This window comes from Ureibacillus sp. FSL E2-3493, from assembly GCF_038077515.1.
Lineage (GTDB): Bacteria > Bacillota > Bacilli > Bacillales_A > Planococcaceae > Ureibacillus > Ureibacillus halotolerans.
The window spans coordinates 1,181,475-1,239,145 of record NZ_JBBOPK010000001.1 but is presented as its reverse complement, the minus strand read 5'-3'; the positions used below and the strand labels follow the sequence as shown (position 1 = coordinate 1,239,145).

Annotated in this window: 47 protein-coding genes and 2 pseudogenes (2 of these 49 cut by a window edge); 8 read left to right on the top strand and 41 right to left on the bottom strand. The window is 32.1% G+C overall.

The features are described 5' to 3' along the window. Positions 1–115, top strand: partial view of an N-acetylglucosaminidase gene (locus tag MHH69_RS06320; RefSeq protein WP_341361931.1) — the 3' end only. The gene continues 2,852 nt to the left of window position 1, outside the view; only the last 115 of its 2,967 coding nucleotides appear in the window; its start codon lies off the left edge, out of view; its stop codon occupies positions 113–115. Between the two features lie 81 nt (positions 116–196). Here the strand turns inward: MHH69_RS06320 and MHH69_RS06315 are convergent, their stop codons facing one another. Together MHH69_RS06315 and MHH69_RS06310 are read right to left on the bottom strand one after the other, a co-directional pair. Next, complete coding sequence (locus tag MHH69_RS06315) at positions 197–1,276, bottom strand: acyltransferase (protein WP_341361930.1); 1,080 nt, start codon at positions 1,274–1,276, stop codon at positions 197–199. Between the two features lie 162 nt (positions 1,277–1,438). Then, positions 1,439–2,158, bottom strand: a complete 720-nt coding sequence (locus MHH69_RS06310) for a WecB/TagA/CpsF family glycosyltransferase (protein WP_341361929.1) — start codon at positions 2,156–2,158, stop codon at positions 1,439–1,441. A 514-nt stretch (positions 2,159–2,672) separates the two neighbouring features. Between MHH69_RS06310 and tagD the strand changes: the two genes are divergently transcribed. Then, the gene (gene tagD / locus MHH69_RS06305; RefSeq protein ID WP_122970463.1) at positions 2,673–3,074 is read left to right on the top strand and encodes a glycerol-3-phosphate cytidylyltransferase; all 402 of its coding nucleotides are present in this window, start codon (positions 2,673–2,675) and stop codon (positions 3,072–3,074) included. A 92-nt stretch (positions 3,075–3,166) separates the two neighbouring features. Here tagD and wecB read toward each other — a convergent pair whose 3' ends face one another. The 8 genes from wecB to MHH69_RS06265 form a co-directional block, all read right to left on the bottom strand. Then, positions 3,167–4,297: a non-hydrolyzing UDP-N-acetylglucosamine 2-epimerase gene (gene wecB / locus MHH69_RS06300; RefSeq protein WP_341361928.1), complete on the bottom strand. Its 1,131-nt coding sequence runs from the start codon at positions 4,295–4,297 to the stop codon at positions 3,167–3,169. A gap of 116 nt (positions 4,298–4,413) precedes the next feature. Then, a complete protein-coding gene (locus tag MHH69_RS06295; RefSeq protein WP_341361927.1) occupies positions 4,414–6,036 on the bottom strand; it encodes an ABC transporter ATP-binding protein in 1,623 nt (540 codons plus the stop codon). A gap of 14 nt (positions 6,037–6,050) precedes the next feature. Next, positions 6,051–6,854 (bottom strand): ABC transporter permease, encoded by an 804-nt coding sequence (locus MHH69_RS06290; protein WP_341361926.1) that lies wholly within the window; start codon positions 6,852–6,854, stop codon positions 6,051–6,053. After that, the gene (locus MHH69_RS06285) at positions 6,851–8,128 is read right to left on the bottom strand and encodes a nucleotide sugar dehydrogenase (RefSeq protein WP_341361925.1); all 1,278 of its coding nucleotides are present in this window, start codon (positions 8,126–8,128) and stop codon (positions 6,851–6,853) included. Before MHH69_RS06285 ends, MHH69_RS06290 begins: the two co-directional genes overlap by 4 nt. A gap of 123 nt (positions 8,129–8,251) precedes the next feature. Further along, positions 8,252–11,068 carry a bifunctional glycosyltransferase/CDP-glycerol:glycerophosphate glycerophosphotransferase gene (locus MHH69_RS06280; RefSeq protein WP_341361924.1) on the bottom strand — a complete coding sequence of 939 codons (2,817 nt, stop codon included), beginning with the start codon at positions 11,066–11,068 and terminating at the stop codon, positions 8,252–8,254. 81 nt (positions 11,069–11,149) lie between these two features. After that, positions 11,150–13,903: a bifunctional glycosyltransferase/CDP-glycerol:glycerophosphate glycerophosphotransferase gene (locus tag MHH69_RS06275; RefSeq protein WP_341361923.1), complete on the bottom strand. Its 2,754-nt coding sequence runs from the start codon at positions 13,901–13,903 to the stop codon at positions 11,150–11,152. Between the two features lie 5 nt (positions 13,904–13,908). Continuing rightward, a complete protein-coding gene (locus MHH69_RS06270) occupies positions 13,909–15,222 on the bottom strand; it encodes a glycosyltransferase (RefSeq protein ID WP_341361922.1) in 1,314 nt (437 codons plus the stop codon). After that, entirely contained in the window at positions 15,215–16,465 is a 1,251-nt protein-coding gene (locus MHH69_RS06265; protein ID WP_341361921.1) for a glycosyltransferase family 4 protein, read from the bottom strand. The genes MHH69_RS06270 and MHH69_RS06265 overlap by 8 nt, the downstream gene beginning before the upstream one ends. 424 nt (positions 16,466–16,889) lie before the next feature. On the opposite strand from MHH69_RS06265, the gene MHH69_RS06260 reads away from it, so the two are divergent. Further along, complete coding sequence (locus MHH69_RS06260; RefSeq protein ID WP_341361920.1) at positions 16,890–19,742, top strand: SH3 domain-containing protein; 2,853 nt, start codon at positions 16,890–16,892, stop codon at positions 19,740–19,742. Positions 19,743–19,806: 64 nt separating this feature from the next. Here the strand turns inward: MHH69_RS06260 and MHH69_RS06255 are convergent, their stop codons facing one another. The 3 genes from MHH69_RS06255 to MHH69_RS06245 form a co-directional block, all read right to left on the bottom strand. Beyond that, a complete protein-coding gene (locus tag MHH69_RS06255) occupies positions 19,807–22,860 on the bottom strand; it encodes an N-acetylglucosaminidase (RefSeq protein WP_341361919.1) in 3,054 nt (1,017 codons plus the stop codon). A gap of 210 nt (positions 22,861–23,070) precedes the next feature. Then, on the bottom strand, positions 23,071–23,937 hold the full coding sequence (locus MHH69_RS06250) for a 2-oxoacid:ferredoxin oxidoreductase subunit beta (RefSeq protein WP_122970453.1): 867 nt from the start codon (positions 23,935–23,937) through the stop codon (positions 23,071–23,073). Beyond that, on the bottom strand, positions 23,937–25,676 hold the full coding sequence (locus tag MHH69_RS06245; protein ID WP_341361918.1) for a 2-oxoacid:acceptor oxidoreductase subunit alpha: 1,740 nt from the start codon (positions 25,674–25,676) through the stop codon (positions 23,937–23,939). Before MHH69_RS06245 ends, MHH69_RS06250 begins: the two co-directional genes overlap by 1 nt. Positions 25,677–26,281: 605 nt before the next feature. Here MHH69_RS06245 and MHH69_RS06240 point away from each other — a divergent pair. Together MHH69_RS06240 and MHH69_RS06235 are read left to right on the top strand one after the other, a co-directional pair. Further along, positions 26,282–27,151, top strand: coding sequence for a hypothetical protein (locus tag MHH69_RS06240; protein ID WP_341361917.1), 870 nt, complete (start codon positions 26,282–26,284; stop codon positions 27,149–27,151). Between the two features lie 35 nt (positions 27,152–27,186). Continuing rightward, entirely contained in the window at positions 27,187–28,545 is a 1,359-nt protein-coding gene (locus MHH69_RS06235) for a TcaA 3rd/4th domain-containing protein (RefSeq protein WP_445954577.1), read from the top strand. A 149-nt stretch (positions 28,546–28,694) separates the two neighbouring features. Here MHH69_RS06235 and MHH69_RS06230 read toward each other — a convergent pair whose 3' ends face one another. From MHH69_RS06230 to MHH69_RS06220, 3 genes are all read right to left on the bottom strand, one after another. Further along, complete coding sequence (locus MHH69_RS06230) at positions 28,695–28,961, bottom strand: stage V sporulation protein S (RefSeq protein ID WP_036174445.1); 267 nt, start codon at positions 28,959–28,961, stop codon at positions 28,695–28,697. 326 nt (positions 28,962–29,287) lie between these two features. Continuing rightward, positions 29,288–30,085 carry a TIGR00282 family metallophosphoesterase gene (locus tag MHH69_RS06225; protein WP_341361915.1) on the bottom strand — a complete coding sequence of 266 codons (798 nt, stop codon included), beginning with the start codon at positions 30,083–30,085 and terminating at the stop codon, positions 29,288–29,290. 123 nt (positions 30,086–30,208) lie between these two features. Continuing rightward, positions 30,209–30,721: a competence protein ComK gene (locus MHH69_RS06220; RefSeq protein WP_122970450.1), complete on the bottom strand. Its 513-nt coding sequence runs from the start codon at positions 30,719–30,721 to the stop codon at positions 30,209–30,211. Positions 30,722–31,070: 349 nt separating this feature from the next. Between MHH69_RS06220 and MHH69_RS06215 the strand changes: the two genes are divergently transcribed. Next, positions 31,071–31,568 carry a sigma-70 family RNA polymerase sigma factor gene (locus tag MHH69_RS06215; RefSeq protein WP_122970449.1) on the top strand — a complete coding sequence of 166 codons (498 nt, stop codon included), beginning with the start codon at positions 31,071–31,073 and terminating at the stop codon, positions 31,566–31,568. Positions 31,569–31,623: 55 nt separating this feature from the next. Here MHH69_RS06215 and MHH69_RS19315 read toward each other — a convergent pair. From MHH69_RS19315 to MHH69_RS06160, 11 genes and pseudogenes are all read right to left on the bottom strand, one after another. Continuing rightward, positions 31,624–31,800: pseudogene (locus MHH69_RS19315) on the bottom strand (DapH/DapD/GlmU-related protein); the annotation flags it as partial. Between the two features lie 361 nt (positions 31,801–32,161). Then, a complete protein-coding gene (locus MHH69_RS06205; protein WP_341361914.1) occupies positions 32,162–33,247 on the bottom strand; it encodes a glycosyltransferase family 2 protein in 1,086 nt (361 codons plus the stop codon). A gap of 51 nt (positions 33,248–33,298) precedes the next feature. Further along, complete coding sequence (locus tag MHH69_RS06200) at positions 33,299–34,438, bottom strand: hypothetical protein (RefSeq protein WP_341361913.1); 1,140 nt, start codon at positions 34,436–34,438, stop codon at positions 33,299–33,301. Positions 34,439–34,459: 21 nt separating this feature from the next. Further along, a complete protein-coding gene (locus MHH69_RS06195) occupies positions 34,460–35,212 on the bottom strand; it encodes a WecB/TagA/CpsF family glycosyltransferase (RefSeq protein WP_341361912.1) in 753 nt (250 codons plus the stop codon). A 5-nt stretch (positions 35,213–35,217) separates the two neighbouring features. Beyond that, the gene (locus MHH69_RS06190; RefSeq protein ID WP_341361911.1) at positions 35,218–36,078 is read right to left on the bottom strand and encodes an O-antigen ligase family protein; all 861 of its coding nucleotides are present in this window, start codon (positions 36,076–36,078) and stop codon (positions 35,218–35,220) included. 415 nt (positions 36,079–36,493) lie between these two features. After that, positions 36,494–37,495, bottom strand: coding sequence for a dTDP-glucose 4,6-dehydratase (rfbB, locus tag MHH69_RS06185; RefSeq protein WP_122970507.1), 1,002 nt, complete (start codon positions 37,493–37,495; stop codon positions 36,494–36,496). Next, positions 37,495–38,499 carry a dTDP-4-amino-4,6-dideoxygalactose transaminase gene (gene rffA / locus MHH69_RS06180; protein ID WP_341361910.1) on the bottom strand — a complete coding sequence of 335 codons (1,005 nt, stop codon included), beginning with the start codon at positions 38,497–38,499 and terminating at the stop codon, positions 37,495–37,497. Before rffA ends, rfbB begins: the two co-directional genes overlap by 1 nt. A 199-nt stretch (positions 38,500–38,698) precedes the next feature. Next, on the bottom strand, positions 38,699–38,998 hold the full coding sequence (locus tag MHH69_RS06175) for a hypothetical protein (protein ID WP_341361909.1): 300 nt from the start codon (positions 38,996–38,998) through the stop codon (positions 38,699–38,701). A 396-nt stretch (positions 38,999–39,394) separates the two neighbouring features. After that, positions 39,395–39,580, bottom strand: a complete 186-nt coding sequence (locus MHH69_RS06170) for a DUF3797 domain-containing protein (protein WP_341361908.1) — start codon at positions 39,578–39,580, stop codon at positions 39,395–39,397. Between the two features lie 50 nt (positions 39,581–39,630). Continuing rightward, entirely contained in the window at positions 39,631–39,981 is a 351-nt protein-coding gene (locus MHH69_RS06165; RefSeq protein WP_341361907.1) for a hypothetical protein, read from the bottom strand. Between the two features lie 15 nt (positions 39,982–39,996). Further along, positions 39,997–41,111, bottom strand: a protein-coding gene (locus MHH69_RS06160; RefSeq protein ID WP_341361906.1) for an IS3 family transposase whose coding sequence is annotated in 2 segments (ribosomal slippage) — positions 39,997–40,832 and positions 40,832–41,111 — 1,116 coding nt in all. Because the reading frame shifts where the segments join, the coding sequence is not laid out codon by codon here. Positions 41,112–41,306: 195 nt separating this feature from the next. Between MHH69_RS06160 and MHH69_RS06155 the strand changes: the two genes are divergently transcribed. Next, positions 41,307–41,915: a hypothetical protein gene (locus MHH69_RS06155; RefSeq protein WP_341361905.1), complete on the top strand. Its 609-nt coding sequence runs from the start codon at positions 41,307–41,309 to the stop codon at positions 41,913–41,915. 33 nt (positions 41,916–41,948) lie between these two features. On the opposite strand, the gene MHH69_RS06150 is transcribed toward MHH69_RS06155, so the two are convergent. Then, on the bottom strand, positions 41,949–42,368 hold the full coding sequence (locus tag MHH69_RS06150; protein ID WP_341361904.1) for a hypothetical protein: 420 nt from the start codon (positions 42,366–42,368) through the stop codon (positions 41,949–41,951). A gap of 300 nt (positions 42,369–42,668) precedes the next feature. Between MHH69_RS06150 and MHH69_RS06145 the strand changes: the two genes are divergently transcribed. Beyond that, a protein-coding gene (locus tag MHH69_RS06145; RefSeq protein ID WP_341361548.1) for an IS3 family transposase occupies positions 42,669–43,816 on the top strand; the annotation gives its coding sequence in 2 pieces (ribosomal slippage) (positions 42,669–42,942 and positions 42,942–43,816; 1,149 coding nt in all). A gap of 101 nt (positions 43,817–43,917) precedes the next feature. On the opposite strand, the gene MHH69_RS06140 is transcribed toward MHH69_RS06145, so the two are convergent. From MHH69_RS06140 to MHH69_RS06080, 13 genes and pseudogenes are all read right to left on the bottom strand, one after another. Beyond that, on the bottom strand, positions 43,918–44,367 hold the full coding sequence (locus MHH69_RS06140; RefSeq protein ID WP_341361903.1) for an SMI1/KNR4 family protein: 450 nt from the start codon (positions 44,365–44,367) through the stop codon (positions 43,918–43,920). A gap of 15 nt (positions 44,368–44,382) precedes the next feature. Beyond that, a complete protein-coding gene (locus MHH69_RS06135) occupies positions 44,383–45,606 on the bottom strand; it encodes an HNH/ENDO VII family nuclease (protein WP_341361902.1) in 1,224 nt (407 codons plus the stop codon). 278 nt (positions 45,607–45,884) lie between these two features. Next, entirely contained in the window at positions 45,885–46,511 is a 627-nt protein-coding gene (locus tag MHH69_RS06130; RefSeq protein ID WP_341361901.1) for a Bax inhibitor-1/YccA family protein, read from the bottom strand. A gap of 168 nt (positions 46,512–46,679) precedes the next feature. After that, positions 46,680–48,386: a phospho-sugar mutase gene (locus tag MHH69_RS06125; protein ID WP_341361900.1), complete on the bottom strand. Its 1,707-nt coding sequence runs from the start codon at positions 48,384–48,386 to the stop codon at positions 46,680–46,682. Between the two features lie 103 nt (positions 48,387–48,489). Further along, positions 48,490–49,460, bottom strand: a pseudogene (gene galE / locus MHH69_RS06120) (UDP-glucose 4-epimerase GalE). Positions 49,461–49,593: 133 nt separating this feature from the next. Continuing rightward, a complete protein-coding gene (locus tag MHH69_RS06115; RefSeq protein WP_445954563.1) occupies positions 49,594–50,283 on the bottom strand; it encodes a sugar transferase in 690 nt (229 codons plus the stop codon). A gap of 101 nt (positions 50,284–50,384) precedes the next feature. Continuing rightward, positions 50,385–51,272 carry a UTP--glucose-1-phosphate uridylyltransferase GalU gene (gene galU, locus MHH69_RS06110; RefSeq protein ID WP_122970435.1) on the bottom strand — a complete coding sequence of 296 codons (888 nt, stop codon included), beginning with the start codon at positions 51,270–51,272 and terminating at the stop codon, positions 50,385–50,387. A 31-nt stretch (positions 51,273–51,303) separates the two neighbouring features. Beyond that, on the bottom strand, positions 51,304–52,593 hold the full coding sequence (locus MHH69_RS06105) for a glucose-6-phosphate isomerase (RefSeq protein WP_341361899.1): 1,290 nt from the start codon (positions 52,591–52,593) through the stop codon (positions 51,304–51,306). A gap of 381 nt (positions 52,594–52,974) precedes the next feature. After that, positions 52,975–53,742 carry a tyrosine-protein phosphatase gene (locus MHH69_RS06100; protein WP_122970434.1) on the bottom strand — a complete coding sequence of 256 codons (768 nt, stop codon included), beginning with the start codon at positions 53,740–53,742 and terminating at the stop codon, positions 52,975–52,977. 98 nt (positions 53,743–53,840) lie between these two features. Further along, positions 53,841–54,527 (bottom strand): CpsD/CapB family tyrosine-protein kinase, encoded by a 687-nt coding sequence (locus tag MHH69_RS06095; RefSeq protein ID WP_341361898.1) that lies wholly within the window; start codon positions 54,525–54,527, stop codon positions 53,841–53,843. Continuing rightward, on the bottom strand, positions 54,520–55,272 hold the full coding sequence (locus MHH69_RS06090; RefSeq protein ID WP_341361897.1) for a YveK family protein: 753 nt from the start codon (positions 55,270–55,272) through the stop codon (positions 54,520–54,522). Before MHH69_RS06090 ends, MHH69_RS06095 begins: the two co-directional genes overlap by 8 nt. Positions 55,273–55,455: 183 nt before the next feature. Next, on the bottom strand, positions 55,456–56,682 hold the full coding sequence (locus MHH69_RS06085; protein ID WP_122970431.1) for a GNAT family N-acetyltransferase: 1,227 nt from the start codon (positions 56,680–56,682) through the stop codon (positions 55,456–55,458). 251 nt (positions 56,683–56,933) lie between these two features. Further along, a protein-coding gene (locus MHH69_RS06080; protein WP_174232626.1) for an LCP family glycopolymer transferase crosses the window boundary here: on the bottom strand, positions 56,934–57,671 show its 3' portion. It continues 204 nt past the right edge of the window; the window shows 738 of its 942 coding nt (coding positions 205–942); its start codon lies off the right edge, out of view; its stop codon occupies positions 56,934–56,936.

Genomic DNA, 57,671 nt, shown 5'->3' with positions numbered 1-57,671 from the left:
CCATCAATATGCAACAGATATTGGTTGGGCAGTAAAACAAATTGACTCGATCTATAATATTTATAGACAATTAGATTCATATACTTTATACTTCGACATTCCAACGTATAAATAAAATTAAAAACACTTTGAAAAGATGAACTTCATCCTTTCAAAGTGTTTTCTATTTTCAAATGAAAATAAACCATTCAAATCTTCATACTGCCATTTTCATTTTACCCTTTATAAATAACAAAACTTTGTCTATGTTACTCATAATAAATGAGAATACTTTACTAATAATATACGAACCTAACCAACAACTTACGAAAACTATAATACTATATCCTAAAGTATAAATTATAAACATGTAATTATTTAAATTTATTATTTTCTCAACTACCCCCGAATCAATCCATAAAAAACTTCTCATATTCGTATGCTCGTGCAATAAATAAATACCAAATACATATTTAGAAATAGAGTTGATTACAGTTGATTTAATGTGTATTTTCCTAAAGTATTGGAATAAAGCATAAGACATGATTAAAACAATCGGTGAATTATAATTATACCATCTCCCAATATCTCCTCCATTATTTGCAGCACTCATTACAATCATTGTATTAACAATAGCTAGTACTAAATAGGATATTAAATACAAATTTTTATTGAAATCTTTTAAAATAAATTGATATTTTCTAATGTAAGCACCCACAATATAAAGATAAATAAAAAACGGTACACCATATCCCTTCCCTATTCCTACAGAGGAGTTAGCATAGTAGAATTGCCAAGCACAACAAATTAATGTTGTTATAATAATAAATTTAAAATGTTCTCTTTTATTAAGGGCATTCAATAATTTGTTTAAATATGGGGATAAGGCAAAAAGAACAAAATAGGCTGTAACAAACCAGTACTTACCAAATATTACTGCAAAAAGGGATTCTTTTAAACTAGTCATATTAAAGTCTGGGTAACCAAAAATACTTGTTATTGCAAAAATTAACGTAAAGAAAAAGCTTGTTTCAACAAACAACAATACAAGTTTTTTCAACTTAAAAGTTGATTGTGATAGAAAATACGCACTAATTAAGACATAAATATTAACAGCAATAATCGATAGTGAGCGTAAAAAATGGTATAACATTTCATTAAAACTAGATAACGTTGACGTATCTATATATTTTTGAATACCATGGGTTCCAATGTGTAAGATCATAATCATAAACATGGATACAATTCTTAATAATTCAAAATTCGATTCTCTTATAGGTTTGTTTTCGTTTTTCATTGTAAATTTCCTCCAAGGAAGAATTATATCAGAAAATTAAAAATGTACAATACAAAAATTATTTTTAAGCCATGAATACATTTTTTTCTGCATACTTATCCTTTTTTTCTAATAAAAAAACGTATTTTATACTTTTTGTATAAAATACGCTAAAACTTAATATTATTTTCTTTCAAATATGACTTTAAACAAAAATTGGGGTAATACTAACATTCTTTTAAAACGTGAAGGTTGTTGAATTAGTCGATACAACCATTCTAAATGGAGATCAATCCATGTTTGAGGGGCTCGTTTCACTTCCCCAGCCCAAACATCAAAACTTCCGCCAACCCCCATAAATAAACCTTTTTTAAATTTATCGATATGTTTCTCTATCCAAAACTCTTGTTTAGGGAAACCTAGTCCAACAAACACTAAATCAGGTTCAAGTTCCACCATTTTGTTGACGATTTCTTCGTCATTAATATCAATAAAACCATGTTGTTTTCCGACAATATTCAAATTAGGATGTTTCTTTTGAATATTCACATACGCTTTTTCAATTGTTGTATCCTTTGCTCCAAGTAAGAAAACTTTTAAATTTTCTTTTTCTGCCTTTTTTAATAGTTCGCCCATGATATCGAAACCTGCTACTCTTTCCTTTAAAGGCTCATTAATAATTTTTGAAGCAATCACTACACCGATTCCATCAGCTAATACAAAGTCAGCATGATTTAACGTTCTATAATATTTAGGATCTTTATTTGCTAATGAAACAAGTTCTGGATTAGCTGTTACAACAAATGTTTTCTCCTGTTCTTGTATTCTATTATCAAAAATATCGATGAATTCACCCATACTATTATTATGGAAATTTACATTTTGTATTTTTACAGTTGACATAATTGTCCTCCCATTTTCTAAATAACAGTCCAAAACGAATTTTCAATTGAAAATGGATTCATTATTAATCACTTACATTAGTAAATGAATGATTAAATTGTGTATTTAATGTAAAATTAATTATAACAAATTATTAGTTGTTAGTGAACAAATTTACGTTTCCATAATATCCCACATTACGACATTGGGGTTATATTTTGAAATAATCTCTTTATACTGAGGAATAATTTTGCAATTTACAGATTTAAAAGATACATAATTAACCTATATATGATAATATTACGTTATTTGAAATATTACCGATAAGTATTATAATAAAAAGGATAGTAATTTGTAAATGTATTATTATATCAGAAAATTTTCACATAGTAATCATTCATTAATTTTCGTAATTCAAATATATATTTCTTGTTAATGTGTTACACTTTATTTATGATATTATAAGATTATGTAAATTTGATTGTATATTAATTTAGCAAAATTGTAGAACCTAAAAATAGATGGAGGAACTTTCATGAAACGAGTAATTACTTACGGTACATTCGATCTTCTACATTCAGGACATATAAATATTCTTCGTCGAGCAAAGGAACAAGGCGATTATTTAATCGTTGCGATTTCAACGGACGAGTTCAATGCATTAAAAGGGAAAAAAGCTTATTATACATTTGAACAACGAAAAATGATTTTAGAAGCGATTCGATATGTAGATTTAGTAATTCCTGAAAATACATGGGAACAAAAAATTGAGGACGTCCAAAAATACGATGTGGATGTATTCGTAATGGGCGATGATTGGGAAGGAAAATTCGACTTCCTAAAAGACTATTGTGAAGTTGTTTATTTACCAAGAACAGTTGGTATCTCAACTACGAAAATAAAAAAAGATCTAAAAGAAGTAGCAGGTAAAAAATAACAAAAAAGTTCCTAATCACTCGAATGATTAGGAGCTTTTTTTCATATAAATCTTACAAATTAAAATTTGAACCAAATGGGATCGATTTTGAATTATTGAAGAACCTTTGATTTATTTAAATAGGAAAGTAAGTGTTCCACAATTCTTTTCGATGCAAAACCATCCCCATAAGGATTAGAAGCTTGAGCCATTTCGTTATATGCGTTTTCATCCGTCAGTAATTCAGTAGCTAAACGGTAAATTGTTTCTTCATCTGTACCGGCTAGTTTTAATGTCCCTGCTGCTATTCCTTCTGGACGCTCAGTTGTATCACGTAACACGAGAACAGGCTTCCCTAAAGACGGAGCTTCTTCTTGCACACCACCAGAGTCGGTTAAAATCATATAGGATTGGGCAGCGAAATTATGGAAATCAAAAACTTCTAACGGCTCAATTAAATGAACTCGGGAATTGTCTCCTAAAATTTCTTTAGCAATTTCTCGCACAACGGGATTCATATGAACCGGATAAACAACTTGTACATCATCCTGTTCTTCTAAAATTCGAACAATCGCTCGGAACATATTACGCATAGGTTCCCCTAGATTTTCCCGACGGTGCGCGGTTAATAAAATCATACGATCGTTTCCGATTTTTTCTAAAACCGGGTGAGTGTATTCAGGACGAACGGTTGTTTTAAGAGCATCAATAGCTGTATTCCCTGTTACAAAGATGGATTCTTCAGGTTTGTTTTCCAGTAAGAGATTATGCTTTGATACTTCGGTAGGAGCAAAATGCAGATCCGCCATTACACCTGTTAACTGTCGATTCATTTCTTCAGGATATGGAGAATATTTATTACCAGTCCGTAACCCTGCTTCAACATGGCCAATGGCAATTTGGTTGTAAAAGGCTGCTAAACTGCCTACAAAAGTCGTTGCAGTATCTCCATGCACTAACACAACATCTGGTTTCGCTTCCTTCATAACGGCATCTAAACCTTGTAGAGCGTTTACGGCAACGTCTACTAACGTTTGTCGATCCTTCATAATATTTAAATCATAATCCGGGTTAATTTGAAAGGTCTCAAGTACTTTGTCAAGCATTTGACGATGTTGGGCAGTAACCGTTACGATAGAGTCAATTTGTTCGGGATGTTTTTGGAGTTCTAATACAAGGGGTGCCATTTTAATAGCCTCTGGACGGGTACCGAAAATAGTCATTACTTTATATTTTTTAGACATTATGTATCAACCTTTCAAAAGATGTTTTTTCAGATGACAGAAGAGAAATTTAAAAATTTGCAAAAACTGCATCCATAAATTGATTTACACTATGGATGCAGCCAACTAAATAAAAGTTATTTTAGAGAGAATGTAATTTTACTTATATCTTCATTTATAAATACTTCATATGTTTCATTTTGTAAATAATACGTAGAATCACTGATTTTCGAATTTGTTAAATCTACATTCTCAATTACATCTAAGTTAATATTATTTATGACAATTTCATATGCATTACCTTGATCATCAAAATGATATTCAACGAAATAAGCAGGATAGGAAAGGATACTCCCACCTAAGCCATTTTCCAATTCAACAGGGTCAGTACTAATTGAAGATTTAATTTGATCATAACTTCCACCTAAAAAGGCAAAGAAATACATATATGAATCTGAGAATTCTGAAGGAAATGCAGAAACAAAATTATCGATTTGGAAGTTAGATTCTTCAATACTATCCTCCAATAAAATAATATCACTCTGATTAACATATATTTCTTGATCGCTAGACAAAATTTTATAACGGTCATCAATTTGTTCGGTAACATATACTTTATTCCCGAAATTTAAAAATGAAGATGATACCGTTGAATCATATGAATTATATATATTGGTCTCTTCGACTGCTATAAAACCCTCTTTATTAATAGAAGTAATTTCTGTTTTCTTCTCTGATTCTTTATCTTCTAAGTCCTCTTGCTTACTATGAACTAGTTGTGTTTCTTCTTTTGAAAAGCCATTTATGATATTTGTAAAAGGTAAACGAAACATAAATACAACGGTTATAAGTAGAGCAATTAATAAAACAGAAAATTGTACTGTAAAAGATAAAGACCATAATTTACCTTTATTTTTGTTAGATTTACGAGATAATCTAGATCTAGATCTGTGTGCAATCGTTATTTCTTCATATTTGTATTGAGATTGTAATTTTTCATCTCTGTATTGTTTTTTTTCGGTTTCAGATAAATTATTAAACCATTTAACAAATTGTTGATATTTTTCAATTACAATATCAGAATTATCATACATTTCAATTTGACCATAATTCATCCAAATAACTTTATTACAAAAAGTCTTTACTTGTGATATAGAATGACTAATAAATATAATCGTTTTCCCTTGTTTTTTAAATTCATTCATTTTATCAATACACTTTTGATAAAAAGTTTGATCTCCAACCGATAGTGCCTCATCTATAATTAAAATATCAGGGTTTGTATGTACTGAAATAGCAAAACCAAGTTTAGCCTTCATTCCACTAGAATAGTTTTTTACCGGCTGGTCAATAAACTTACCAATATCAGCAAATGAAATAATATCAGGTAATAGTAACTTAATTTGTGACTGACTCATACCATGCATTAAACATTTCAATCGAATATTCTCTAATCCAGAAAGTTGATTATTTAACCCTACTGAAATAGCAATTAGAGAAGTCTCCCCATTAATTTTAATTGAGCCTGAACTAGGAGGAACTATTTGAGCAATCAAATTTGATAGCGTAGACTTTCCCGCTCCATTTAACCCAACTATTCCTACAACGTCACCTTCATTTATCGAAAAACTGACATTTTTTATTGCCTGAAAATCATCAGTTTTATTCTTTGAAGAAAAAATTTCAGCAATTTTATCCGATTGCTTGTTATAAAGATTATAACTTTTTGAAACATTTTCGAATATTACTTTAGGCCTCATCTTAAGACCTCCAATTATAAATAATCTACAAATTTATTTCTAAACTTTAAATGAACAGTACATCCTATTAATAAAATTACTAGTGTTAAAAGCCAGAAATAAATTGTATATATAATATCATCATAAAACCAATTCCCACCAATTAATGAATATCTAAATCCTTCAATTATATAGTAAAATGGATTTAATTTTAATAAAGTTACTAAATAATCTGGTAAAGATTCAATATTCCAAACAATTGGTAGTACAAAAAACATAATTCGCAAAGCCGCTTGGATTATATTTTGTACATCTCTAACAATGATGGCTAAGGAAGAAGTTAAAATGGTAATAGCATAAATTAAAATATAGAGACTAATTAAGTAATATGGTAACTGAATAAGGTATATCCCCGAAAAATCACCATAAACAATTGAAATAAAAACTGTAATAGTTATTAGAATAAAGAAACTAAAGGAATTAGTAAACATTTTAATTGTTGGTAAAATACTTACAGGGAAATTCATTTTAGAAACCATAGCAATTTTAGAATATATACTGTTAGTTGCCTGACCAATAGTCGGTGATATATATAACCAAGGAACTAGACCGGTTAATAACCAAAGGAAAAATGAAGTTTCTCCTATTGGAGAACCTCCTCTTATTCCAAGACCAAAAACAAACCAATAGACCGCTATTAAAACTATGGGGTTAAGAAATTTCCATAACGACCCTAAGTAGTGCATTTTATATTGACTTCTAGTTTCATATAAACTAAGTCTAAAAATTAATAGTATATGTTGTAATTGTTCCAGTGTTATTTTTCTAATTGAATTCATTTAAATATTGCTACCTTTTTTAAAGCTTTATATAAATTACCATAATTAAAATAATTAATATCATCAGAAACATTAATTACTACATTTTTGGTATCAAAAATAATTTTATCCCTCATATTATTTAAATCATCAGAATTAAACTCTTTAAATTCATCGTGATCTGTTAAAATTAATAATAATGATGAATCCTTTAATGCGGTATCCATATCTTTATAAACCCAGTCATAAGTAACATGAGGATCGTATGCTCTTATTTCGAAATTCCCCTGTTCCTTTAAAGATTTATAAATTTCTATTGCTGGACTTTCTCTAATATCATCAACATTACCTTTGTATGTTAATCCAAAAACAGTGATTATTTCTCCCTCACATGTTGTCATTAAATTATTAACATTCTCAATAACAAAGCTTGGCATAGATTCATTAATTTTACGTGAAAGATTGATTAATTTCGCTTCTTCTGGTACATGTGCGACGATAAAATAAGGATCAACAGCTAAACAATGGCCACCAACACCAGGACCAGGCGAATGTAAATTAACTCTTGGGTGCTTATTTGCTATTTCAATTACGTCTAGAGCATTTATTTCAAGTTCAGTGCAAATTTTAACTAATTCATTTGCTAATGCAATGTTTACATCACGATAAGTATTTTCCATTAATTTAGACATTTCAGCTATTTTAGCACTAGTTTTAATAATTTCACCCTTTACAAAAATTTCATACACTCGCGCTCCAGCTTCTGTACAAGCAGGGGTAATTCCTCCAACTATACGATTATTATAAATCAATTCATGTAATATTCTCCCAGGTAAAACTCGTTCAGGGCAATGGACTAGAAAAACATCCTCTCCTACACTAAAACCAGCTTCTTCAATTAGAGGTTTTAAAATATCATCCATACTACGTGGACCAATTGTAGATTCTACAATAATCACATTACCTTTTTCAATAAAAGGTAATATACTATTTATCGCATCTATTACATAAGATAAATCACAAGATTTATACCAATCATTATTATTTGGAGTCGGTACTGAAATAATAAATGCATCTGCTTTTTCAGGTGCCATCGATGGTTTAAATGTCCCTTTTAAAATAACTTCTTCTAATGCTTCTTGTAAACCAGGCTCTTCGATATGAATTTTTCCATCATTTAAAGAATTTATTATAGATTGTTGCACATCAACCCCTGTAACATTTACATTATGTTTTGCAAACATAATAGAGGTAGGTAGTCCAATATAACCCAGTCCGATTGTACAGATTTTCACAAAATTACACCTCATTTTTAGCAATTGACAATTTTATAAAGATAACATAATAGTCGCACTACTTTTTTTAAGTATTAAATAAAATTAATAACTACCGATAATAATATCGTATTTTTATATAAATTAATTAATTTTAACAAATTCTTTACTATCTTTTAGTAAATCTTTAATTGCATTATAAACAGATTCAGCATGATTTAATTCTAAATAATCTTTCCCAAAGAATTTTTGAATTCGTTTTTTATACTTTAATGAATTTTTAAAATCATTCTTATTTATTTTCATGATTGCGCTTATAACATCATTTACTGAAGAACATACGGGTCCAAAACCATCTTCTCTAAAGTTGAAAATACCCGGACGATAATGTTTTGAATAAAATTCATCGTAATCGAATTGAAAATAACATAAAGGCTTATTCATATAAGCAACATCAAAGAAAACCGATGAATAGTCTGTAATCATAGCATCACAATCAATCAACAGTTCTTGGACACTTAAAGTATCATCTAAAACCTTTATATTAGGATGGCTAATTTTAAAACAGTCTAAAAATTGACGCACCTCATAATGAGGATAAAATTGAAATTCGATATTCTTTCTCTCTAAGAAAGATTGTAACTCTTTATTTTTCATTAAATCTATTAAATTTCGATAATAACTAGATGAGAGAAACAACCTTTTTTTCTCCATAATAATGTTTTCATCTAAACTTTCTCCATAAGACTTCGGTAAGATATATTGCCGCCAAGTTGGCATAAATAAAATCTTTTTCTTCTGATTAATTTTATGTTTAAAAGAATCATTTCTTACGTGTCTTTTTAAGTTATCAAATCTAACTAAACCTATGTTTCTAACTTGTTCTTCAGAATAATTCATAGTACGAAGACTGTTTTGTTTCTCAATAATTGATTGACTTGTAATAAATAAATCAGCTAATAATCGATTATTATTTAAAGGTATTGACTGATCATTATAATTAATACCGTGGCTTAAAAAAACACGCTTATATTTTATTAAATCACCAAATAATTGATAAAATTTATTTTTCTCAAACTTACTTGGAATCATATAAGAATCAATGTCATAAGAATTTACTACAACACTAGCATTTAATAAATATCCTAAATGCTGTTCAGAATCAAAATCTATTACATTTCCTAAAGTCTTAACTTTTTCATATTGATCACTATCTTTTTTAATTAAATAATAAACATCTTCTCTTGGATAATTTTCCCTAATCCATTTAAAAAGGAAGTATGAATTATCTTGTGCTGTATCAAAACGTTCAGCTATTAACCAAACTTTTTTATTTTTTAACTTACGTTTATACTTTTCATAAATTTCTTTAGCATTTTTAAAATCCTGTGAACTTTCTTCCATTCGTTTCATATATTTTCTTATTCTAAATGCATTTACAAAAAGTCTTTTTCTATATTTAAAGATAACAAATTCTTTAGATTTTATATTTATGGCAAAATGCAAAGTACAATATGAATATTGATACCAACCCTTTCTTTTAAATAAGGTCTTCTGATATCCTATCGGAAATTCAATATATTTATTAAGTTTTACATCAAAAAATTTAAATTTAAATGTTATTCTGGCATCATAGGGTAATTTATTTATGTCTATATAAAATTCAAACCCATTCATTGTACCATTTTCTTCAAATAAATTACTTAAATCCTTTCGAAATATATTTCGAACTGGTACTAATAAAGTTGGCTTACCATCTACATATACTTGAACCTTAATTTGAGTAAAATCTTTTGTAAACTTAGCACAATGAACACGGAACTGCCCATTAAATTTTAGTTTACCGCCCTCAACTATATCAATATTTTCTAAATTTCCATAAAAACCTCTTGCTAATAAAAACCATCTTCTTATAGATGAATCTTTTTGAGACAAATCAAAAAACATGTTGTTATCAACAATGTTAATTACAGGATCTTCAAAAAAAGGATTTAAAAATAAGTCAAAGTTATTTGTTCGAATAGCATAATACATAATACGTATTTTATTATTTGTTCCCATCTCTAAAAAATACTCTTCAGGGTACTTATTATACATATATGATAATCGATTAAAAATCTCATATTTCTCTTCAATTGTAAATAAATCATTATTTACAAGCCTTACCATAAAAGCATTATAGCTGCGTAATATAAACCGGGAAATACTTTTTTGTACTTTTTCATCTTCTTTTAATGCCATACGGAATAAATGTTCATTGACATTCAAATGATCATAATAATTTTTCTTTTTAGAATAAAGATTATCCATAATAGAATTAGTGTTTACTATCCTTTTACGGTAAAAATAAACTATTGAATCAAGTAGATAAATCGATTTACTTTTTATCATTAAGGGTATTATTGTATAAGCATCTTCAAAAACCATTCCTTCTGGAAATGTGATGCCTTCAAATAATTCTCTTTTAAAAAGTTTATTACAAGGAGAGGGATTAAAGAGTAAATCTTGATGTTTTGTGATATCAGTAATTTTTTTATTACCCTTTCCAAATTCATTTTTCCATGCTCCATATGCTTCTTTTTGTTTTGGGAATATTTTCAAATCACCATGAACAATATCGGCATTATTATTTTTTGCAGCTTTAAGCATAGTTTCTATAGCTGTAGGTGAGAATTTGTCATCTGAGTCTAGGAAAATAACATAATTACCCTTTACATAAGAAAGCCCCGCATTCCTAGCTGAAGATATACCACCATTTTCCTTATAAAAATATTTTATATTGGAATATTTTTTAACATACTTCTCACATATCTCAGCACTACTATCTGTTGAACCATCATCAATTAATATTATATAGAGTGACTTAAAGTTTGATTGATTAATAACCGAATTAATACACTCTTCCAAATAATCTTCCACATTATAAAATGGGATAATTACACTAACTTCATAAGACGACATAAAAAAACTTCCTTTCACAGTGTTAAGATATATAGGATATCTTTTAATTTACCAAATATAATTTACTATGAGATATGTAAATTAATACTTTAATAATTTATCTATTTCGGAGTAAACACGGTGACAGTGTTGTTTTAAATTTGGTTCTATAAATAATTTAGCTTTGTTAATATACTCTTCTCCGTTTCCATGTATTAGAAAATTATCCAAATTAACAATAACTTCCCTCTCATTTTCAACTACCGGTCCAAACAATTGCTGTTTGTGATTTATAGGTCCTTCATTATAATGTTTAGAATAAAACTCAGTATAATCAAATTGATAGAATATTACTGGTTTTTCTAAATAAGCTACATCAAACGAAACAGTTGAATAATCCGTTATTAATACCAAACATTCATTTAATAAATCTTGAACCGGACGTTCACCTTGTTTTACAACTCTTATGCGAGTATCCAAGTTTATTTTTTCTTCGGATAATAGTTTTTGCATTTGATAATGTGGGAAAAAAACCAGTTCACAATCATGTTTTTTTAATGTTTCAACTAACTTAGGATTCTTTAACAGCTGAATATATGTCCTAAAATATTCTGATGTCAACAATTCTTCAGAACTTTGAATCCACGACCTCCACGTTGGCATAAGAAGCACTTTTTTTTGTATTTTCTTTGAATCAAGATTGTCCCATCGTGGTAAACCAGTTACAATAACTTCATTTTCATTATATCCAAACTCAGATATAATATGTTTTTTTTCATAATTCGAACTTGTAATAAATAAGTCATAATCCAACTTATTTTTATGTAATACATGATTAACTCGACTAACACCAATAACTCCGTGCTGGAGGAAAACCTTCTTATTTTTAGCAAATTCCGGGTAATACTTCAAAATATCTACATACTCAGGAGTATACATATTCGGCCTTTCTACATAACTATTAATAGTTACATCTGAACACAATAAATATAAAGTATGTTTAATACTCCCAAACCTAACGATATTTTTATATCTTTTTATCAAATGATAATCCTTTGAAGAAAAATCAATCACATAATATGCATTAACATTTTTATGATTCAATCTTATATATTTAAATAAATGTGAAGAATTATCTTGAGCTGTATCTTTTCTTTCCCCTATTAACCAGATATGCTTACTTCTGAAAAATTTTCTAAATAGTTTATATAATATTATTGCTATAAATGATTTGAATTTTCCTTTTTTTATCAAACTTAAATCATATCGAATATTTCTTTTAACCTTTCGTATCTTTGATTTTATATAAGAAATTGGAGTTAAAGGGTTTGATAGGTGAATTTTAATAAATTTACTTTCATCATAATATGTCGTAATTCTTTGGATTTTTTTATTTATTCTTACATATTGTTCTTTTGCACGATTTTTCACTTCAGCAAGTGGTACACATAGTCGATTTTGTACAGTATATTGATCATCTATTAATACATTTATATAAACTTCCCATAGACCTGGTCCAATAACCTCACTTATATTAAGGTTTATATCTGAGAATCCTGCAGAATCATAGCATACATTATCTTTACTATTTAAATAAGTTATATCTGTTCTTAATGCATTTGATAGATTGAAAACCCTTTGTTCATCAGTGTTAACATTTCTTAATATTAATTGTTTACTCTGTTGATTAGTATTGAAACCTCTAACAAATGCATATCCTTTTATAGTTAAGTGATTTCCATCAAGTTTTAGATATTCTACTTTACTTAAAACTTTTGGGTTAATTACAAGTTTTTCATGGTAATTAGGAAAATAATTTATTAAATAGCTATAAAAAATATTCTTCTTTATTTTATTATGCTTACTAACTGAATTGTTTAATAGCAAATTAAAATATTTTAGAAGCCCAACAAAATCATTTCTTTTAAGGAGCTCAACTAAAAAGTTCTTTTCTATATTATCTTCATAAATAGGTAAATCTATATATTTATATATTAGATTATAAAATTCCATCGTAATGTTTGCTAAACTGTTTATGTTTGCTACTACACCTTTGCATTTTAAAAAGATAGAATCTATGAAAAACTTTATTTGCCGATTGCAGATTACTTTCAATTCTTGAGAATGTTGTAAAGGAGAAAAAAGTTTAAGAATTTTTTGTTGAACATTCAATAATTCTTCAAAAAATGAGATTGATGTTTTTTTACTAAGACTATCTAATCTAGCAACTCGATATTTATAAACAATTATATCCGCTATTGCAATTACTTTTGCTTTAATTAGACATTGTTCATTAAATAATAAATCTTCACCTATAGTTAGTTCGGTATCAAAATTTAAATTTCCAACTAACGATCTCTTGTACCATTTATTACACACTGAAGGTGAATATTGAATATCGGGGGTTTCTTTTAACGTAGTAACAAACATCCGTTTATTTTTAAATACCTCTTTCATGTAAGATAATTTCCATGTACGGACATCATTAAAACATTCTATATTACCAATAAAAATATCTGCTTGTTTTTGAATAATGTAATCATATATTTTATTGAAAATATTTTCAGGATAAAAATCATCAGCATCTAAAAATGTAATAAATTGACCAGTTGCAAGATTAATTCCTTTATTTCTACTTGCACTAACACCTTGATTTGAATGTTCATTGATTAGATAAATATTGGAATATTTTTTTTGAAGTGTTTCTACAATAATTTGTGTCCTATCAGTAGAACCATCGTTAACAACAATAATTTGTACATTTTCAAAATCTTGTTTTATAACAGATTCAATTGCTCTTTCTATAGTTTTTTCCGCATTATATGCTGGAATCACTATACTCACTTTATAATCCAACTTAACTAAACCTCCAATAACAATTCCTTTTCCTTGAGCAATGAATTATAGACTTTTAATAAAATCAGCTTTTCTTCTTCCCAGTTATACTTAGTACTTGCTTTTTTACAATTTTCACTAAATAAAAGTCTTAATTTTTCATCAGCTAAAATTTGATTCACTGCTCTAGCAATCTCTTCTGGCTTATGTGAATCTATACAAATACCTATTTGCTCTTCTTCGACAACTTTTTTTATTTCCGGAAAATCACAAGCTACAACTGGTACGCCAGCCATCATATATTCAAATAATTTATTTGAAGAGGCAGAATAGTGATTAAAACAAATATTATTTAATACTTGAAAACCTAAATAAGCATTTCTTGTGTATTTGGGTAATTCCTTTAAAGGTATTTTAGGAATGAATTTCACTTTTCCTTCTAAATCCATTTCCTTGACCATTTCTATTAGTGTCGGTTTAATTTTACCATCGCCAATGAAGACTACCGTTCCTTCATTAAACAACGGAACAGCTTGGACTAACTTATCTAACCCTCGACCAATTTGAATACCACCTTGATACAATAATATTTTTTCATTTTTAGGTAAATCAAGTAATTTATGTAAATTTATTTTTTCATTATTCTCATCTAGATTTATAAATGGATAATTATGAAGTACATGTGGATAAAAACCATATAACTTTTCATTAAATTCTGCTCTTGTATTATTTTCAACTATCATTGTATCTATTTTCTTTATGAAGAAACTTTCTACTAATTTAATCGTCTTAGGATTATATCCTGTTCTACTTGTTTGAACTTCGTGTGAATCATACACTAGTTTTTTTCTACGCAACCGCAATTTTGATGCAATATACGCTTGAGGCAAAGTGTTCAAGTCATTTGCATGGTAAATGTCATATTTCGAACTATAAGCTTTTGCAATCATACGTAAAATGATATTCCCTTTAATAATAATTCCTTTAAACTTTGTTTTTAAAAAAAATACAACAATAAATGTTAAACAAATAATAAAAATCGGAATATTTATTAGTAAGTACAACAAAATAACTGCCGAAATTAATAATAGAAATTTGTTATCTAATATTTTTTTATAGACTTTTTGAAGTGCTATTAATGTAGTTGGATACCGTTTTACTCGATTAACAGTGAACCTTGGATTTACCTGTTCAAACAAAGGTAGTTCTTTATCGTTTGGGTCTTCAATACAGATTAAATCCACATGATAACCATCTTCTGATAGAGCAGTACATTCACGTAAAACCCTAGCATCGTTGGTGAAGTGATTCCATACAAACATACATACATTCTTACTCATACATTTCCACCTTAGTAACCTTGGATTTCATTTTTTTAGAACTATTTTCTAATCGGCCAAATAGTTTAATTAAATCAAAAATATTTTTTTCCCAATAGAAATGATTTTTCACCAAACTAATACTATTAAATTTCATTTCCAAATGGATATTAGGATGATTTTTTAGATAAAGTATATGATTTACGATTTCTTTAGGGTTTCGACTTTCTGAAATAAAACCTACATTATTATTTTCGATCAACTGTTTGGAAAAACCCGATACAGAAGCAATTAATGGTAAGCCACTTGTCATATAATCTATTAATTTGCCTGGCAAAACTGTTTCAAAAACTTCTTTCTTATTTAAAGCCAATATTCCAACATCATGCTGCCTATTTAACGTAAGACATTCTTGTCTAGTAGTTGGTGAAATAAAGGATATATAGTTAAGTTTATGTTCTGTAACATATTGTTTCAATTCTTCCCTTTTCATACCATAACCTACAATACTTAAATGTACTTTTTCCTTATTCAATTCACTAGCTAATGACTTTAAAAAATCAACATCTTGAGCTAATCCGATATTTCCTGTATATATAGCCCTAAATTGCTTATCTTGATGAATATCCTCATTAATTTCTTTGTCCCTAGCTGCATTAGGTAAAAAAATTATATCTTCACTTCGAATATTAGCAACGTTTTTAACATGATCTGCGAATATTGGACTATTAACAACAATTGCATCTGATTTTAAGTATAGTAGTTTCTCTACTTTTGCAAAAAACCAGAGAATAGGAGGGTGATTGAAAACACCAACTCCTTTAAGTGAATCTGGCCATAAATCTCGTATATCTAAAACCATTTTGGCCCGATATCGAAACTTTGCAATAATACCCGCCAAACCTATAAAAATTGGTGGACTAGAAACAAATATAAGATCATATTTTCCCCTATTAAATAGTACAAAGAAAATCATTTTTAATGTAAATTCTAAATAAAACAAAAGACGACTGATCATATTTAAAGAATATTTTCGTTTTTTTACAGTGACACGATGTATATGTTGGGCTTCATTTAAATCTTTATCATTCCAAAACTCTTTATTATTATACAAGTTTTTATTAGGATAAGATGCTTCTGTAGTTAACACTGTAACCTCATATCCATTTTCTTGTAACAGTTGATAAATGTTTTTCATTCGGTTGCTAGCACTACCAATCTCTGGATAAAAGTTTTGTGTTATCATTAACACTTTTGTAGCCACATGAGACATCCTTCCGTTTTGGCAAATTAAACATTTAGTTTGAGCCCTATTAGCTTCTCAACTTGATGTTAAGCCAGTATTTATCTTCTCTATTATATCATAGAGTCCCATATTATTAAGTAATTGTTATATTTTCTTATTATTTGTAAATCAGTACTCAATTTAACAATAATTGTAGGTAATTACAATAAACTTCAAAAAGTTTTAAAAACATTTTCAAAATGTCTCACCTTTATTTACTCAATATTTATTAAATTCATAAAAATTAATTAATAAAACTGCTGTCTATAAATTATTCTTTAATGTTAAAGTTTAACTTAAAGTTTAATAGAATTGGCCGATATAATTCTAGAATGCTGACCAAATTACTAAAATCACAAATTTTCCGCTTTAAAAATCACACCAATTTAAAGGAGAGTGTATGATGGAGAAATATAACAAAACCCTTATAAAGACAGGCGTGTCGAGTGTTTTACTTTCATCCGGTATATTGTTAGGGTCTAGTTTTGCTTCTGACCTTCCATTTTCATCAATTGAAGTAGAAGCTGCATCAACGACAACTTATACAACAACAGCTAACTTAAACTTACGATCTACAAATTCTACTAAAGGAAAAATTTTATTAACGATTCCGAAGGGGAAAGCTGTTAATTATATCTCGAAATCTGGAACTTGGTACAAAGTTTCATATAATGGAAAAACCGGTTGGGTTAGTTCGGAATATATTAAAATAACAAATTCTGTCGCTACTACTAAAACAACTTATACAACAACAGCTAATTTAAATTTACGTTCGACTAACTCTACTAAAGGAAGTATTTTATTAACGATTCCGAAAGGGAAAGCCGTTAATTATATCTCCAAATCTGGTGATTGGTATAAAGTCACATACAACGGGAAAACAGGTTGGGTTAGTTCCGAGTATATAAAAGTTACAACAACTAGCACTGGGACAACAGCTAAACCTACTACTCCGTCTAAGCCAAGCACTAGTGTATCAACAACGAAATCAACTTATACTACTACAGCTAATTTAAATTTACGTTCGACTAACTCTACTAAAGGAAGTATTTTATTAACGATTCCAAAGGGGAAAGCCATTAACTATATTTCTAAGTCTGGTGATTGGTATAAAGTTACTTACAATGGGAAAACGGGCTGGGTTAGCTCGGAGTACGTGAAAGTCGCAACTACTAATACTGGAACGTCGACTAAACCAACTACACCTTCTAAGCCAAGTACTGGTGAAACAGTAACGAAATCAACTTATACTACCACTGCTAATTTAAATTTACGTTCGACTAACTCTACTAAAGGAAGTATTTTATTAACGATTCCGAAAGGGAAATCCGTTAATTATATCTCCAAATCTGGTAGCTGGTATAAGGTTTCTTACAATGGTAAAACTGGCTGGGTTAGCTCGGAATACGTGAAAGTCGCAACTACTAATACTGGAACGTCGACTAAACCAACTACGCCTTCTAAGCCAAGTACGAGTGAAACAGTAACGAAATCAACTTATACTACCACTGCTAATTTAAATTTACGTTCGACTAACTCTACTAAAGGAAGTATTTTATTAACGATTCCGAAAGGGAAATCTGTTAACTATATCTCGAAGTCAGGTGACTGGTATAAAGTTACTTATAATGGCAAAACAGGCTGGGTTAGCTCAGAGTATATTAAAGTTACGACTACTAACAGTGGGACTACGACTAAACCAACTACGCCTTCTAAGCCAAGTACCGAACCATCAAAACCAGGTACTGACGATACAGTAGTAAATAAAATTTATAGTACAACTGCTAACTTAAACTTACGTTCAACGAATTCGACTGCTGGAAAAATTTTATTAACTATTCCGAATGGATCTACTATTACGTACATCTCAACTTCTGGTAATTGGTATAAGGTTACTTATAATGGTGTAACTGGTTGGGTAAGCTCAGATTATGTTAAAGTTTCAACAAACAACGGGACAAGTCCTACGAATCCGTCCACAGGTTCAGGTTCATCTAATCTACCTCCTGGACAAACGATTAATTCGATGGTCGTCTATACAACGAATTCTTTAAATTTAAGAACATCTAATTCAACATCATCTTCATCGCTAGGTACAATTCCAGCGAATACGAAGCTTACAACAGCTTATAAAGCTTCAAATGGATGGTACAAAGTTTCTTACAACGGAAAAACTGGTTTTGTATCAGGTAGCTATTTAATTAGTCAATCAACGAAAGCACGCATTGACTCATTAGAAGCAAACAAAAATAGTTACTTGTTTATGGATTTACGAACCGTTTCTTCTGTTACTGCAAATCAAATTAACGCTTATATTAAAGATCGCGTTGGTAATAACCGAAGCGTATTACTTAATTCAGGTGACATCTTCGTAGAGGTTGGAAAAAAATATGGTGTCAACGCCCTCTATTTAGCAGCCCATGCGATTCATGAAAGTAATTTTGGTAAATCCACAATTGCCCTTGATCGCTACAATTTATTCGGTTATGGCGCCTATGATTTAGTTCCTTACCTTGGTGCCGTTAAATTCGATTCCATTAAACAAAACATTGAATTTATCGCCCAAAAAATTAAAGCAACGTATTTAGGAAATAGTTGGCATAACCAAGGAACTTATTTAGGATATTCCGTTAAAAGTATTGCAGGTAGCCGTGTTGATTCCTTAAGTAAAGGGATGAACTTCTACTATGCAACGGATGAAAAATGGGGCGAATTAATTGCTCATCATATGACAAATATTATGGAATATTCTAAAGAAAGTGCTGCTGGAAGTAGTCCAAATACGACTCCAGTATCCAACCCAAGCTATCCTGACTTATCGGATGTCTTCCCAACAAATACGTTAGCTGTTGCGAAAACAACATTTAACCTATATGATAAAAAATCTGGTAAAGTTGTTGGGACAATGCCAAAAGGCGCAAAATTCAACCTACTTGAAAAGGATAATAATTATTGGTTAACCGTAAAATATAACAACCGAACTTATTATGCTAACGTATCCTTTAGTTCGTACAATAAATACTTTACTGTGAAAAACTTAGGACGCGTCGATACAGGTGGTTCTGCTTTAAATGTCCGAGCAGATGCTTCAACAAGTGCTCAAGTTATTACAACTATTAATCATAAAGACTATGTGGAACTTGCATTAGATTCAAAAGATGTTCCTATTACGAAAAATGGTTGGTATAAAGTGAAAGTAAATGGTCATTACGGTTGGGCTTCTGGCGGCTATATCGTTCGTGAATTAAACCGCTAAAATTAGAATATGTAAAGAAAGTAAAAAGTAGCCACAAATTTTTCCATATGTGGCTACTTTTCTTTTAACGATAAACTGGTACATCCATAATCATATTGTTTATACCAAGGGTTTGATAAAGATTGTATAACGAATTAATTTGTTTATATGCCCATCCAATATCCGTTGCATATTGATGGCTAGCCCCGTTATAACGGTCCATCGCTTCAGGATTCCAACGCATTTTGTATAAAGTGTTTTGAATCGTACCAGTATGGTTCTTCCCTTTAATATAATCATTGGCAATATATTTTGCCCCGCCAATAATTGCTTTTTCAGGAGTTGTCCACCCTTCCTCAAATGCCTTTTTTGCTCCACATTCATTTGGACAGTGGTCAAAGGCTTCAATCCCATACATGTTATACACAACCGTACCGTTATATTGAATACCTTGGGCTAATTCTGAAGTACCATGTCCCGTTTCAAGTAACGCATGGGATACAAGATACAATTCATTTATTCCATTCTCGGCACCAGCTTGAACAAACGCTTCACCAAGATTATGGAAAATTCCTCTATTCTTCAAATAATTATCTAATACAGTGACAGATACCCCACTCGATTTAGATAAATCGAGAAATTGGAATTTTTGTTTTGGATCATTAACAAAATGCTTCGGATTTAAATATTCACTCACATCGGATTGGGTAGCATTTCGCCATACTCCAAGGGCAATTTGAGCCCAATGGGAATCCGTTGAATAAATCGTCACGAATGTTCCAGTTATTAACTTCCCATATATATGGCTTTGTTCTGATGCTTCTGAACGGATATTGACAGTACTCTTCACCTTACCTAGATTGGAACTGATTCGAACTAGTGAACGATGAACATATAACTCTTTCCCGTTATATTGAATTTTATACCATCTAGTAGAACCAGCTGTAGCTTCTCCTATGATGTTATCATCTAAAATTGTAAAGGCAGTACCTATTGGAACCGTTTCATATACATTGTTATTTGTATCTAGTTTTGGAGATGTTCTGAGACGTACACCCGAACTTGTCGTTGAACCTCCCATTACAATTTCCACAAAATTTCGGCTCACATATCCTGGTAAATTTCGATATTTATCGGTCTGTGGAGTAGCTTTCATTTGTAAGGCTAAAGCTTCACTCAAAGATAAATCATATTTTGTATAGTTTATGATCGTTTTATTTACAAACTCATCAGAAATCCAGACCGTTTTCCCTGCTAAAGTACCACGATACCATACATCAGATCCCACGGATTCTGTAAGGTTAACTTGAAAACTTTCCTTCGAAAATTGACTCAAATCACTGTAGATAATATCTTTCGTTCCACCCCAAGGGTTTTGATAAGCAGTACCTGTCCCTTTTAAATAAAAGCTTTTTCCTTGATGATCAACCGTTTTATGCACTTTTTCTGTCATGTTAGTTGAACTTATCCAACCGATGATTCCTTCTGTTCCAGCTGTTTTACTAATTAAATAATATACTTCTCCATTAAAATTACCTTGAGTTTTAATATAGTACACAGCATGAAAATAAGAAGTGGCATCCAATGTAGATGAAATGTTTCCGTCCCTTCGATAAATCGTCGTCGCATTACCATTAATATGACCTAATAAACTTGTTGCAGTGGGTATAACGACATCATTTTCGTGTAACCAAATCGTCTTCCCATTTAAAATACCCCGATACCATGTTGTATTGCCAACAGTTTCCGTTAAATTGACGGTAATTGTTAAAAATTGATAATCGGACATATCAGAAAAAACAATATCTTTCGTTCCACCCCATGCCTTACTATAGGCTTTTCCTGTACCATGAATGTACAAAGTTTTCGCCTTAGAGCTGATGGTTTTATGGGCTTGTGTATTCAAATCTGTTGATTTCACCCATCCGACTGTACCCTGTTCACTACTTGGTTTCATACTAATTAAATAGTATAAAATACCATTCACTTTCACCTGTTTTTTAATGTAGTAAACCGTATTCGTATAAGGAGCAGCAACAGTTGAAGTCGATTGACCAATTAATTTATAAATCGTTGCATTACTCTTTAAATGGCCTAGTAAACTTGTTTTACTTATTTCCACTTTTGATATCGTAGTTAAAACATCGTTAGCATGAAGCCAAATCGTTTTACCGTTCAACGTCCCTCTATACCAAGTATTTGCGCCAACCGTTTCTGTAAGGTTAACTTGAAAACTTTCATAACTATAGGGTGACAGGTTATCAAAAACTAAATCTTTTGAACCGCCCCACGCCTTACTATACGCTTTTCCAGTTCCTTTAAAATAGAAGGTCTGCCGTTTTCCGGTTACTGTTTTATGGGCATAAGTTGTTATATCTTTTGCCTTTATCCAGCCTACGACTCCCCTTTCACTGCTCGGTTCAGTGCTAATTATGTAATGGAGTTCGTTGTTAATATAAGCAAAACTTTTAATATAGTAAACTGCGTTAAAGAATTGTTTCGCTTCTATTGTTGGAGTTGTTGCACCTTTTACGGGATATATTGTCGTGGCAGATCCATTAATATGTCCTAATAAACTGATTGAATTCGGAATAATCACTTGATTCGACTGCAACCACATTTTTACACCATTAACAGTCCCTCTATACCATGTCATTTTTCCAACCGTTTCAGTTAAATCTACTTTAAATTCTAAATTAGAATATTTAGACATTTCATTATAGATTACATCCTTTGTGCCACCCCATGCTTTACGATACGCCCTTCCATTTCCTTTAACATACAACGTTTTCTTTTGCCCACTGATTGTTGCATGGGCCAACACTTGTACGTTAGATGATTTCACCCATCCAACAACACCTAAAGTACTGCTCGGTTGGGTACTCATTAAATAAAAAGTATCCCCATTATGAATTGCTTGTTTCTTAATATAATAAACCACATTCATATATTGGGAACCCGCTTTAAATGATGAACTAGCCTTTGTGTAATCTTTATAAATCAAAACATCTGCATTGTTTAAATGTCCAAGTTTACTAGTAGAATATTCACTAGTAGCCTCAACACTCCTAACATTTTGATCTAGAAAAAGAAATACGAAAACAGAAACTAAAATTAGTATGATATTCAGTTTTTTCATCGTCCAATATAGGATTTAACCTATCATCCTCCGCCTCTCACAATTAAAAATTAATAGAAAAATGAATCTATTAACTTCATAATAGTTTGAGCATTCAGATGTGTAAACACATTTTTGATAATTACCAATATTTTATAATAAAAATTTGATATTTTATCCAACACCTTTTCTCTCCAATAAAAAAACCCCCAAAATATGGGGGCTTACATATTACATAAACTCTTTTACTAATTCATTAAATTGATCTTCACTTAAGTTCATATCAAGGTCAGCTAATGGTTGTTCAGCGTATCCAGGTACTTTTTCTTGATAAGATTTTGTTTCAGTATCTTGGTAAATGATCCCTGTTACTAATCCTTCTTTTTCCATTACTGTTTGCATCGCTAACTCACGATTAGAAGAATCATAATCTTCAATGTCAGCTAATTTTGTTAAATGTTCTTTGAACCATTCATAAGTGTTCACTTTATTATAAGTAACACATGGGCTAAAGACATTAATGAAAGAGAACCCTTTATGTTGAATACCAGCTTCGATAAGGGCTGTTAACTCTTTAATGTCTGTCGAGAATCCTTGGGCTACAAACGTTGCTCCTGCAGATAATGCCACTTCCAACGGTTTTAATGATGGCTCGATTGCTCCACCTGGTGTTGATTTCGTAATGAAACCTTGAGCTGAACGAGGTGAAGTTTGCCCTTTCGTTAAACCGTAAATTTGGTTATCCATTACAACGTAAGTAATATCCATGTTACGACGAATTGCGTGAACTGTATGAGCCATACCGATGGCAAATCCGTCCCCGTCACCACCAGAAGCGATAACATTTAAGTTACGGTTCGCCATTTTTAAGCCTTGCGCGATCGGTAATGCACGACCATGAATACCATGGAATCCGTATGAATTGATATATCCAGCTATACGACCAGAACAGCCAATCCCAGCTACTACAGCTAATTCATGGGGTTCGATGCCGACATTTGCTGCTGCACGTTGAATCGCTGCTTGTACGGAGAAGTCACCGCAGCCTGGGCACCAGTTTGGTTTCACAGAGTTACGAAAATCTTTAAATGTTGCCATTAGTCAAGCAGCTCCTTTACTTTATTTTCAAGCTCACGAGGTAAGAACGGTGTACCGTCATATTTCGTAATGCTGTATGTTTTATCGTGACCGCCAATATTCATTTTTAAAATATTTGCTAATTGGGAAGTTTTATTGTTTTCCACTACAATCACTTTTTTCGCATTGGCTACTAATGGAGCCATTTCTTTACTTGGGAATGGGAATAGTAAACGAATATGGGCATGGTTTACTTTTACCCCTTCTTCTGCTAAACGTACTTGAACTTCTTCAATCGCACCGCGCGTTGAATTAAATCCTACTAATAATACATCTGCTTCTTCATGAGGTGCATTGACATGGACTGGCGTATCAAATGTTAACTTCTCAAGTTTGCGGAAACGCTTGTCCATTTGTGTTCCACGGTTTCCTGGTGCTTCATTTGGTTTACCCGTTTCATCGTGTTCTACCCCTGTAACATGGTGAATACCATTTGGAGTTCCTGGGAAGACACGAGGAGAAATACCGTCTTCTGTATTTTCATAACGTTTGAAGTAATCTTTGTTGTCATTTGCTTCAATTTCATCTTCGACAATTTTTCCACGGCGAATTTCAATTTTACTGTAGTCAAACGGATCTGTCGTTTGTTTCCCTAAGGACAATTGTAAATCCGTCATAATAATTACAGGAATTTGTAATTCTTCTGCGATATTAAATGCTTGGATTGTATCAAAGAATGCTTCTTCTAAAGTAGAAGGTGCAATAACAACTTTCGGAATTTCACCATGTGTACCATAGAACATGGCCATTAAGTCCGATTGTTCTTGTTTAGTTGGAAGACCTGTCGATGGACCACCACGTTGCGTATCGACAATCACTAATGGTTGTTCTGTCATACCAGATAAGCCGATGGATTCCATCATTAATGATAAACCAGGACCAGCTGATGCTGTGAAGGAACGAACACCACCGTAGTTAGCACCGATAGCCATTGTCGCCGCTGCGATTTCATCTTCAGTTTGAATGACCGCGCCACCTAATTTTGGAAGTTTTTTAATTAAATATTCCATGATTTCGGAAGCTGGTGTAATCGGATAAGCAGCCATAAAACGGGCACCTGCTGCAATGGCACCTAAAGCAACTGCATCATTCCCGATCATATACATACGTCGTTTTCCGTCAGCAGGAGCTAGTTCCCACTCACCGACACGGTCACCTAAAAGTTCCGTCATGACGTCATACCCTTTTTGAATTGCTTCCATATTCTTTTTAACGACTTCTTCCCCTTTACGTCCGAATATTTCATCGACAACGCTTTGGAACACTTCTTTATTTAAATTTAAAAGGGCTGAAGTAGCACCAATCGCCACCATGTTTTTCATTAATGAAGTACCTAGTTCTGTCGCAATTTCAGTAAATGGCACGATAAATAATGGCGCTTTTGAATCTTCAGGTTTTGTTGGGTTAAATTTAGCATCAGCTAAAATAATACTTTTTTCAGTTAGCTCTTTATAGTTCACTTCGATTGTTTCTTGGTCAAAAGCAACTAATATATCTAAATCGTCTGCAATAGAACGAACTTCTGTTGGACGAACGGTAATTTTATTATTCGTATGGCCACCTTTAATACGTGAAGAGAAATGACGGTAACCGTAAAGGTGATAGCCTAAACGGTTCATGGCCATTGAGAAAATTTCACCTGTACTCTCAATACCTTCACCTTGCTGCCCACCGACTTTCCAAGAAAGCTGATGTAACATGTTAACAACTCCTTAAAAAACTGTTTTTATATATTTTTTTCCTTCATTAGTTTAACACGAACAAAATGCATAAACTATCCGAAAAACACCAAAATCATGAAATTCAGACCTTTGACTGAAAGTTAACAGACAAGGATTTGCAGTATGTTTATCTTTCCTTTAGATTACTTCAAGAAAAGGAAGCCATACTATATTACAGTAATTTTTTATTACCATTAAAAGACGGAATTGTTAAGAAGTAAGTTGCAAATAAATAGCCCCATGAAAAAAGCCCTTAATGATCAGCACATGCCAATCACTAAGGGCTTAAAAATGTGATGTCTTAATGTTATCGAGTTCTCCCATTCGTCAATACCAATACATCACTTATTAGTATGACATTTTTACTAATGAATAATTATTTTCATTAAATCTACTCAAAATTCAGTTATTTATACAAAATAATTATAATTTGTAAGTTCTGTATTGTAATTATATATAAGTAAATAGTATTATATCAAAAGAACGATTTCATAATTTACCAATTAATTAGTGAAAAATGAATATAAAAATTAATTTTACTACTATTTTTTGGTTCATTTTTATTAGAAAAGGAGAAAAGTTATATGAAAAAATGCTTATCGTGTAACAATGTCCAGGAAACTGGAAACTTCTGTGGAAAATGTGGAGGTAATCAGTTTGAATTAATTCAGAATGATGATAATACTTCTAATGTTTCAACGAACTCAGAATTGTATAAAGCTAATAAAGAAAGTGCAGTAACATCAGTAAACAATGAACAAAATTACCATTCAAAAAATCCTAGTCAACCTAACATTCAAGTTGAAAAGGTAAAAGAGAAGTCTAGAGCTTATTTTAGTCATTTTGTTAGTTATTTGAAAAAACCTTCATTAATTTTCTCAAACGGACAGCAAGAGTTTGTAAATAGCATGATTACTATAGTTACATTCTCGCTTATATTATCGCTTTCAATTTATTTACTTATAAATAATATTACAAAATCCATTTTTGGTGATTATAGGAGTATGTTTGATACTTCCATTGTGAGTCCACCCTTCTTTTCTATCTTCTTCAGTGCATTTATTTTTTGTTTAATTTCGATTGCAATCGTTATTCTATCTTTATTTATCATATTAAAAATATTTGGACCAGAAAAATCAGTGAAGGAGATAGTTAGTTATCTAGGTGTTCATAGTATTCCAGCAGCAATTCTAGTAATTATTGGCTTACTTCTAGTACTTATTAAATCTTTAGTTGCAGGTTATATCTTTTTAGCACTATCTTTTACTTTAATTATTTTAATAATCCCGCTTTATATTATTTCTCGTTTAATTGTTAGCAAAGTAAAATCGATTGATTCTTATTATGGCTATTTATTGTATATCATATTATTTTCAATTTTATATGCAATTGTCATCGCAATAATTGGAGATGCAACAATCGGACAATTTATTGATCAACTAGATATGTATTAATTACAAACAGTATTGGAGGAGATAAAGTGTCTACTATGAAAAGATTTTGCCAAGAGTGCGGACATGAATCATCTATAGATGATCTTATTTGTATAAATTGCGGTAAAAAACTTCCAGAGTTTCAAAATAAAGAATCTATAAATCAAGTTACAAAAAAAAATTGGACAAAAAAGAAAAAGATTACTTTTAGCATTATTGGTATCTTAATTCTATTAATTGTATGCTCTTCAATATTTACATCAAGTTATTTTTCTGAGCAAGCTACAATGGAAAGGTTTAATGAAGCCTTATCTAATAAAGATTCAAAAAAACTTGCTAATATACTCGTTCATGAAGATGGTTCATCTATTAATCTACAGGAAGCAGACGCCTTTATTGATTTAGAAAAAGAATTTGGAAAAGAATACATAGAGGATTTCATTTCCATTCAACCTTCAGAAAAATTTTTAGGTTTATTTCAAACATTTAAAGTATATGCTATCAATCAATATGCTTATTTCAATGGTTCCTCTGAAGGTATTGAATTCAAATTTAATAATCAATCAGCAAAAGAAGAACAATTTGAGGATACTATTATATTCGGCCCTCTTTTACCAGGTAACTACACAGTAAGTCTAAATCTAAATAATGATTTTGGAAATGCCACTATAGAACAAGAATTAAGTTTAAATAGTAAATCTTATGATCAAATTGAGATTGAAGTACCAATCTCTGAGGCGACTATCTATATTGATAATTTTCATGAAGAAATGATGTCTGATATTTACGTCCTTATCAACGATCAAAAAGTTCCAGTAACAGATGGAGAATCTGAAACTTTTGGACCTATTTTCTTAAACGGTTCCACAACTGCAACTGTAGTCGCTCAATATCCTTGGGGTGAAGTTAGATCAGAAGAATATAAACTAGAAGATAGTTCTGTTGATTTAAATGCCCCAATCCTTTCTGAAGAAGAATATACTAAAATATCTACTCTGTTATTAGATTTCGGTGAACAATTTGCACACGCAAAAGCATCAAAAGATCTCTCGAAATTTAATCAAGTAACAAACAATCTTAAAGAGGAATTTGAATATGATGCTCTCTCATATTTAAGTGAAGATTCCTTTTACACAGGACAATTAGATAAATTAGAACTTGATCGTAATTCAATCTATTTAACTAATGACAATAATGTTAGTATCGAAGCGACATATTATTATACAGAAGCTCTTTATTTTAGTGATGAGAAGCCTGAGACTGAAAGCGTAGATTATGATTTAACATTAAGTCTTTTATATAATAAAGAAACAAAAAATTGGTTAGTGGATTCTTATGATTACTTATTTTGGAGTAATTCTGAACCAACAGATACTTTTGAAGGCTCAAAAACTCTTTATTCTCCTAACAAATGATTTAAATCCGAATAAAAGGATAAAACTATGAATATGAACTTCATTTAATGATATTTCAAGTATTATAAATACTTTATTTTAAATGAAAAAAGCCCTTAATGATCAGCGCATGCCAATCATTAAGGGCGTAAAAATGTGATGTCTCTACGTTATCGCGTTCTTTTTTCTACGACTAATTTTAAAGCTGTACGATCTTCACCAGCAATTGTAATATCCGCAAAAGCTGGTGCACAAATTAAGTCCGTGCCACTTGGTGCGACAAAACCGCGTGCAATTGCGACTGCCTTTACTGCCTGATTTAATGCACCTGCACCTACAGCTTGCATTTCCGCATATCCTTGCTCACGAATAACGGCAACGAGCGCACCTGCGACAGAATTTGGATTAGAGCGAGATGATACTTTTAATGAATCCACATTTATTCCTCCCCATGTAGCTTTAGTAAATGTTGAATGAAGCATTCGATTTAGTGGGCATTCATTCAAAGGACTTTAACTTAGTGTCCGTAAGACATTTTATGATGTTAAAGACTAAATTAGAATCGAATGAAAACCAAATTGGCACTTAAAACCATTTATTTTTTCACTATCGATTAGACACAAGGAAGGTTAAAAAAACTTGTTTCATCTTTCAAAGTTAAATATCAAGGGATAACAGTCCGTAATTGTATTAAACAGCCTCTTTAAAGTTAAAAAATGATCCTACCAACAATATTGGCAGGATCATTTTTTAAGTTTCTATTTTATCCTTGAAACGGATAGTCTTCATTTATATATATGCGTTCGCAATGTAGTGCTTTACCCGTTTGGTCATCGATTTCAACGTAAAATCCACTTAACACTTCACGTCCATCCTTCGGCACTTCAAATCTTGACGGTAAGTTTGTTTTAAACTTGTAAATAACACTTTCTTTTTTCATTCCTAAAATTTCATCGTACGGACCTGTCATCCCTACATCGGTAATGTAGGCAGTCCCACCAGGATAAATTCTACTATCCGCCGTTTGTACATGGGTATGAGTACCAACAACTGCTGAAACCCTTCCATCTAAATGCCAACCTAAGGCAATTTTTTCACTTGTTACTTCCGCATGGAAATCAACAAATACGAGTGGAGATGTTTTGTGTGCTTCAGCAACTAATGCATCCGCCATCGCAAAAGGATCCGCGTGGGGTGGCAAGAAAACACGGCCATGCAAATTAATGACCGTTAATGTAACACCATTTTTCGTAATTTGAACCATTCCTTTTCCAGGAGCTTCTTCAGAAAAGTTTGCTGGGCGAATTAAATATTCCGCATCATCAATAAACTCGTAAATATCTTTATTATCCCAAGTGTGATTCCCCATTGTAATGACATCAACGCCAACTTGTAATAGCTGTTGATAAATTTTTTGTGTTATACCTCTACCAGCAGCAGCGTTTTCACCATTTGCTATTACCACATCAGGTGTATATTTTTTCTTTAGTCGGGGCAAGTACTTTTCAACTGCTTCTCGACCAATCGATCCTACGATATCTCCAATAAAAATTACTTTCATGAATAGTATCACTCTCTCTAACAAATTCAAACATGTCCTACCATTTTAACACTTTCATGATGGATTAGGCAAAAATACAAAAAATTGTTTTTCACTTTGAATAACCATTCCTCCTTTTCCCCTTTAATATGTAAAATATTTATCCGAATGCAACTTGAAGTTGATTAAATTTAAATCATGTAAAGGGACTTTCGTATATAGCAGATGTAGCGCTTTTTCTCTTCGATATCTAACTGCCGCTTCTTTGAGAGCGACTTTTATCGTTACACCGTTATTAAAAATCAGTAAACTATACGCCCCACATTCTTCAATTGTAAAACTTAGATCAAACACCCACGTTTTACCTAAAGTATTATAAGTAGGCAATTCCATCCCCACAATACCTAATCGTTCCGATATTAGAATCGGTGGTGTTTTCGTAATACTTAATAGCTTACGAGAAGCCATTTGCCTCCCTTCTAAGCTTGCACCGAAATTTAAACAATATTGTCGGATGATTTCATCTGTTGTTCCTTTTGACTTTAAACTCCCTAAATTAGTGTAAATGATTGACGAATGTTCTCCATCAAAATGAGGAGTAACTGCGATGCTAGAATGAGATGATATTAAAAAATGGATCTCTTTTTCTAATCCCATAGAAATCTCCCCCTTAATAGAAATTATTCAACAAACATTTTCAAATAAATACCAAAAACTAGTACCTATGGATTAATATAAAAAATTCTATAAATATTGTCAATATTCGGAAATAAAGTCATTTTCAAATAGTTAATTGCTTATTTTCAACTATGATTGACTGTCTAGAAATTGAAAAACTACTTATCTTTCTAATTTACTATCGTTATTTCTTATATTTTCTTAGAAAATTTTCGTAATAGCTTTAGACAATCCATTCTATAGCCCTTTCGATTCATTTCAAAAGTTCGGTTACGATGAAAACACCTAGGAATAATCGACTTTGCGCGCAAGTCAAAGGAAGATTGAAATGGAAGAGTTTAATACGATATGCGAACTTTATGAACCGATGATTACGAAAGTGTTAAAAAAAGCAAAGGTGTATAAAGATCACGAGCATTACCGTCAATGTGCAAGGATTGCCTTATGGCATGCATGGAAAAACTACGATCAAAAACGAGGTGATTTTGCCCCTTATGCTTATTGGACGATGTTAACATCCATCTACAAAGAAATCGAAAAGGATAATCAATATAAAGAGCGGAACATCGCCTATGATAAGGATAAATTAATTAACCTTTCCCACTATGTTCAAGTCAAAACAGAAACAATCAATGAATTTGAAAATTTAAAAGATATATTATCGAGTTTAGCCGAAATAGATTATAATTTAATTAAAACTCTATATGTATTTGGGGCGACCTATGATGAGATTGCCGCTACGAATAAAATGTCAGCAAGCTCCCTAAGGAAAAGACGGCAAAGAGTCGTTGAAAAAGTCCGCAAAATGTTAGAATCATACGAGTAAATGAAAAATCACTGGATGTGTCTTTTTACATCCAGTGATTCCTTTTGTTTCCTAATTATTTCCATTTTATATTTGTTTTGATCACTTTAGCTGGAACACCACCAACTATACTATTTGGAGGTACATCTTTTGTAACCACTGAACCAGCAGCAATAACCGCACCATCTCCAATCGTAACACCTTTTAAAATCGTCGCGTTTAAACCAATCCATACGTGATCTCCTATTACAATAGGTTCCGTCATTTTATAACCATCATATATTAACTCATGATTGTCCGAATCACGAATCGTAACACCTTCAGAAATTGTCACATCTTTTCCCATTTTAATATAATCAAAACATGAAATATTTGATTTATAGCTAATGTAACCCGAGTCAATTTCTAATGTGGCGTTTTCATTAATCGATAGGAAAAATCCTGAATATAATTTAAAATCTCCATTTACTATCAACCTTCCACCCTTTTTAATCGTAAGACTGGAATCAAAATAACCGCATCCGTTAAAGCTACACCCTAAACTTAAACTACCTTTATTTATAATAGCGTCGCGGTTCGATATATTCATATAGACTTTTTTATATACTTTCGCTCTATGCATGATGCTTCGATATGGATTTAGCACCGTTAGTTTCTTTACTTTGCCCACCTTCTGCATCTCCATTGTCCTTCCCCCAAAAGCCATACTTTGATTTCCCTTTTAACGTTAATATAATGTGAATCATTTGAATTGTCCTATGGAATCCGAAAGTTTTACTACACATTGCTGCAAAGGAATGAAATAAAGTGAATTTATATTGTAATAATGCTCGATTCTTTTTTAATAAAGAAATGATTTTCTTTCTTTCGTCTCTCTTTAAAAAACAAGCAAATTTCATACTGTAATAATATCTTTCAACAAAATTGTTCATCAATTTTTCAACTAAACTTTCTTCAATCGATAATGTGGTTAAAACTTTATGCCAATAAGTTGCGACGAACATACTGTCTTCCAATGTAGAATAAGAATGATTCAACGTGATTTGACCTATCCGTTCATTTCTATATACATAAATCGGGTTATCGTAATAGTCAATACAAGTTGCTTTTAAGAAAAGATAAGGTGTCCATAGAGCATCCTCATATTTTCTTCCTTTCATAAAAAATAACTCATGTTTTAATAGAAACGATTTTTTGACAATCCCACTCCAAGCAAACCATTTAAAATCTCCGTTATGTTTTAATATATAGTTTAAACATTCTACCCCATTTTTCCCTATTAACTCACTTCGCTCAATAGATAAAGTGGCCTTCACATAAATCTTTCTTTGTTGATAGTAATACTGATATGGGAAAAAAATATATTCTACTTTGTTATTTTGATGGATGATTTCCACTAAATCGGATAAGAAATCCGTCTGCCAATAATCATCCGAATCCAAAAACATGACATAATCCCCTGTTGCGTGTAAAATACCAACATTTCTAGCTTCTGATAATCCCCCATTTTCTTTATTGATTAATCGGATAAAGGGATACCGCCTGACATATTCTTCACATATTTCTTGACTACAATCTGTTGAACCGTCATTTATTAAAATGATTTCTTTATTTAAGTAGGACTGGAAAACAACACTTTCTAAGCAATGGCGCAAATATTGGTCCACATTATAAACTGGAATGATTACACTAACTTTCAAAAGTCAAACACCCGATTCTACCGTTATTAGCAGTTATTTTGGATGAAACCATTAATTTAAGATAAGACCTTCAAGTACTTCTTCATAACTGTTACATCTTGCACTCCAAGAATTGTCCTTTGCCAGAAGAATTCTTTCCTCTCTTTTTTGGAAATTATCATTTTGTAAGGAAACTAATACCTTTTCGGTAAAATCTTCTTTGCTTTCACCAATTTCCATTACATCTTTGAACAACACTAAATCCGGTAAAGCTGTCGCAACAATCGGCTTCCCTGTGGCAAAACATTCAAACAGCTTGGCTGGAAAAGTCCCCTTTGTAAAATCATTTATTTGATAAGGTAAAATAAGCGTGTCACAATTCTTTAAAACACTAGGGAGCGACTGATGAGATACTGTATCTTGATGTATAAGATGGTTATGACGTAAAGGAATCCCTTCTGGTGCAGGTCCGATTAATTCGACGTAAATTCCTTTTTCCAACAACTGTTCAATAATGGACCAATCGATACGATAATGATCAATCCCACCAAAATACGTTACTTTATTGACCTTTTTCCTCATTATTTGTTGCTCATAAATTTCATAAAACATTTCAAAATTCACTGCAGCGGGAATTTGAGCAATTTGCTCTTTTTTATGTCTATGCCTTTCTTTCAAATGAACCGAATCAACAATTAACATATCAGCCATTTGGATTAATTCATTTTCGGTTATGACAATATCTTTAGGAATTCCCGGAAAATTTTCAAAATTTAAAACACAATCATAGATTGTTTTTTCAGGTTTTAGTTCGTCAATGAGGTAAAGGGACGTAGAGGTAGGAACATAGGTGATCAATAAAATCGGTTTAGTAGAATGTTGCCTGATGTTCTTCGCTAATTTTGGGACAAATACGTTTTTATTAAACTGTCTAAATAGTGAATGGGTCGGTGGCAAGATGAATGGTGGTAATATTTTCAAATTTTTTATAGGTGTTTTCCGTTGAATTTGTTTCTTTGAAACGAGTACTCTTGTTAATCTTTCAATAGATTTGGATAGGCCAGGATTTCTCAATCCCGTCGTCTCAACGAATGTGACATCAGTCTTCGTTGAAAAGTACTCTGCGATAATTTGATGCCTTTGCCATAAAAAGTCCCATTTAATGCTAGATAGTATGACGATATGGAAATTGTTTAACTTCATTAACTTCATATGATCCCCCATAATTTCAAATCATTTTACTAATTTTAAGGTGAGAACCTTTAATATATATTTGATGTTTCCAAACAAGTATCTTTTATACAATCGTTTTGGTTCTTGTAATAGTCGATATAACCATTCAAAACCAATCTTTTGCATGGCAATCGGTGCCCTTTTCACATGATTTGAATAATAATCAAAGAGCCCTCCACAAGTTAGAACTGTACTAGCTTCTATAAGATGAAAATGTTCGTCTACCCATTTCTCTTGAAGGGGATTTCCGAATCCAACAAATAAAATATCCACTTCCAAATCGTTTATGTGAGAAATGACCTTCTTACTTTCTTCTTTTTTATCGAAATAACCATTATAGGCCCCTACAATTTCCACATTCGGATACTTTTTCGAAAAATTTTTTCTTACCTTTTCTGCCGTATCATCTTTTCCACCTAGTAAAAAGATTTTAAAGGGACTTTTCCGTTCATTTAATTCGGCCATTAACGCGGGAAATAAATCAGTTGTGGCAATTCGTTCAGCAGCAGTTGGAATGTTTAAAAACCTTTGGGCATAAATGACACCCATTCCATCTACATAAATTAAATTTTCCCTTTGGTTAATAATGTTTCGATAAGCTTCATCGTTCCAATAGTGAAGCATACAATCCGCATTAATAGCATAATAAGCCTTTTTCTTTTTGTCCCTTGTATGATTAATAATGATTTGAAGCAGTTCCCTTTGACTTCCTAAAAACACTTCATTGTCTATAAACGTTTTTATACGACTCATCCTTTTTATCCTTCGTTATTGTTAAATCGGTACTCATGCGATACTAGAGGTTTTGGAGAATGATGGAATTTATCATTTCGATTAAAAAGTATAGAAACAAATATGAAATAAACGACAATTAGCCAATTGGATCCATCAATATCTTCTACTACAAATAAAATCGACATGAGTAAAAGGGAAACTTTTAATATCGTTTTATAAATCATGTCCTTCAAAAATATTAGTTTTAAGTTAATTACTAGAAAAATAAGACTTCCGATCATAAACCCTATAATTCCCGTTTTATAAATGAAACCTACAAAGGTTGAATGGGATCCAAGGGGATAACCTAAAACCGATCGATCTTTAATACCTAGTCCAATAATCGGTGAATTTTCTAGTGCTACTTTAATACTTTCCTGCATTAAAAAAGTTCGACTATCGTTACTTCCTTCCCGCGCGTGAACTAATTCATACATTGTCATAACGACAATTTGTGATAAATCGGTATACATGAAAATAGCAATCATGGTTGATAGAACTACTAGAGTTAGAAAAATAAATAGATTTTTATTCAATTGTTTGGACAGATATTTCACTACAAAGAACAAGATCCCTATTAATATGACAATATAGCCGCTACGCGAATACGTACTAATGATAGGCATAACCCCTAATAAAATGTAAAGCCAGCGCAGAAACTTCCCTTTGTTTTCGATTACATACCAACAAAATAGAGGGTAGAAAAACAGACAAAACATAATGACAAGATTTGTATAATCCATTATCCCAACAAATCGCATTACTTCCCTTTGATTGAACCATTCAGAATAATAAAGGACTTTCCCTAAAATAGTTACATCTTTCATTCCTATACCGTAGTACATGCCTATACTTACGAACCAAAGGCCAATTAACAACAAATAATTATAAAAAGTAATCTTTTTTATCTTTTCAATGTCGATGTTATTATTTTTAAAATGTAGATAAAAAAATAACGCCATGATCCAAATGCTAAAAGTGTTGACCGTAGCAAAAATTCGTTCGCTATTATAGGAATAAACGAATAAATTATAGAGAATCGAACATCCATAGACAAACAGATACAATACAACTAGTAAACTTAGCTTGTCAAAATAGAGCTTCTTTCTTTGACATAGAAATAAAAATAAAATGAGGGCGATCAATATAAATTGTACTTCCTTTGGAACGACGATGATGGGCCAAAGCAAATAGTACAATAAGTATTGGTTGTTAAGAATTTTCTTCAATTTATCACCATTTTATTGTGTCTTAGAAAAATCATTGAACAGTTTGATAGGATTTATTCAATATGGGCCCCCACCAATCTTCGTTGTTTAAATACCACTGAATTGTTTCAGAGATTCCTTTATCAAAGGTATATTTTGGTTTCCAACCTAATCGCTGTAACTTTGTTGCATCGATCCCATACCGTTTATCGTGGCCTAACCGATCCCTTACAAACGTAATTAGTTCTTCCGACTTACCTAAGGATTGTAAGATGATCTTGACAATCTCAATATTTTGCCATTCGTTATTCCCTCCAACATTATAAATTTCTCCGCTTATTCCTTCATGAACAACTAAGTCGATCGCTTTGCAATGGTCCATCACATGTAACCAATCTCGAATATTTTCCCCATTTCCGTAAACCGAAATTTTTTCGTCCTTTAATGCCCGTAAAATAGTTAAAGGAATTAGCTTTTCGGGAAATTGAAACGGTCCATAATTATTCGAACACCGCGTAATATTAATCGGCATGCCGTACGTTTTAAAATAGGCAAGAACGAGTAAATCAGAAGAAGCTTTACTCGCACTATATGGACTATTTGGTTGGAGCGGTGTTTCTTCTGTAAATAAAGTAGGCTCATCCCATTCTAGTTCTCCATAGACTTCATCCGTTGAGATATGAATAAACTTTTCAATCCCTACTTGTTTAGCTGCTTCTAGTAATACTTGAGTGCCTAATACATTCGTATGGGTGAAAATCGGCGGATTTTGAATCGAACGATCCACATGACTTTCAGCAGCAAAGTGAACAACAAAATCAAATTGTTCTTTTTTAAACAACGAATAGATCGTTGTAAAATCGGTAATATCCCCATGGATAAAAAAGTAATTTGGTTTTGTTTCAATCGCTTTATGTTTTCTTAAATCAGCGGCATAAGTGAGCACATCTAAATTGTAAATGTCATAGTTTGGATAATGTTGAACCATGTATTGAACAAAATTTCCTCCAATAAAACCAGAACCACCTGTTACTAACATTTTCTTTCTACTCATCATAATTCTAAAACCCTTTTTTCCAACATGTTCATAAAGTATCCTTTTATCGCCAAAACAATTACTTCAACGGTCGATAAGTCAAAATATAAAGGTAATCTGAGTAGTCGTTCGCTCTCTACTGTTGTATAAATATCTTCTCCATGGAACGTTGTATACCGTTTTCCTGCAGGTGAAGAATGAAGTGGAACAAAGTGAAACATACTTTGAATTCCCTGTGCTTTTAAATAATTTATTAAACTTGTTCTTATATCACCGTTTTTCACTTTAATATAAAATATATGCCCATTATGTTGACAATTATTTGGAATAACCGGTAAATCAATTAAATGATGTTCTTCCAAAGATTGAAGATGAGTATAATATTCATTCCAAAGGGATAAACGGCTTTCTAATATTAGCTCAGTTTGCTCCAATTGGGCATATAAATAGGCAGCATTTAGTTCACTTGGTAAATAGGAGGAACCGATATCTTGCCAACAATATTTATCTACTTGTCCTCTGAAAAATTGGGAACGATCCGTCCCTTTTTCTCGGATGATTTCAGCTCGTTCGATAAAACGCTCATCATTAATAAGCAAAGCACCGCCCTCACCAGAAACGAAATTTTTTGTTTCATGAAAGCTGTATGTTCCTATATGGCCAATGGTTCCTAACATCCGTCCTTTATATGTCCCCATTAATCCTTGAGCGGCATCTTCGATTACATATAATTGGTAACGGTGCGCAATATCCATGATCGTATCCATTTCACAGCTCACACCAGCGTAATGGACTGGTACGATTGCTTTAGTTCGCTTCGTAATAGCAGCCTCTATTTTGTTCTCATCAATATTCATCGTATCGGGCCGAATATCAACAAAAACAATTTTCGCCCCTCTTAAAACGAATGCATTTGCTGTAGAAGTAAAAGTGTAGGATGGCATAATCACTTCATCCCCTGGTTGAATGTTAATAAGGAAAGCGGCCATTTCAAGGGCATGGGTACAGCTAGTCGTTAACAATCAGGGGGTGAAATTCCATCCATATAAAATTTAACTACCTTTCCATTAGTTATTCCTCTTCCTCTTATCACTTAATTTTTAAGAAGTATTAAGTAAAGTACAAATTGTTTCCTGTAATCGTTTGTATAAATCCTCAATTTCTATTCTACTCATAATTAAAGAGACTTCTTCAAATCTTCTTCTTTTGCAAATTAATGATTCAATTTTTTCTTAATCTTCTAATTTTAATAAGTGCGATTAAGTTATACAAAATAATCAATATTATTACCAACCAATAACACGCTTTAATCACATTTCCTAACTTCATAAATGGAGCATATATCCCATTTGGTTCTAAGAATCTAAAACTAAGTAAAAAATTAATAGCATTTATACTCGCATATTCTGTCTGCATATCTATTAGGGTATTCAATAATGAAAATGCTATTAAAATTAATAAAAATAATATTAAATTCAATCTTTCTTTAATTTCCTTTTTTGCCTTTTCTATAGAATCCATTATTATTCTCCTTTCAAATAAGCTTTAATCAAATAGTTATCCAATAATAATATCTCCTTTTATTTTCACTTATTTTGCAGGTTATTCAGCTTCTTAATATCTTATTCGGAAAATATTTTTTCTTCAATTTTAAATGGAATAAGAAAAGATAAAATAAAGGCCAATAATACTAGAGAAATAAAAAAAGATTTAGAAAAGGTAGGATAAGATAGACCCGTTAAATTATGGATACCGACTAAAATTAGTCCTAATACTATTAATAGAAAGAGTGTTATAAAAAATACCTTAAATACAAAATAAACCATTAATAGAGTAGAAAGGTAAACGAAAGAGAGTATTCTCACGATTTTCACCACACTTTTTTAATTTAATAGAGGGTAATATCATAATTAAATTTTATTTATCAAATCCCGTTTGAACAGTAGCACCACATTTACACTCACGTTTAAAAGTTTTTTCCGTTAATTCAAATTTCCCTTCTCCATTACCCACATGTGTATTTCCGCAACTATGACATTTTCTATGACGTAGAATATAGAAAAATATTTTAAATGGTGATATTTTATTAAATAATAATTTCATATATATCCTCACTTTAATAACTAAAATTTAGTATTGTTTTTGTTTGATATTTATTTATTAAATCCATCATCATCTTTTCTAGTAATAGTATTAATTATTACCTTATCAAAATCATATACCACATAGGGAAGATCATTCCACAACCACTGTTCACTTGCTTCTTGAATTTTAATTACTTTACTAACTACATTAGATAAAATAACTTTAATAAAGGTTTCAATAGGAGTTTTATTAAAATTCTTTTCATCTGCATAATTTTTTAAGCAAGTTATAAATGTCCATTCTAATCCTTTCAATTTCGTATAATATGTATTATCCTCTTCCCAATCTTCCGGATCATAAGGTAAAAAAAGTTTTCCCCCTTCTTCTTCTAATAGTTCGTTAATTTGGAATGTCAACACAAAACCGGACAACCTTTATAAGGACCTATTCTTGAATTCCACAGGCGTTAAATAGCCTAGTGTTCCGTGAATTCGAATGTTATTGAACCAATGAACATAATCATTAAGTTCAAGAGATAGCTGTTCAAGAGAAGCGAAGTGTGCGCCATTTGCGAATTCGGTTTTAAATACTTTGAACATCGCTTCGGCCATTTCATTATCATAAGGGCAGCCTTCATACTTCTGAATCCCAAATGTCTCTAAGACCCCTGAAATGAGTTTGTTATCAAACTCTTTCCCACGGTCTGTGTGGAACATCTTCATGTTATGTAAATTCCCTTTTATGCTAGCTAATGCTTGATATACAAGGTCTGCTGTCTTATTTGGACCGGTACTGTGACCAATAATTTCTCGATTGAAAAGGTCGACAAATAAGCATACATAGTGCCATTTTTTCTCAACACGGACGTATGTTAAATCACTGACAACTATTGCGAATTGTTCTTCTGTTTTAAACTGCCGATCTAACTCATTTTTGATTGGTGCTTCATTACAGGTTTGCTTATGCAGCTTGTATTGGGCCACAGTATAATTTGATACCAGTCCTAATTGTTTCATGATTCGACCGATTCGACGACGGGAAACAATCTTACCTTGTTTCTCTAATTCTACTTTAAGTTTACGAGTACCATAGTTACTACGACTTTCCTTAAAAAGGCGTTGAATATCGTTGGAAAGCTCAACTTCTTCTTTGTCATGTGCTTCTTTTTCACGCAGATTGGCGTGATAGTAATAGGTGCTTTTGGCGATGTTGAGGACGTTACACATTGCTGATACTGAATATTTGTGAGCGTTGTTTCGAATCACATCTATTTTCGTCCCATGATCAGCGCTGCTTGCTTTAAAATGTCATTCTCCATCATTAAACGTTGGTTTTCTTTTCGTAATCTAATTAATTCCTTTTCTTCTTCAGTACGATTGTCTTCTGCAGTAAATGAGCCAGTCTCTTGATGGTTTTTAATCCAGCGATCTAACGCAGAAGGCGTTATTTCATATTCTCGACAGATATCTGCACGAGACTTTCCATTTTCATAAAGCTTTACTAGTTGTAATTTGAATTCTGTTGTAAAAGTTCGACGTTGACGTGGCATAATAGCAGGCTCCCTTTAGGTTAGTATGTTAAGTCTACTAGCCCTTATAGTATCTGTCCAACTTAGTGTAACCGATTCACTTTTATTATTTACAGCTTAGAATTTTAAGCATTTTTTCTTAAAATTGGACATATATTTTATTAGAATAGAGGAGGAACAGACACGAAGAGGTTAATTTTTATTTTTGGATTATTATTGATTTTAGGTGGTATTTTCGCTTTCACTATTCATCCTTACGCCAAAAAAAGTATTCCTTCAGCTACTGACACAAATAAATTATTCGAAAATATTCAAAATGAATTACAATACAAATATGATATAGGAGCATCTAGTATAGCTTCAAATCCCGACTATACATCAAACGAGATCATTATTCCCATTAATGGTAGTAAACGATACTATGACTCAGTTAAAGATGAAGTTAAATCAATTGTTAAAAATATAATTAAATCAACTCCATTTGAAAATTATTCAATTAAAATTGAAAAAAATAAAATTGAACAATTCTTAAATGAAGAAGACAAAGAAAAACAAGGTTCATTATTCGAAATTACCAAAACAATACACGAAAGTTTATCTGAGTCCTATCCAAATCAAATTGGGGACATAAATATAACTGAATCAACTCCAAATCTAATAATAGAAGTACACACTTTAATAAAAGAACAAGAGATAAGCTTGAGTAAGGAAATTGAAAGTAAAATAAATAGGATTTTAAACGAAAAGTTATCTTCAAATTTACTTGTAAAAGAAAGTTCTGTTAACATCCATATTTATAATAATGAGGAAAAAAGGATAAACTAAACATCTATTTCGATAGATGTTTTTTATTTCTAATTAATCATAAAATTTTAATTGTAGAGAATCGTGATTTTGGACATTTATTATAAACCATACTTTAGCACCTACTGGAATATTATTAAATTCAATAGTACCAGTACCATCCCAATACATAGCTCCCTTTTTAGTTGTAGACACCTGCCCATTAATAACAATTCTTGCTTCTACATAATTTTCTAATCGGTTAGTACCAGTTATATCTATCTTAAAATTGCCACCGTCAGTTGCAGTATAAGTATTTGTTGATGCTGAACTAACATACAATAAGTTAAGTGTTTGCGAACCTTTGTAATCCCATGTACCCGCTACATATGGTATTACAACACTATCAGACTCTTCGGCAAACGCATATAAAGGAACCACTATAATAAATACTAAGAGAAATAAAAAAGTTAAACATCTATACAATTTACCCAAAATAACATCTCCCCTTTACTATTTTCTTAAATAAATAGTTCTATTTTACCCCTTAAAAATCCTCTTTGATTTTAAAGAAAAGGATATTTTAGGAAATTATAATAGATTGTGTAAATAACTAAAAATCCCCTCACTCATGAAAGTTAAAAGCGCACTGACTTAAAAAAATGAGACAAATAAAAACACCTTTCGTTGAAAAACGGGTATTCGCACTGACCTAAAAAAATGAGACAAATAAAAACACCTTTCGTTGAAAAACGGGTATTAAACCTATAAATCCAACGTGGAGGTGTTTTTTCTATGGGAACAAGAGTTAGTTATCCAGTAGAAATTAAAATGAAAGCAATCGAAATGAGATTAGCAGGAATACCTGTTAATCAAGTTTTAGAAGAATTGAATATTCGAAATTATACACAACTAAAAACGTGGATGAAGTGGTATCGAAATGGAGAACTTCATCGCCTTGAACAGCCAGTTGGAAAGCAATATACCTATGGTAAAGGACCAGAATATGAAAATGAAACAGCTAAATTAAAGGCTGAGAACCGTTATTTAAAGCAACAAATTGAAGTTTTAAAAAAGTACGCAGAATGGGAAAGGAAGTGGTACCAAGAATAGTTGTGCAATTGGTAGAAGAACTAAAAGAAGTCATGACAATTGGCGAAATCTGTGACCACTTGGGGGTAGGTAGATCATCTTATTATCGTTGGAAAAAGAATAATAACGTTGAAACAAAGAAAGACATTCGGGATAAGAGAATGGGTGAGTTGTGTAAACTTCATAAATATCGATACGGATACCGAAAAATCACAAGCATTTATGGAGAACCGATAAGTGAAAATACAGTACAAAAAGTAATGCAAAAATATGGTTGGCAGTGTCGAGTAAAAGTGAAGAAACGTAAACGCACTGGACAACCAGCATACGTCGCACCGAATTTATTAAATCGTGAATTTACAGCGGAAGCACCATTTGAAAAGTTAGTAACAGATATTACCTACTTGCCTTTTGGTCAATCAATGATGTATCTTTCAAGTATTCTAGATGTCTTTAATGGCGAGATTGTAGCGCGTACAATCGGATTTACTCAAGATACAGAGTTTGTTTTAGATACATTAAATCAGCTACCAGAATTACCTGAAGGCTGTATCCTGCATAGCGATCAAGGTTCTGTATATACGTCCTATGACTATCAAAAGGCAGTAAAAGAAAAAAGAATTACCATGAGCATGTCTCGTAAAGGCACGCCCGCTGATAATTCTCCAATTGAAACGTTTCACTCCTCGCTAAAGTCTGAAACGTTCTATCTCGACGGAATCAATCGCACAACGAATGCGCATGTGATCCAAATCGTCGAAAACTATATAAAATATTATAACAATATCCGTATTCAAACGAAACTAAACAGCCAATCGCCGGTTAAATACCGTCAACTAACTGTAAAGTAGGGTGTTTTCTTATTGTCTCAAAAATGATGGTCAGTACCACAACCATCAAGAGTTTTTAATTTTCAGCAATCTCATTTATAATTTCTTTCTATTTATCTATCTTAATAATCTTCTTCCCATGCTTCTTTTGCATCCAACAACCTTTGTGATAAAAACTCATAAAAATCCTTTGCTGTATTGTAGTCATCAAGTCCCCCTGGTCTATTCCACGCTATTACCGGGCACTCATTATTCTCCATTTCACTGATATATAGACAATAAGCATATTCTCCAGCATCTTCAATAACTACTAAATCCTTGTCCATTCCTAAATCTCTATATCTCTTTGTATTAACAACAACAGGAGCTCTATTTGACTTAGCCACTCCTAAAATATCAACTCCAAATAACCCACCAGAACCATAGGTAGTTAAAAACCACTTATAACTTTCTGGTAATTCCACCCCTAGCTCATTTTGGATTGAATTAATTTGACTTTCATCTACTCCACCTGTAAAGTCATCTGGTTCCTTATGTTCATTAATAAAGTTTATTAATTCCTCTTTATCCAATCAAGGTTCCTCCTTTTACAATTCACTTTTATCTATTTGCTTAGCTCTCCATCTCCAATATTTACTTCTAAAGTTGTCATATTGCTTTTTTAATACAGGGTCATTTCTAAAGCTCCCACCATTCTCCACCAAACCATGCAAAATTTTATTATATTCATCATGCATACTTGCAGGAATTTCTACCATTGATCCTGGCTCTCTTTGGATTAAATGATGAAGCTCTATAACCGTTCCATCTTTCCAAATTGGTGCTCTTCCTTTTTTCATTAATTGAAAATTTGTCATGCCAGTATCAGGATCGATTCTCTTATAATCGATATCAATCCTTTGAAAAACCCGTCTGCTAATATCTCTTTCTTCTCCATTAACCTTTGTTGTTCCAGTATATTCCACAGCTTTATAGTTTTTATACTCTTCACCCGTCCCCTTATCTACCTGCTTCTTCTCAAGATCCTTTATGTATTCCCCTAGTTGTTTTACTTCTAAATCAGAAATTGTTTTATCTTGTATCTCTTTCGTCTTATCTACAGATTTTGAGAGGTTCTTAATATTTTCTGCTTTATCCACAGTTTTTGCAATGTCTTCTGAATTATCGAGCACATCCTTCGCGACTTTTGCTCCTTTTATAACTTTTATCGCTTTACCCAGCGGAGTCATAGAAGCTCTTGCTATGGCTCTTTCAGAATCTGAAGCGCTTGGGTCAAAAAGAGTAACTATATCACTTAGAAAGATTTCATATAATAAATCATCTACTGAATTTACTAATTGAGAAATAGCATCTGGTGTACCAGAACTATTTCCCCCCAATACTTGCCTTTGACCTTCATATGTAAATAAATATTCACCGGTATTTGGATCAATGGCTCTATTAGTATTAAATTGGGCGTATTCATCCATCACTTGTATTTTACCATTTGCATCAATAGTTATGTTATTTTTTCCTATCACATTAGGTAACATAGGAACTTGCCTAGCAATTTTCTCTTCAGCAGCTGCATACTTATCCATCGAATTTTGAAGGAAGGATACTAACTTCTTCATATTCTTTTCAATCGTTTGTAATTCATTCGATATTTTGTACAATTGATCACCGATGCCATGTCGTGCTTTAATACGGTAATCGATTTGAGATCGGATGGATGCAACATTGTCTGTAGTATTCGATACTTTTGTGGCAACTTGTGAAAAGCTAGGGGTCAAATCATTAACTCTATCAATATCGACTTTTATCTTTGACATGAATGTTCTCCACTAAACTCATTCCCTTATTATTTTCATTAATAATGTTCCCATGTTCATCCGTTAATCATGGGAAACAAAAAGGATGATTTTAAAATATGTTACTCTACAATTATAGTAAATTAAGGTAATTATACTATATAGCAAAAGTATTTTCCATAATTTAACTACATTCAGTTGTGCTAGATTACTTGTTTAATTGAGCCCTATCATCACAAAAAAAGACACCTAACGAATCTATTAGGTGTCCTCACTCTTATCATTTTGCTACTACGTAATTATTTAAACTCTTCTCTTATTCTCCAAATCAGTTCTAAAATATTTAAGAATAGGTTAATGAAATCTAAATATAAATCTAATGCCGAGCTTACAACATCCTCTTCTGAAACATGCCCTTTTGCAATTCGATTAAAATCGTAAATTGTATATAAGACGAAAATTAAAATAATGACTGCTGCTAAAAGCAATAATATGAAGTTAGACGGCGTAAAGAAGAAGAAAACGATGGAAACTAAAATCGCAACTAATAGAATTCCAAATAGATATCCACCCCACCCAGACAAATCGGATTTTGTAACACTACCAATAAACCCTAGAATGGCGAAGATTACTATTGTACCAATTAGAGTAATAAGTACGGTTTCCATACCTAATTGATCGATGTAGAATTGCGTACTCCAGAAAAACGTAATCCCTACTAAAAATGGGATACAATATAGAATTGTATTCATCATTCGAATGTTTCGAACAAAGATTGCGATAATTAATAGTAAAATGGTAATGATGGATACAGGTAATAGAACAGTTGGTGGTAACACACTACCAACAAAGAATCCAACCCCTGTTAAAAGCCACATAATAGCAAAATGCTTCAAGACTTTACGTAAAATATTTGTGTTTTTCAATTTACTTGCCTCCTATTTTCTAAACCAATTATATATACTTTATAACCAATAATAAAGTTTCATTTTTTTATTGATTACACCTCCAAATTAGTTCGATGTAACCTATTCATCCTATGTTCATATTATTCGATTATTAAAGGAAAACAGAAGCAAAAATAAAAAGCCTTCCTAAATTGGAAGGCGTGATGTTGTAAAGAATTTTTTTAATTGGTCTAACTGTTTTTCCGCTTCCATTTTAGAAGTGGCCACAACACCGAAGTAAAACTTACACTTAGGTTCTGTCCCGGAAGGACGGATAGCAACCCATGAATCATTGTTTAATACAAACTTTAATACATTTTCCTTCGGTAAAAGAATATCTTCAATGGACCCATCTGCATTTATCGTAACACTAGTTAAATAATCTTCTACTCTTATAACAGGTATCCCGCCAATTTCAGTAGGTGGATATTTTCGAAAGTCATTTAAAATAGCTTTCATTTTTTCTTGACCGTCTTTTCCTTCGAACACTTTGGATACAAGGGCTTCTTGATGATATCCGAATTGTTTAAACAAGTCATTTAAAACATCCAACAACGTCTTTCCGTGCAATTCATAATAAGCAGCCATTTCCGCAACTTTCAATGCGATTTGAACCGCGTCCTTATCTCGAACAAAAGTTTTCATTAAATAGCCATAACTTTCTTCATAACCAAATAAATAAGTATGTTGTTTCGTTTGTTCAAATTCTTCTATTTTTTCAGCAATAAATTTGAAGCCAGTTAATGTATTAATCGTATTGATGTGATATTTTGATGCAATTTTAGCGCCAAGTTCTGACGTTACAATGGTTTTAATGATAGCTCCATTAGAAGGCAGCGTTCTATTTTCAAATTGGTTTTGTAAAATATAATGTAATAGCAGTGCCCCTAATTGATTGCCAGTTAATAGTTCATATTGTTCCCCGTTACGAACAGCAACCCCGATTCGGTCCGCATCCGGATCTGTTGCGAATAAAATTGTTGCCCCAACTTTTTCTCCTAATTGCATCGCCAAGTCAAATGCAGCCGGTTCTTCTGGATTCGGGTATTCTAACGTTGGGAAGTGACCATCTGGAGAGGCTTGCTGTTCTACTACATGGACATTATGAAATCCAAGCTGTTTCAATCCTTCTATAACAGGGACTAATCCCGTTCCATGCAACGGGCTATAAACAATGTTTATATTTCGATCAATATTGTCCCGATCTTTTACCGTTAATAGCTTTTCAATATATTTTGCATCAAAGTCTTCTAATATCCATTGGACTAACCCTTCCATTTCTAATAACTTCAAGTCCCAAACTGCGATGTCAAAAATATCTTCAATTTGCTCCATCGATTTAATGATGGCTTCGGCACCTGATGGTACAAGTTGAGCACCGTCTTCTCCGTACACTTTGAAACCATTGTATTGTTTCGGATTATGACTGGCTGTAATGACTACTCCTGCAAAGGCGTTCAATTCCCGAACCGTAAAGGAAAGCTGTGGTGTTGGTCTTGGTTCCTTATAAATATAGGAATTTATCCCATGGGCGCCCAGTACACAAGCTGTTTCGATGGCAAATTCTTTTGAAAAAAGACGCGTATCATAGGCTATTACTACACCACGTTTTTTTGCCTCATTTCCTTTGGATTCAATATAACGGGCCAATCCATCCGACACGCGACGTATCGTATAAATATTTATGCGATTCGTTCCAGCACCAATTAAACCGCGCATGCCTCCTGTACCAAAGGAAACATATTGATAGAAACGATCTTCCATTTTTTTCTCATCTTCAGAAATCGCATTCAATTCTTCCCACAAATCGTTTGGTAATTTTTGAGACTTCCATTTCGTAAAGATTACTTTCATTGAGATACCTTCCTTTTATCATGTTGAATGATAGTATAAAAAGTCTTCTTTACTATACTTATAAAGAAGACTCGGCCACATTCTTAGCCGAGTTCGTAAATGTTTAATACTTTGGATGTTGATGCCATTTCCAAGCACTTTGAATAATTTGTTCTAAATTTCTCTCTGCTTTCCAACCGAGCTCTTCATAAATTTTATTTGAAGAGGCAACTAATCGTGCTGGATCACCCCTTCTCCGTTTTGTCATTTCCACGTTTGCTTTCAACCCTGTCACATATTCACAAATTTCAATCACTTCTTTTACCGAGTAACCTAATCCATTCCCTAGATTGTAGGTCGCCGTTTTATTTTTCCATCTATTAATGATTGAAGAGCTACTATATGAGCTTTTGCAAGGTCTGTAACATGTATATAATCACGAATACATGTCCCATCTGGTGTGTCATAATCATTACCAAAAATTGATACTTGCTCTCTTAATCCAGCTAAATGTTGCAACACGATCGGAATAAGATGGGTTTCTGGATTATGACTTTCACCAATTTCTGCAGTTTCATCTGCACCGGCTGCATTAAAATACCTCAATGTAACATAATTTAACCCATAGGCCGCAGCATAATCTTCTAGAATTTGTTCCACCATAAGTTTGGATTTCCCATAAGGATTGATTGGATTTGTTTCGACCGATTCATTAATTATTTCCACTTTCGGAATACCATAGGTAGCAGCTGTGGAAGAAAAAATAAAATTGTTCACGTTATTATCGAGCATAACTTCCAGCAGAGTAAGGGTAGATACAATATTATTAGCGTAATATTTTTGGGGATTACTAACCGATTCTCCTACTAAACTATTTGCCGCAAAATGCATTACTCCATTAAAAGCATATTCGGAAAAAAGAGTACGTAAATCCGCTTCATTTCCTAAATCCCCGTGGATAAAAGTTACCTTTTCGTCAACCGCTTCGATATGACCGGTTGAAAGGTTATCTAAAACAACAACTTGTTCTTCTTTCACTAATTCTTTTACAACATGACTACCAATATAACCTGCGCCACCTACGATTAAAATCATTTCCTAATCCCTTTTAATTCGATATCATTATTACTTAATTGCGGTTAAAGCTACTAGCGAAAAAATACATTGCTTTCGTATATGTATTTTTAGAAAAACGCCTATTCCTTTGTACAATAAAGTGGATTACCCTTTAGTACGCATCCTTTGATCCTAATAAAACGAATACGGTTTTGAATATTAATTTTAGATCAATGATCATATTTCGTTCTTCCATATATTTCAAATCCAGTCGAACCCATTCATCAAAGCCGATATTACTTCTACCACTCACTTGCCAATAACACGTTAATCCTGGAGTTACCTTTAGCCTTTGTTTTTCATAGTTAGAATATTGGGCTACTTCCTCTGGAAGGGGGGGCCTTGGTCCGACTAGACTCATATCCCCTTTTAGCACATTGATTAATTGGGGAAGTTCATCAAGACTTGTTTTCCGAATAAACTTCCCAATCCTCGTAACCCTTGGATCCTCTTTCATTTTAAATACAGGTCCATCCTTTATATCGTTTTGTTCTAGTAATAACATTTTTAACTCTTCTGCATTGGAGATCATGGAACGAAATTTGTAAATTGTAAATTCCTTTCCGTTTCTACCGACACGAACTTGCTTAAAGAAAACTGGACCATTTCGATTTTCTAATTTAATAAGTACCGTAATAAGTATAAAAACAGGAATTAGTATAATCATTCCAAGTAAGGAACCAATAATATCCATAATTCGCTTACTGATTAAATATCCTTTATGTTCTTTCAATATAACCGGACTATTCTGCTCCCTTCCCTTTTTTCTTGTAGCCTGTTCATTTGTAGTTGTGACAGACAATATGATTCACCATCTCTCAATCATAAATTAGCGCATTTAGTTTTAAAGGTTTTACTACTATCTATTTTTCCTATTACTAGATGTTCATTAAACGTCCTAATCTATTGAACTTGTGTATAGAATCTTTTCATTAATATTTCTTTTAATAATTGTTCTACCTGTGGTCCAATCTCTTTACTGTTCAATGCAAATTCCAAAGTTGTACGAATAAATCCAAGTTTTTCTCCAACATCATAACGGACACCATCAAACTCATAACCATAAACAGGTTGAATTTCATTTAATTTTTGAATAGCATCCGTTAATTGAATTTCCCCACCTGTACCAGCTTCTTGATTTTCTAAAAATTGGAAAATTTCAGGAGTTAAAATATATCTTCCCATAATGGCTAAGTTGGAAGGCGCTGTACCTAGTGGCGGTTTTTCAACAAATTGATTTACTTTATATAATCGATCGAATTGACTAATTGGATCAATAATTCCGTAACGATTCGTTTCTTTATCGGAAACTTGTTGAATACCAATCACAGATGATTGAATTTGTTCGTATTGGGCTATTAACTGTTTTGTACAAGGAATATCCCATTGTACAATGTCATCCCCAAGTAGTATTGCGAAAGGTTCGTTCCCTATAAATTTCCGAGCACACCAAATGGCATGTCCAAGTCCTTTTGGCTCTTTTTGTCGTATATAATGAATTTCAATTTGGGAGGACTGATTCACTTTTTCTAAAACATCTACTTTCCCTTTTTTTAAAAGGTTTTCTTCTAATTCCATATTTCGATCGAAATGGTCCTCAATTGCCCGTTTCCCTTTACCTGTCACAATAATAATTTCCTCAATCCCCGATTGAATCGCTTCTTCCACGATAAACTCAATCGTTGGTCGGTCTACAATCGGAAGCATTTCCTTTGGCATCGCTTTTGTCGCTGGTAAAAAACGTGTACCTAAGCCGGCAGCAGGTATAATAGCTTTTTTAACTTTTTTCATTCGTAGGTCTCCCCTTCAGTAAAAAATAAAGTTAATGGATAATGCTTTCTTCGATTAAGAGCTGGGTAATTTTTTTCTTATAAGCTTCTACACCTGGTTGATCGAATGGATAAACATCTAATAAATAAGCACTCATCGCACATGCCTTCATAAAAAAGTAAATAACATACCCCACGTGAAAAGCATCAAGACGATCTACTTCTATTTGTATGATTGGTACGCCCCCTTCTGCATGGGCAAGGACTGTACCTTGTTTTGAAATTGAATTGATTTCATTAAATGTACGGTTACTTAAAAAATTTAAATAGTCATCATTTAATGTCTTATACGGGATGTAGTAATCATCTGAAATCTCTTTAAAATGAAGAAATGTTTCAAAAAGTAATGGACTGCCATCTTGAACAAATTGACCTAATGAATGTAAATCCGTTGAATAATTTACCGAAGCAGGAAATAATCCTTTTTTATTTTTCCCTTCACTTTCTCCAAATAATTGCTTCCACCATTCATGTATCGAAGTAAGAGCTGGTTCGAAGGATGCTAATAACTCAATGCGATAACCTTTGGTGTATAAAGCATGACGAATAACGGCATAACGGTATGCCTCATTTTTTTCTGGGCTACTATCTTTCAAATCAATTGCCGCCTTTTTTGCTCCTTCTAGTAGTTCGCAAATATTTATTCCTGCAACTGCAATAGGTAATAACCCTACAGAAGTTAAGAGTGAGTAACGTCCACCTACATTGGAAGGGATATCAAACTTACGATAACCATTGTTTTCAGCTATCACTTTTAGTAGACTATTTTCCGGATCTGTTGTGACAATAATTCGGTTTTTTGCCTCCTCTTTATAACGCTCTTCTGCATATTGACGAAGAACTCGGAAAGCAAGGGAAGATTCCATCGTAGACCCTGACTTTGAAATGACATTAATATAAAATTCTTTGTCATATAGACTTTCAATTAATTGATTCATATAAGCCCCGCTTAAGTTAAATCCTACATATATGACGTCAATTCCCTTTTCGTGATGTTTAAAATAAGGAGAAAGCGCTTCTTGCACTGCCTTAGCCCCTAAATAAGAACCACCAATCCCAATTACTACTAATACATCTGCCCGTTTTTTAATTTCATCTGAAACCGTTAAAATGGAATTTAAATACTCCTCATCCATGAGTAACGGTCCATTTAACCAACCTATTGGTTCGTTATCAGCTTCTTCTAAATGTTGATGTATCACGGAAACTGATGAAGCATAATGAGATACATCTAAATTTAAAAATCGTTCATTGATAATTGTCGTTAATAGTAATTGAGCCAATCTAATCCATCCCCTATCTGGAAATAAACATCCTTATATAGAAAAAATTAACAATTTCTATTAAAAAAAGAGAAAGCAGAATGTCAATTTCTACTGTCTATTAAAATTTCACCAAAGCTTCAACCATTTTTTAAGACTATCTTCCTACATCCACTAGAAGTTCAGAACAGGTATTACTTCTAGGAAAGTGATTTCCTATACTTTATATGAAATTTATAAGTACAATATACCATCTAAAATAATAACAAAGAGTATTTTTGAAATAAATTGTACCGTTCAATTTATAAAATTAAATATTTCATTCAATCACTCTGAACAAATAGACTTATTTAATTATGTTTTTTGAATTAATGAAAATTAACAATAAGACAATATATCTAGTTAAAAGGTAAAAAGACTCCGCTTTTTCTTCGAAGAAACGTCTGGTTCATACATAATTAACGAGTCATTTCCTATAATTCTTTTGTTATTTTCCATAAAAAGGTCTACTAAATCTAAAAGTTTATGCTTTTCTAAATAAAAAAGACCTTGTTTAAAAAGAAACGGTCTCCTTTTTACATGATGAGCATCTGAACCATAAGTATGAACTAAATTTGCTTTCATAAGCTCCATTGATAATTTTTGAATGGTACGTCCAAAATGACCGACAATACTTCCAGCCGTTATTTGAGCTGCTGCACCCTCTCGAATTAATCGCTCAAGTCGTTCAGGCTTTTGTGCGATAGCTTTATTCCGTTCTGGATGAGCAATGATAGGTATAATCCCTATTTTGTGTAATTCGTGAATGATATTTTTTGTATAGTGGGGGATATGATTGGATGGTAATTCTAGAAGTAAATAGTTCGAATCGGCCAAAGATAAAATTTCCTTCTCCTTTACTAAATTAATGATATCTTCACATAAACGAACTTCGTGACCGAGGTGGATTGAAAGGGGGATATGGCGTCGATGTAATTCGTTTTGTAGTTCATGTACTTGCAGTTTAACTAGTTCAGCAGAAACATGATATTGGGGATGACACGTATGGGATGTGGAGATAATGTCAGAAATCCCTTCCTTTGTAGCAGCTTCTAACATATCAATTGATTGTTGGAAAATTCCAGGTCCATCATCAACGTTAAATAAAATATGGCTATGAATATCAATCATTCAAATACACCTACTTAAAAAGTTTTTGAAAAGAGGTATCCATCGAAAGCTAGGAAATACCTCTTAATCTGAAATTTAACTAATTTTGCTTTTCTATATTATTGATAGTAGAAATAGTGATTCTTTTCAATAGTGAAATTATTTAATACAACTCCGATCATATTCGCCTTTGATAAGGTTAGCATTTCCTTTGCCTTAACGGCCATTTCCTTTTCTGTTTTTCCAGAATTAATAACTAAAATCGTCGCATCACATTTATTTGATAATATTTGTGAATCGGTAACAGTCAAAATTGGAGGTGTATCAAAAATAATTAAATCAAACTGACTCTTCAACGTTTCAAGTAATTGATTCATGCGATTCGAATCTAACAATTCAGCAGGATTAGGAGGGATTGCACCACTCGGAAGTACGTAAAGTCCTTGTATATCCGTTTGTTGGATTGCATCACTTAATTCACACTGTCTAGTTAGCACTCCAGATAATCCATAGATATTTGAAACTTTAAATGTATGGTGGGATGTAGGTTTTCGCATATCCGCATCGACTAAAATAATTCGCTTGTCCTCGCCAGAAAAAACCCCTGCAATATTTGCAGCTGTCGTTGATTTCCCTTCACTCGGCCCAGCTGAAGTAACAAGAATCGTTTTAAAGTCTTTATCGGGCATGGAAAAATTTATGTTTGTACGAATCGTTCGATATTGTTCAGCTATAACGGATTTCGGATTTTCCTTTACAATAACCTTTCTTGCCATCGTATTCCTTCTTCTTTTTTTCCTAAACAAGTTTTTCCCTCCTACTTTTACTACGACTTAATTCTGAATTTGGGGAATAGGGACGTTTATTTAATTCCTTTTCAGGGATTGGGCTTACAATACCGATAATAGGAATTCCTAATAGTTCTTCTGCATCTTGTTCAGTTTTAATTGTCGTATCTAAATATTCACGTAGGAAAGCAAGTCCGACTCCAACTAGTAAACCGATCATTGTCGCAATAGCAATATTCATTAATTCATTTGGTTTTACATGACTTGGATTTTCAAGATGGACAGCAGGAGATAAAATGGTAACGTTGTTAGCATTCATTAAAACAGGAATTTCCTCTTGAAATACTTCAGCAATTGTATTCGCAATATTGACTGCTTCGAAATATTGTTCGTCTTCAACACTTATACTAATAACTTGAGATTCTTCAACATTTGATACAGAAATTTGTTCAGATAATTGGGGTGTCGTTTGATTTAAATCCAACCGTTCTATGACTTTATCTAGGATGACGGGACTTTTTATAATTTCATTATACGTATTGATCAATTGCAAGTTTGCTTGTATTTCTTGACTTTGAATTGATTCTGTTTCACTTTTTTGTTCATTGACTAGAATTTGAGTGGAGGCTTGATAGACTGGCGTCAAAATAAAATAACTAACGACGGATGCAATAATAACGGAAATAATCGTTAACGAAACTATTAAAAATAATCGTTTTTTAATCACTTTTAAAATATCTTGTAAACTTATCGTTTCTTCCAATTAGGCCATCTCCCCTAAACTAGCAATTTTATATTATCCTATTTATATTTATTTTCTATTGAATAAATAAAGTACTATTTCATACATTTTTTTCAATTAATTTGATTCTTGTTGAATAAATATAATAATACTTAGCCATATAATAGCTTTTAAAAAAGTAGTCCATTTCTTTGGACTACTTTTTTAGAAATAATCTATAAATGTTGGAATTCCTACGGGAAGTACATCTTCCAAAACCGCGATAGTGTCATCTGCACCTTTCAACCGTTCAATCTTTTGAAGATATTTAGGCCGTTTATATCCGAGTAGCATCGTAGTTACCGTTTGGATCGACATTTCAACGGTTATATCTTCACGATCATTTTCGTCGACTGTAGATATTTTTACTTTCCAGTTTTCTGAGACAATATCATAAATGCCATTATTCCATTCCACTAATGGATCGCTAATATGGAATCGAATATGGAAATTAGGTTCATCAAAAGGATAACGTTCAAGAAATTTTAGCACATCCACAATTCTAGCCATAAAGTATGGTGAAACCTTTTGAATGATTTCACTATCTTCTAGTAAAAAGGCAACCGGCTCATTACCAGCTGTTTTTCCATAGGCATTGTATACCATTGATTTATGGGCTGATACAAAATTCCATAATCCTTTTCTTGCTTCTTCTTGTAAATAAATAATTTCATCTATATAAAAGTTTTCTTCCATAATGCGATAAAACATATAGCCTTGCGGTTTATTTTCCTCATCATAGTAAACAGCTGCTTGAAGATGCACATTGGAATCAATAAATTTTTCTTCCCAATAATCTTCATGAAATTTTTCATTCCAAGCAATTGAATTTCGAATCATCGCTCCGTGGGCATGGGAGGCATATTTTTCATAAACATGTAAAACATCTTCATCTAGTGTGTCTACTCGTCGAATTTGACCAGCTACTTCTTTATAATTTGGGAATTGGGTATCTTTCACTTGAAATTCCACAATATCACTCATAATTTCCCAGCCCTTTTTCCGATAATAGGGAATCGAAAAGGGGAATAAATAAGAAATATAACGATTATCATTACGCATAACCGTTAATGTTTCTTTAATTAGCTGATCCATTAAACCTTGTTTTGAATACTCTGGATACGTACCGATTGCGGTTATTCCTCCCATTTCATAGGCGACTCCATAAATATTTACTTGAAACGGGAGACTTAAAATTTGAGATACTAATTGATCTCCATCAAACCAACCAAGGGCGTGTCCGACATGAAATTGTCGACTCTTTTCACTAACAAAACGCCGGTCTTTTTTTATGGACATGGACATTTGAAAAACATAGTTCAATAAATCAATGGATTGGCCCATTTCGTCCAATCGGATTTCCCGCATTACTAATCCTTTATGTTGAACCAACATGATCACCTATTCCGAAAATTTTTCATCGATTTTATACTTTTAAGATACGTTATCTTTTTACTTTTAATTCAATTAGTAAATAGATTTTGCCAGCTTTTTATGAATCTCACTTAAACTTATCTATTAAAATAACGAACGTAATAGTAGAATATCGTATCTTTCTATTATTATATGCTTGTGAAATCTATAATAATCACTATTAAAATAAAAACTCTTTTGAAATGAATTCAAAAGAGTTTTATCAATTTCTATGAGTTTAATTCTAGATGAGTTTTTAATGTTGATTTAACAGTTTCTAATTGTGTTTCATCAGGTATATAATAATAAATCCCATCAATTTTTGTACCATTACCGTCATTTATATATAGTTGCTCAATATTACCGAAACTATTTTTGTAATTTTTTTGCATCGTCATTAATTCATCATAAGATGCATTGACACGCACATTATCCTCAATTGATTCGAAAATGGATTTATAGTTCAATGCTGTATCAACGCTTACTGCTGAAGAAGCAATTCCTTGAATCACTTTTTTCTGACGATTTTGTCTACCAAAGTCTCCTTCCGGATCTTCATATCTCATTCGAACATAATTTAATGCACTATCTCCATCTAAAGTAATGGTTCCTTCAGGGAAGTTCGAACCGCCATATTCAAAGGCAAGGGTGTTATCTATCGTAATACCACCAACGGCATCAATGATGTCTTTAAAACTTTCCATATTTACTTGTACAACATAATCAATTGGAATTTCTAATAAATTTTCTACCGTTTTACGGGATAATTCAATACCACCATAAGCAAATGCATGATTGATTTTATCCATTCCATGTCCTTCAATTTCTGTATATGTATCACGTGGTATACTTAACATTTTAGAATCTTTCGTTTCCGGATTAACTGTTACAACAATCATCGTATCCGAACGACCAGAGTCACCTTCACGTTCATCTACCCCAAGTAACAATATCGAAATCGGTTCTTG

Excerpts from the sequence above, each read along its gene's own strand:
- MHH69_RS06190 (WP_341361911.1), bottom strand. The coding sequence starts at position 36,078 with ATGTACTACGGTATAGGAATGAAAGATGTAACTATTTTAGGGAAAGTC.
- MHH69_RS06135 (WP_341361902.1), bottom strand. The coding sequence starts at position 45,606 with ATGTCAAAGATAAAAGTCGATATTGATAGAGTTAATGATTTGACCCCT.
- MHH69_RS06200 (WP_341361913.1), bottom strand. The coding sequence starts at position 34,438 with ATGAAGTTAATGAAGTTAAACAATTTCCATATCGTCATACTATCTAGC.
- MHH69_RS06250 (WP_122970453.1), bottom strand. The coding sequence starts at position 23,937 with ATGGCAACATTTAAAGATTTTCGTAACTCTGTGAAACCAAACTGGTGC.
- MHH69_RS06175 (WP_341361909.1), bottom strand. The coding sequence starts at position 38,998 with ATGGATTCTATAGAAAAGGCAAAAAAGGAAATTAAAGAAAGATTGAAT.
- MHH69_RS06290 (WP_341361926.1), bottom strand. The coding sequence starts at position 6,854 with ATGAATTCAATTAGAAAAATAACACTGGAACAATTACAACATATACTA.
- MHH69_RS06245 (WP_341361918.1), bottom strand. The coding sequence starts at position 25,676 with ATGTTACATCAGCTTTCTTGGAAAGTCGGTGGGCAGCAAGGTGAAGGT.
- MHH69_RS06240 (WP_341361917.1), top strand. The coding sequence starts at position 26,282 with ATGAAAAAATGCTTATCGTGTAACAATGTCCAGGAAACTGGAAACTTC.
- MHH69_RS06255 (WP_341361919.1), bottom strand. The coding sequence starts at position 22,860 with ATGAAAAAACTGAATATCATACTAATTTTAGTTTCTGTTTTCGTATTT.
- galU (WP_122970435.1), bottom strand. The coding sequence starts at position 51,272 with ATGAAAAAAGTTAAAAAAGCTATTATACCTGCTGCCGGCTTAGGTACA.
- MHH69_RS06280 (WP_341361924.1), bottom strand. The coding sequence starts at position 11,068 with ATGTCGTCTTATGAAGTTAGTGTAATTATCCCATTTTATAATGTGGAA.
- wecB (WP_341361928.1), bottom strand. The coding sequence starts at position 4,297 with ATGTCTAAAAAATATAAAGTAATGACTATTTTCGGTACCCGTCCAGAG.
- MHH69_RS06100 (WP_122970434.1), bottom strand. The coding sequence starts at position 53,742 with ATGATTGATATTCATAGCCATATTTTATTTAACGTTGATGATGGACCT.
- MHH69_RS06235 (WP_445954577.1), top strand. The coding sequence starts at position 27,187 with ATGAAAAGATTTTGCCAAGAGTGCGGACATGAATCATCTATAGATGAT.
- MHH69_RS06260 (WP_341361920.1), top strand. The coding sequence starts at position 16,890 with ATGGAGAAATATAACAAAACCCTTATAAAGACAGGCGTGTCGAGTGTT.
- MHH69_RS06195 (WP_341361912.1), bottom strand. The coding sequence starts at position 35,212 with ATGAGTCGTATAAAAACGTTTATAGACAATGAAGTGTTTTTAGGAAGT.
- rfbB (WP_122970507.1), bottom strand. The coding sequence starts at position 37,495 with ATGAGTAGAAAGAAAATGTTAGTAACAGGTGGTTCTGGTTTTATTGGA.
- MHH69_RS06315 (WP_341361930.1), bottom strand. The coding sequence starts at position 1,276 with ATGAAAAACGAAAACAAACCTATAAGAGAATCGAATTTTGAATTATTA.
- MHH69_RS06215 (WP_122970449.1), top strand. The coding sequence starts at position 31,071 with ATGGAAGAGTTTAATACGATATGCGAACTTTATGAACCGATGATTACG.
- MHH69_RS06170 (WP_341361908.1), bottom strand. The coding sequence starts at position 39,580 with ATGAAATTATTATTTAATAAAATATCACCATTTAAAATATTTTTCTAT.
- MHH69_RS06310 (WP_341361929.1), bottom strand. The coding sequence starts at position 2,158 with ATGTCAACTGTAAAAATACAAAATGTAAATTTCCATAATAATAGTATG.
- MHH69_RS06220 (WP_122970450.1), bottom strand. The coding sequence starts at position 30,721 with ATGGGATTAGAAAAAGAGATCCATTTTTTAATATCATCTCATTCTAGC.
- tagD (WP_122970463.1), top strand. The coding sequence starts at position 2,673 with ATGAAACGAGTAATTACTTACGGTACATTCGATCTTCTACATTCAGGA.
- MHH69_RS06225 (WP_341361915.1), bottom strand. The coding sequence starts at position 30,085 with ATGAAAGTAATTTTTATTGGAGATATCGTAGGATCGATTGGTCGAGAA.
- MHH69_RS06125 (WP_341361900.1), bottom strand. The coding sequence starts at position 48,386 with ATGAAAGTAATCTTTACGAAATGGAAGTCTCAAAAATTACCAAACGAT.
- MHH69_RS06295 (WP_341361927.1), bottom strand. The coding sequence starts at position 6,036 with ATGAGGCCTAAAGTAATATTCGAAAATGTTTCAAAAAGTTATAATCTT.
- MHH69_RS06270 (WP_341361922.1), bottom strand. The coding sequence starts at position 15,222 with ATGAGTAAGAATGTATGTATGTTTGTATGGAATCACTTCACCAACGAT.